The 56,416-nt window shown below is 66.1% G+C and carries 53 protein-coding genes (2 of these 53 cut by a window edge); 19 read left to right on the forward strand and 34 right to left on the reverse strand.

Translation table 11 applies throughout. The annotated features are described in order from the left end of the window. The 6 genes from lpxK to AB0T83_RS10600 all read right to left on the reverse strand — a co-directional run. Positions 1-436, reverse strand: the start of a protein-coding gene (gene lpxK / locus AB0T83_RS10575) for a tetraacyldisaccharide 4'-kinase (RefSeq protein WP_366192997.1). The gene continues 566 nt to the left of window position 1, outside the view; the window shows 436 of its 1,002 coding nt (coding positions 1-436); its start codon is at positions 434-436; its stop codon lies beyond the left edge, outside the window. After that, a complete protein-coding gene (locus tag AB0T83_RS10580) occupies positions 436-1,746 on the reverse strand; it encodes a 3-deoxy-D-manno-octulosonic acid transferase (protein WP_366192998.1) in 1,311 nt (436 codons plus the stop codon). The genes lpxK and AB0T83_RS10580 overlap by 1 nt, the downstream gene beginning before the upstream one ends. 8 nt (positions 1,747-1,754) lie before the next feature. Then, positions 1,755-2,000 carry a DUF4170 domain-containing protein gene (locus AB0T83_RS10585; protein WP_366192999.1) on the reverse strand — a complete coding sequence of 82 codons (246 nt, stop codon included), beginning with the start codon at positions 1,998-2,000 and terminating at the stop codon, positions 1,755-1,757. A 194-nt stretch (positions 2,001-2,194) separates the two neighbouring features. Beyond that, complete coding sequence (locus AB0T83_RS10590) at positions 2,195-2,992, reverse strand: 3'(2'),5'-bisphosphate nucleotidase CysQ (RefSeq protein WP_366193000.1); 798 nt, start codon at positions 2,990-2,992, stop codon at positions 2,195-2,197. Further along, positions 2,979-4,328: a TldD/PmbA family protein gene (locus AB0T83_RS10595; protein WP_366193001.1), complete on the reverse strand. Its 1,350-nt coding sequence runs from the start codon at positions 4,326-4,328 to the stop codon at positions 2,979-2,981. The genes AB0T83_RS10590 and AB0T83_RS10595 overlap by 14 nt, the downstream gene beginning before the upstream one ends. 110 nt (positions 4,329-4,438) lie before the next feature. Beyond that, positions 4,439-5,962: a DUF2125 domain-containing protein gene (locus AB0T83_RS10600; protein WP_366193002.1), complete on the reverse strand. Its 1,524-nt coding sequence runs from the start codon at positions 5,960-5,962 to the stop codon at positions 4,439-4,441. Positions 5,963-6,076: 114 nt separating this feature from the next. Between AB0T83_RS10600 and AB0T83_RS10605 the strand changes: the two genes are divergently transcribed. From AB0T83_RS10605 to AB0T83_RS10615, 3 genes are all read left to right on the forward strand, one after another. Beyond that, on the forward strand, positions 6,077-6,832 hold the full coding sequence (locus AB0T83_RS10605; RefSeq protein ID WP_366193003.1) for an SDR family oxidoreductase: 756 nt from the start codon (positions 6,077-6,079) through the stop codon (positions 6,830-6,832). After that, positions 6,829-7,440 (forward strand): enoyl-CoA hydratase/isomerase family protein, encoded by a 612-nt coding sequence (locus AB0T83_RS10610; RefSeq protein ID WP_366193004.1) that lies wholly within the window; start codon positions 6,829-6,831, stop codon positions 7,438-7,440. Before AB0T83_RS10605 ends, AB0T83_RS10610 begins: the two co-directional genes overlap by 4 nt. Before the next feature lie 557 nt (positions 7,441-7,997). Further along, positions 7,998-9,161: an MFS transporter gene (locus AB0T83_RS10615; protein WP_366193005.1), complete on the forward strand. Its 1,164-nt coding sequence runs from the start codon at positions 7,998-8,000 to the stop codon at positions 9,159-9,161. Positions 9,162-9,227: 66 nt separating this feature from the next. On the opposite strand, the gene AB0T83_RS10620 is transcribed toward AB0T83_RS10615, so the two are convergent. Next, the gene (locus AB0T83_RS10620; protein WP_366193006.1) at positions 9,228-10,892 is read right to left on the reverse strand and encodes a cadherin-like domain-containing protein; all 1,665 of its coding nucleotides are present in this window, start codon (positions 10,890-10,892) and stop codon (positions 9,228-9,230) included. Positions 10,893-11,344: 452 nt separating this feature from the next. Here AB0T83_RS10620 and AB0T83_RS10625 point away from each other — a divergent pair, with 452 nt between their 5' ends. Beyond that, positions 11,345-12,097: an FkbM family methyltransferase gene (locus tag AB0T83_RS10625; protein WP_366193067.1), complete on the forward strand. Its 753-nt coding sequence runs from the start codon at positions 11,345-11,347 to the stop codon at positions 12,095-12,097. Between the two features lie 6 nt (positions 12,098-12,103). Here the strand turns inward: AB0T83_RS10625 and AB0T83_RS10630 are convergent, their stop codons facing one another. The 11 genes from AB0T83_RS10630 to AB0T83_RS10680 form a co-directional block, all read right to left on the reverse strand. Continuing rightward, complete coding sequence (locus AB0T83_RS10630; protein WP_366193007.1) at positions 12,104-13,108, reverse strand: glycosyltransferase family 2 protein; 1,005 nt, start codon at positions 13,106-13,108, stop codon at positions 12,104-12,106. Positions 13,109-13,229: 121 nt separating this feature from the next. Beyond that, the gene (locus AB0T83_RS10635; RefSeq protein ID WP_366193008.1) at positions 13,230-14,855 is read right to left on the reverse strand and encodes a GMC oxidoreductase; all 1,626 of its coding nucleotides are present in this window, start codon (positions 14,853-14,855) and stop codon (positions 13,230-13,232) included. Then, the gene (locus AB0T83_RS10640) at positions 14,852-16,237 is read right to left on the reverse strand and encodes an SDR family oxidoreductase (protein ID WP_366193009.1); all 1,386 of its coding nucleotides are present in this window, start codon (positions 16,235-16,237) and stop codon (positions 14,852-14,854) included. Before AB0T83_RS10640 ends, AB0T83_RS10635 begins: the two co-directional genes overlap by 4 nt. 13 nt (positions 16,238-16,250) lie before the next feature. Beyond that, positions 16,251-16,628, reverse strand: a complete 378-nt coding sequence (locus tag AB0T83_RS10645) for a GtrA family protein (RefSeq protein WP_366193010.1) — start codon at positions 16,626-16,628, stop codon at positions 16,251-16,253. 126 nt (positions 16,629-16,754) lie between these two features. Beyond that, positions 16,755-18,134 (reverse strand): FGGY-family carbohydrate kinase, encoded by a 1,380-nt coding sequence (locus tag AB0T83_RS10650; protein WP_366193011.1) that lies wholly within the window; start codon positions 18,132-18,134, stop codon positions 16,755-16,757. Further along, entirely contained in the window at positions 18,131-18,445 is a 315-nt protein-coding gene (gene rhaM, locus AB0T83_RS10655) for an L-rhamnose mutarotase (protein WP_366193012.1), read from the reverse strand. The genes AB0T83_RS10650 and rhaM overlap by 4 nt, the downstream gene beginning before the upstream one ends. Next, a complete protein-coding gene (locus AB0T83_RS10660) occupies positions 18,445-19,428 on the reverse strand; it encodes an ABC transporter permease (protein ID WP_366193013.1) in 984 nt (327 codons plus the stop codon). The genes rhaM and AB0T83_RS10660 overlap by 1 nt, the downstream gene beginning before the upstream one ends. Beyond that, the gene (locus tag AB0T83_RS10665; RefSeq protein WP_366193014.1) at positions 19,425-20,408 is read right to left on the reverse strand and encodes an ABC transporter permease; all 984 of its coding nucleotides are present in this window, start codon (positions 20,406-20,408) and stop codon (positions 19,425-19,427) included. The genes AB0T83_RS10660 and AB0T83_RS10665 overlap by 4 nt, the downstream gene beginning before the upstream one ends. Positions 20,409-20,422: 14 nt before the next feature. Continuing rightward, on the reverse strand, positions 20,423-21,949 hold the full coding sequence (locus AB0T83_RS10670; protein ID WP_366193015.1) for a sugar ABC transporter ATP-binding protein: 1,527 nt from the start codon (positions 21,947-21,949) through the stop codon (positions 20,423-20,425). An 86-nt stretch (positions 21,950-22,035) separates the two neighbouring features. Further along, complete coding sequence (gene rhaS / locus AB0T83_RS10675; RefSeq protein ID WP_366193016.1) at positions 22,036-23,037, reverse strand: rhamnose ABC transporter substrate-binding protein; 1,002 nt, start codon at positions 23,035-23,037, stop codon at positions 22,036-22,038. A gap of 38 nt (positions 23,038-23,075) precedes the next feature. Next, complete coding sequence (locus AB0T83_RS10680) at positions 23,076-23,879, reverse strand: DeoR/GlpR family DNA-binding transcription regulator (RefSeq protein WP_366193017.1); 804 nt, start codon at positions 23,877-23,879, stop codon at positions 23,076-23,078. 187 nt (positions 23,880-24,066) lie between these two features. Between AB0T83_RS10680 and AB0T83_RS10685 the strand changes: the two genes are divergently transcribed. After that, on the forward strand, positions 24,067-26,169 hold the full coding sequence (locus tag AB0T83_RS10685; protein ID WP_366193018.1) for a bifunctional rhamnulose-1-phosphate aldolase/short-chain dehydrogenase: 2,103 nt from the start codon (positions 24,067-24,069) through the stop codon (positions 26,167-26,169). A gap of 28 nt (positions 26,170-26,197) precedes the next feature. Continuing rightward, positions 26,198-27,442, forward strand: a complete 1,245-nt coding sequence (locus AB0T83_RS10690) for an L-rhamnose isomerase (RefSeq protein ID WP_366193019.1) — start codon at positions 26,198-26,200, stop codon at positions 27,440-27,442. A 65-nt stretch (positions 27,443-27,507) separates the two neighbouring features. On the opposite strand, the gene AB0T83_RS10695 is transcribed toward AB0T83_RS10690, so the two are convergent. The 3 genes from AB0T83_RS10695 to AB0T83_RS10705 all read right to left on the reverse strand — a co-directional run bounded on the left by AB0T83_RS10695 (position 27,508) and on the right by AB0T83_RS10705 (position 30,694). Further along, entirely contained in the window at positions 27,508-29,016 is a 1,509-nt protein-coding gene (locus AB0T83_RS10695; protein ID WP_366193020.1) for a tripartite tricarboxylate transporter permease, read from the reverse strand. Further along, positions 29,016-29,579, reverse strand: a complete 564-nt coding sequence (locus AB0T83_RS10700; protein ID WP_366193021.1) for a tripartite tricarboxylate transporter TctB family protein — start codon at positions 29,577-29,579, stop codon at positions 29,016-29,018. The genes AB0T83_RS10695 and AB0T83_RS10700 overlap by 1 nt, the downstream gene beginning before the upstream one ends. A gap of 110 nt (positions 29,580-29,689) precedes the next feature. After that, a complete protein-coding gene (locus tag AB0T83_RS10705) occupies positions 29,690-30,694 on the reverse strand; it encodes a Bug family tripartite tricarboxylate transporter substrate binding protein (RefSeq protein WP_366193022.1) in 1,005 nt (334 codons plus the stop codon). A gap of 219 nt (positions 30,695-30,913) precedes the next feature. Between AB0T83_RS10705 and AB0T83_RS10710 the strand changes: the two genes are divergently transcribed. The 3 genes from AB0T83_RS10710 to AB0T83_RS10720 are packed head-to-tail and all read left to right on the forward strand — an operon-like array spanning position 30,914 to position 33,986. Beyond that, entirely contained in the window at positions 30,914-31,882 is a 969-nt protein-coding gene (locus AB0T83_RS10710; protein ID WP_366193023.1) for an HlyD family secretion protein, read from the forward strand. Beyond that, a complete protein-coding gene (locus AB0T83_RS10715; protein ID WP_366193024.1) occupies positions 31,879-32,847 on the forward strand; it encodes an ABC transporter ATP-binding protein in 969 nt (322 codons plus the stop codon). The genes AB0T83_RS10710 and AB0T83_RS10715 overlap by 4 nt, the downstream gene beginning before the upstream one ends. After that, positions 32,844-33,986: an ABC transporter permease gene (locus AB0T83_RS10720; protein ID WP_366193025.1), complete on the forward strand. Its 1,143-nt coding sequence runs from the start codon at positions 32,844-32,846 to the stop codon at positions 33,984-33,986. Before AB0T83_RS10715 ends, AB0T83_RS10720 begins: the two co-directional genes overlap by 4 nt. A 5-nt stretch (positions 33,987-33,991) precedes the next feature. On the opposite strand, the gene AB0T83_RS10725 is transcribed toward AB0T83_RS10720, so the two are convergent. The 8 genes from AB0T83_RS10725 to AB0T83_RS10760 all read right to left on the reverse strand — a co-directional run bounded on the left by AB0T83_RS10725 (position 33,992) and on the right by AB0T83_RS10760 (position 42,292). Further along, a complete protein-coding gene (locus tag AB0T83_RS10725) occupies positions 33,992-35,302 on the reverse strand; it encodes a carbohydrate porin (RefSeq protein ID WP_366193026.1) in 1,311 nt (436 codons plus the stop codon). 14 nt (positions 35,303-35,316) lie between these two features. Further along, positions 35,317-36,021 (reverse strand): hypothetical protein, encoded by a 705-nt coding sequence (locus tag AB0T83_RS10730; RefSeq protein WP_366193027.1) that lies wholly within the window; start codon positions 36,019-36,021, stop codon positions 35,317-35,319. 160 nt (positions 36,022-36,181) lie between these two features. Then, positions 36,182-36,706 carry a hypothetical protein gene (locus AB0T83_RS10735; protein WP_366193028.1) on the reverse strand — a complete coding sequence of 175 codons (525 nt, stop codon included), beginning with the start codon at positions 36,704-36,706 and terminating at the stop codon, positions 36,182-36,184. A 35-nt stretch (positions 36,707-36,741) separates the two neighbouring features. Then, positions 36,742-38,301 carry an NHL repeat-containing protein gene (locus AB0T83_RS10740; RefSeq protein WP_366193029.1) on the reverse strand — a complete coding sequence of 520 codons (1,560 nt, stop codon included), beginning with the start codon at positions 38,299-38,301 and terminating at the stop codon, positions 36,742-36,744. 161 nt (positions 38,302-38,462) lie between these two features. Next, the gene (locus AB0T83_RS10745) at positions 38,463-39,479 is read right to left on the reverse strand and encodes a helix-turn-helix transcriptional regulator (RefSeq protein WP_366193030.1); all 1,017 of its coding nucleotides are present in this window, start codon (positions 39,477-39,479) and stop codon (positions 38,463-38,465) included. A gap of 112 nt (positions 39,480-39,591) precedes the next feature. After that, entirely contained in the window at positions 39,592-40,530 is a 939-nt protein-coding gene (locus tag AB0T83_RS10750; protein ID WP_366193031.1) for an aldo/keto reductase, read from the reverse strand. Positions 40,531-40,586: 56 nt separating this feature from the next. Beyond that, complete coding sequence (locus tag AB0T83_RS10755) at positions 40,587-41,264, reverse strand: GntR family transcriptional regulator (protein WP_366193032.1); 678 nt, start codon at positions 41,262-41,264, stop codon at positions 40,587-40,589. Further along, complete coding sequence (locus tag AB0T83_RS10760; RefSeq protein ID WP_366193033.1) at positions 41,261-42,292, reverse strand: Gfo/Idh/MocA family protein; 1,032 nt, start codon at positions 42,290-42,292, stop codon at positions 41,261-41,263. Before AB0T83_RS10760 ends, AB0T83_RS10755 begins: the two co-directional genes overlap by 4 nt. A 170-nt stretch (positions 42,293-42,462) precedes the next feature. Here AB0T83_RS10760 and AB0T83_RS10765 point away from each other — a divergent pair, with 170 nt between their 5' ends. The 8 genes from AB0T83_RS10765 to otnK all read left to right on the forward strand — a co-directional run bounded on the left by AB0T83_RS10765 (position 42,463) and on the right by otnK (position 49,965). Continuing rightward, the gene (locus tag AB0T83_RS10765; RefSeq protein ID WP_366193034.1) at positions 42,463-43,470 is read left to right on the forward strand and encodes a Bug family tripartite tricarboxylate transporter substrate binding protein; all 1,008 of its coding nucleotides are present in this window, start codon (positions 42,463-42,465) and stop codon (positions 43,468-43,470) included. A gap of 70 nt (positions 43,471-43,540) precedes the next feature. Continuing rightward, entirely contained in the window at positions 43,541-44,290 is a 750-nt protein-coding gene (locus AB0T83_RS10770; protein WP_366193035.1) for a hypothetical protein, read from the forward strand. A 1-nt stretch (position 44,291) separates the two neighbouring features. After that, a complete protein-coding gene (locus AB0T83_RS10775) occupies positions 44,292-45,803 on the forward strand; it encodes a tripartite tricarboxylate transporter permease (RefSeq protein WP_366193036.1) in 1,512 nt (503 codons plus the stop codon). Beyond that, the gene (locus AB0T83_RS10780) at positions 45,803-46,093 is read left to right on the forward strand and encodes a putative quinol monooxygenase (RefSeq protein WP_366193037.1); all 291 of its coding nucleotides are present in this window, start codon (positions 45,803-45,805) and stop codon (positions 46,091-46,093) included. The genes AB0T83_RS10775 and AB0T83_RS10780 overlap by 1 nt, the downstream gene beginning before the upstream one ends. After that, positions 46,090-46,887, forward strand: coding sequence for an N-acyl homoserine lactonase family protein (locus AB0T83_RS10785; RefSeq protein WP_366193038.1), 798 nt, complete (start codon positions 46,090-46,092; stop codon positions 46,885-46,887). Before AB0T83_RS10780 ends, AB0T83_RS10785 begins: the two co-directional genes overlap by 4 nt. Next, positions 46,884-47,531 (forward strand): 3-oxo-tetronate 4-phosphate decarboxylase, encoded by a 648-nt coding sequence (gene otnC, locus AB0T83_RS10790; RefSeq protein WP_366193039.1) that lies wholly within the window; start codon positions 46,884-46,886, stop codon positions 47,529-47,531. The genes AB0T83_RS10785 and otnC overlap by 4 nt, the downstream gene beginning before the upstream one ends. 13 nt (positions 47,532-47,544) lie before the next feature. After that, positions 47,545-48,666: an isocitrate/isopropylmalate dehydrogenase family protein gene (locus AB0T83_RS10795; protein ID WP_366193040.1), complete on the forward strand. Its 1,122-nt coding sequence runs from the start codon at positions 47,545-47,547 to the stop codon at positions 48,664-48,666. Between the two features lie 27 nt (positions 48,667-48,693). Continuing rightward, positions 48,694-49,965: a 3-oxo-tetronate kinase gene (gene otnK / locus AB0T83_RS10800; RefSeq protein ID WP_366193041.1), complete on the forward strand. Its 1,272-nt coding sequence runs from the start codon at positions 48,694-48,696 to the stop codon at positions 49,963-49,965. A 22-nt stretch (positions 49,966-49,987) separates the two neighbouring features. On the opposite strand, the gene AB0T83_RS10805 is transcribed toward otnK, so the two are convergent. Continuing rightward, positions 49,988-50,755, reverse strand: a complete 768-nt coding sequence (locus AB0T83_RS10805) for an SDR family oxidoreductase (RefSeq protein ID WP_366193042.1) — start codon at positions 50,753-50,755, stop codon at positions 49,988-49,990. 106 nt (positions 50,756-50,861) lie between these two features. Between AB0T83_RS10805 and AB0T83_RS10810 the strand changes: the two genes are divergently transcribed. Then, the gene (locus AB0T83_RS10810; protein WP_366193043.1) at positions 50,862-52,052 is read left to right on the forward strand and encodes an L-rhamnonate dehydratase; all 1,191 of its coding nucleotides are present in this window, start codon (positions 50,862-50,864) and stop codon (positions 52,050-52,052) included. On the opposite strand, the gene AB0T83_RS10815 is transcribed toward AB0T83_RS10810, so the two are convergent. Genes AB0T83_RS10815 through AB0T83_RS10830 form a run of 4 tightly spaced genes read right to left on the reverse strand, consistent with a single transcriptional unit; the run spans position 52,049 to position 55,519 of the window. Further along, a complete protein-coding gene (locus tag AB0T83_RS10815; protein ID WP_366193044.1) occupies positions 52,049-52,927 on the reverse strand; it encodes an amidohydrolase family protein in 879 nt (292 codons plus the stop codon). The genes AB0T83_RS10810 and AB0T83_RS10815 overlap by 4 nt on opposite strands. A 25-nt stretch (positions 52,928-52,952) precedes the next feature. Next, positions 52,953-53,972 carry an aldo/keto reductase gene (locus AB0T83_RS10820; protein ID WP_366193045.1) on the reverse strand — a complete coding sequence of 340 codons (1,020 nt, stop codon included), beginning with the start codon at positions 53,970-53,972 and terminating at the stop codon, positions 52,953-52,955. Between the two features lie 3 nt (positions 53,973-53,975). Further along, positions 53,976-54,740: an SDR family NAD(P)-dependent oxidoreductase gene (locus AB0T83_RS10825; protein WP_366193046.1), complete on the reverse strand. Its 765-nt coding sequence runs from the start codon at positions 54,738-54,740 to the stop codon at positions 53,976-53,978. Between the two features lie 38 nt (positions 54,741-54,778). Then, the gene (locus AB0T83_RS10830) at positions 54,779-55,519 is read right to left on the reverse strand and encodes a FadR/GntR family transcriptional regulator (protein WP_366193047.1); all 741 of its coding nucleotides are present in this window, start codon (positions 55,517-55,519) and stop codon (positions 54,779-54,781) included. Between the two features lie 426 nt (positions 55,520-55,945). On the opposite strand from AB0T83_RS10830, the gene AB0T83_RS10835 reads away from it, so the two are divergent. Continuing rightward, a protein-coding gene (locus AB0T83_RS10835) for an SH3 domain-containing protein (RefSeq protein ID WP_366193048.1) crosses the window boundary here: on the forward strand, positions 55,946-56,416 show its beginning. The gene runs 471 nt beyond the window's last position; only the first 471 of its 942 coding nucleotides appear in the window; the start codon lies at positions 55,946-55,948; its stop codon lies beyond the right edge, outside the window.

Consider the following 56,416-nt stretch of genomic DNA (forward strand, 5'->3'; position numbering starts at 1 on the left):
ATCCATCGTCCAGAATGATCGCATCCGCCCCGCTGGCGACCGCCAGTTGGGCGCCCTCGGCCCGGTCGCGGGCCACGAAGGTGGGGGCGAAGGCGGACAACAGCAGCGGTTCGTCCCCGACCTGCGTGCTGGTGTGGCGGCGGTCATCCACCTGCAAGGGGCCGGTTTCCGATCCGCCGTGGCCCCGGCTGACGATGGCTACAGACAGCCCGCGCGCGCGCAACCGTTCCACAAGGGCCATGACAGTGGGGGTCTTGCCGGTGCCGCCGGCGTTCAGGTTGCCGACGCAGATCACCGGGACCGACAGGCGCTGCGGCGTGCCCTTGCGCAACCGCCGCGCCGTACCTGCCGCATACAGCGCGCCCAGCGGGGCCAGCATCCGGGCCTGCCAGCCGGGGCGTTCGGGCGGGGCCTGCCAGAACCGTGGCGCCTGCATCAGGGGGTGTCCTTGCCATCCGGGCGGGCGGGCGCGCCGGGCAGATGATCCAGGATCAGCGCGAGCGCCTTGTCAGTGACATCCGCGCCGCTGGAGCTGATTTCCCAGGCTGCATAGGCCATGGGTGCCCGAAGGTCGGGGCGTATCAGATCGGTGACCGCCTGCGCCAGCTCGCGCGCGTCGGTGACCTCACGCGCGCCGCCGAAGGCCCCCAGTCGCTGATAGATGTCGCGGAAGTTGCGCACATGCGGCCCGTGGATGATGGCCGAGCCGAGGGCGGCGGGTTCGAACGGGTTGTGGCCGCCGATATCGACCAGCGAGCCGCCCACGAAGCTGAGCGGGGCGAGGCGGTACCACAAGCCCATCTCGCCCAGCGTGTCGGCCAGCAGAACCTGGGTGTCGGGGGCAGGATCCTGTCCGGTGCTGCGCCGCGTGACGCTGAAGCCCGCGGCCTGCGCCAGGGTCTGCACCTCGTCGCCGCGCTCGGGGTGGCGGGGCACCAGGATCAGCAGCAGCCGATGGGAGCCGCGACGGGCGGTGCGATGGGCGTCCAGCACCTGCGTTTCCTCGCCGGGATGGGTGGAGGCCGCGACCCAGACCGGACGGTCGCCGATCAGCTTGTCTAGCCGCGACCGTTCGGCCTCGTCGCAGGGCGGCGGCGGGGTGCCTTCCTTGAGGGTGCCGGTGACGGCCAGCTTCTCGCGCGGCAGGCCCATGCGCCGCAGGGCTGCGGCGGTGCGGTCGTCCTGCGCCTGCACGGCAGTGAAACAGCGCATCAACGCGCGTGCCGTGCCGGGCATCCAGCGCCAGCGCCGGGCCGAGCGCGCCGACATGCGGGCGTTCAGCAGCAACAGCGGGATGCCGCGACCGTTGGTTTCCGTCAGCAGCGCGGGCCAAAGCTCGCTTTCCGTCCAGATCGCCAGATCCGGTCGCCAGTGATCGAGGAAGCGGCGGACGAAGGCACGGAAGTCGATGGGAATGAACTGATGCGTGGTGCGTGGCGGCAGGCGGGCGGCGAGGATATCGGCCGAGGTCACGGTGCCGGTGGTGATCAGGAAGCTCAGCTCGGGATCGGTTTCCCCCAACCGCTTGATGACTTCCAGAAGGGACAGGGATTCGCCCACCGAGGCGGCGTGCAGCCAGACCAGCCGGCCCTCGGGGCGCGGCACCGAGGCACCGCCCTTGCGTTCCTCGATCCGGGCGGCGGATTCGCGGCCATCGGCCAGGCGCCGGGCCAGCAGCCGGTTGCCATAGCCGGTGGCATGGGAGGAAAACGCCAGATAGGCGCAAAGGGCAGGCGTGAAGCCCATGGGCGGGCTCAGTCGCCCAGTTCTTCGGTCGATGAGGCCGCCAGTTCTTCATCCCGCAGGCGGTGAATATGGGCGATGAAATAGCGGGTATGGGCATTGTCCACGGTGCGCTGCGCGGCCGATTTCCAGGCGTCATAGGCGCTTTTGTAATCCGGGAACATGCCGACGATGTCGATGTTGTCCACATCCTTGAACTGGGTTTTGGACGGGTCGACGAGTTCGCCGCCGAAGACGAGATGCAGCCGCTGGGCCATGGGACAAGCCTTTGTGATTTCGGTTTGGGCGACCATTGTGCATTTGCGGCACAGGGTCAAGAAGTGGGCGGGTCGCAGGGCCGGGAACGGGCTTGGAAACGGGGTTGGAAACGGTCTGGAAAACGTATGGCTGGCGTATGGCTGGCGACGGGCCGCCTCCGGCGGGAGTATTTGAGACAAGAAAAAGGGAAGGGTCAGCCCAGTTGATGCATCAGCGCCCCGTGGATGGCCGGGCCGCCGGCGATCAGGCCGGAGGAGACCGGATGTTCGGTGTTGAAGCGCAGCGCGTGGCCGTGGCGGTCGGAGACGCGGGCGCCGGCCTCGGTCGCGATCAGGCTGCCGGCGGCGATGTCCCATTCCCAGGTGTCGCGGAACACCAGCATGGCATCGAAGCGGCCCTCGGCCACCAGACCCAGGCGGTAGGCCAGCGAGGGGCGGTAGTGGCGCCGGACCGGCGGCAGGCCGTGGGGCCAGTATTTCGAGGCCAGGCTGAATTTGTTGGCCAGAAGCGTCGCGCCGTCCAGCGCGGCGCGCGGGCTGGCGGTCAGCGGCGCGCCGTTCAGCCAGGCACCGCCGCCCAGGGTGGCGGTGAAGGTGAAGCCGCGCTCGGGCATGTGGACGGCCCCGGCGATGACCTGGCCGCGATGGGCCACGGCTAGCGAATGCGCCCAACTGCCGCTGCCTTGCAGGAACGACCGCGTGCCGTCGATCGGGTCGATGATGAACACCGTGTCGCGGTCAAGACGCTCGGTGTTGTCGGGGGTTTCCTCGCTGAGCCAGCCATAGCCGGGACGGGCCGCCTGCAGGGTTTCGGCGAGGTAGCTGTTGACCGCGTAATCGGCCTCGGTCACCGGTCCGGCGCCGGGCTTTTCCCAGGTTTTCGGGTCGCGACGGAAGAATTGCAGGGCAATCTCGCCGGCGTGTTCGGCCGCCCGGCACAGCAGCGCCAGATCCTCCTGCGCGGTCGGGGTCCGCGTGTCAGGCGCCGGCAAGGGTCATGCCCTCCACCAGAAGCGAGGGGACCACGCGGCTGAGGTGCGGGCGCGCGTCATTGGCCGGTATCAGGCGGCCCAGCATGTCGCGCAGGTTGCCCGCGATGGTGCATTCGTTGACCGGGTAGGCGGGCACGCCGTTTTCGATCCAGAGGCCGGAAGCGCCGCGCGAATAGTCGCCCGTGGTGGGGTTGATGGTGGCACCGATCAGCCCGGTGACCAGCAGGCCGGTGCCCATCTGGGCCATCAGCTCGGCCGGGGTCTGCGCGCCCTGTGTCAGGGCGACATTGGTCACGCTGGGGCTGGGCGGCGAGGACGGACCGCGTGCTGCGCTGGCGGTGCTGGACAGGCCCAGCCGGCGCGCCGTGGCCAGGTCCAGCGTCCAGCCCTGCAACACGCCGTCCCTGACGATGGCGCGCGGGGTGGCGGCCAGCCCTTCGGCATCGAAGGGGCGCGAAGAATGGCCGCGACGCTTGCGCGGATCCTCGATCAGGTCGAGCCCGGCGGGCAAGACGGGCTGGTCCAGCGCGTCGCGCAGCCAGGAGGCGCCACGGGCGATGGCGGTGCCGTTCACCGCGCCCAGCAGGTGGCCGATCAGCGTGGCCGCGATGCGTTCGTCGAACAGCACCGGGTAGCTGCCGGTCTTCGGCTGGCGCGCCCCGGCGCGGGCGAGGGTCCGTTCGGCGGCGGTGGTGCCGATCTCTTCGGGGCTGAGCAGGTCGGCGGCGTAGACGCGCATGTCGCCGAAATGGTCCCGTTCCATCCCGGTGCCGGTGCCGGTGATGGCGACGCAGGACAGGCCGGTGCCGGTGCGGGTGTAGCCGCCTGAAAACCCGTTGCTGGCGGCCAGATGCACGCGACGGCGGCTGTAGGTGGCCTGCGCCGAGGACACTTGCGAGATGCCCTGATGCGCCAGCGCGGCGGCCTCGACGCGGCAGGCCAGATCGCGCAGGTGATCGGGGGCGGGTTCGGCTGCCGGGTCGGCCAGATCAAGGCCCGTGGCATCGCGGTCGCGGCACAGGTCCGCCGGATCGGCCAGCCCGATATGGGGATCCTCGGGGGCTTCGCGGGCCATGGCGACGGCGCGTTCGGCCATGGCGGCCAGCGTGTTGGGGGAGGTGTCGGAGGCCGACACGCAGGCCTGCCGCTGGCCGACCAGCACGCGCAGGCCGATGTCGGTGCCCTCAGCGCGTTCGGCCTCTTCCAACGCGGCGTTGCGCACGCCGATAGACAGCGAGGTGCCGTCCAGCGCCAGCGCATCGGCGGCCTCTGCGCCGGCCTTGCGGGCGGCATCGAGCAGGGCTTGGGTCAGGTCGGAAAGGCGATCCGGGGACATGAGGTTCTTTCGATCGGGCGCAGGGCAGCCCAAGGCGGCCCCGCGCGGGTCAGGATGCCAGACAGGTAGCGGCTTCGGCCCGGGTTTTCAAACCCGCAGCGCCGCGCCGGTCAGCGCACCCGGTTGCCGTTGATCACCAGCCCGCCGCCGGGTTCGGCCTTGATGGTCGAGGTCAGGCTGTCGCCGGTGCCGGGGGTGGTGAACATGCCCAGCATCATCTGCGCGCCCATGGCCTGATCGCTGGCCAGAAGGCCCGCCGCCGAAAGCTGCTGCAGCAGGGTGACGATGCCGGTGGCCGAAAGGTTCAACTGGCCCACCGGCTGGGTCAGGTTGGGGGCGGGGGGATCGCCCATCATGTCGACGGTGAAGTCGCCGGTGGCGGAAACCTCGGCGCCGGCGAAGCCGAGCGTCAGGGTGTGGATGCGCAAGCCTGTCGGCAGCAGGTCGGGAAGTTGCGCGTCGGGCTGGGCCTGTGCCGACAGGCCGGGGGCGGGCGGCGCCGGGGTCTGGACCGTGTCGCGCACCATCACGTCGGCTTCCACATCCAGGTCCAGATCTGCGGGCGTGCGGGGCAGGGCGCGGCCCGGATCGAGCAGGTTCCACAGAGTGTCGTCGAGGCTGAGCTGCGACAGTTTCAGTCCCAGCCGGGCGATCTGCGCCTCGGGGGCCGCGGCCAGCGGGATGGTCAGTGCGGCGACCATTTCGGGCAGCGTGACATTGATCGGCGGCAGCGGGAACTGGTCGGAGGCAAAGGTGAAGGCCAGCCCTTTCGCGGTCACGTCATAGGAGGCGCGCGTTGGGTCCACCGCAAGCCGCGCCGCAGTGCTGTCCTGCCGCGAGGTGGTCTCGACCCGGCCGATCTCGGCACTGGTCTGCAGCGAGCGGGTCTCGGCCTGCCCGGCGGTGAAGCTGCCGGTCAGCGACCATGTGTCGGTCCCGGTGCCGGGGGCGAAGCTGGCCGCGCCGTCGAGATCCTGTTGTGCTGTGGCCGAACTGGAGGTCACGCCGGTGGCCGGGTCGGTCAGGTCCAGCGTCATGGCCGCACGTCCGGCGGTGAAACGGGTCGACAGCGGCGCGCCCGCCGCGGGGTCGGTGCCCGCCACGGTGCCCGCAAGCCGGTCCAGCGTGAGGTCGCCCGCAGCCTCCAGCGGGGTGGCATCCTGCACCAGTTCGGTCAGGCGCATCTGGAAGCTGTCCGAGGCGAAGGCATAGTCGGGTGCGGTGATGTCGCCGGCCACCGACAGGGTCAGCCCGTCGCCACCCAGATCGAAACGGGCCGACAGAGTGTCGGCGGGCGTGTCGCTGCCACCGGTCGTGATGCGCAGTTCCTGCCCCGGCGCGATGGCCACCGTGACGGTGCCGTTGCCACCGTCCTGCAGGGCGACCGTGTCCAGCCTTGCGGTCAGAACGCTGCCGTCTTGCAGGGGCTGGGTCACGGTCACACCCTCCAGCCTCAGGGCGCGGCCGTCGGGCTGGCTGCGTTCGGCGGTGATGCTGCGGCCTTCGCTGGTGATACTTTCCTGCCAGCGCTGCCAGAGCGCGTCCGGAGTGATCTCGGCCTGCGCGGAAAGCGCTGTGGAGGCGAGGAACGCGGCAAGGGCAAGGCGCGCGGGGGCGGTGCGAAGTGCGGGCATGAAAAACCTCTGTCGGGCGGTGTTTGTTGCAGTCCGGGTCGGGCTGGGCCAGACTTCGGCCGGAATGATGTCTGCCTGAAAGGTGGGGCATCCCGGCGGCAGAGGAAAGAGGACATGGATCACGTTTCTGGAAAAACTGTCCTGATTACCGGGGCAAGCCGGGGAATTGGCGCGGCGGCGGCGCGGGAATTCGCGCGGGCGGGGGCAAATGTGGTGCTTTTGGCGCGCTCGCGCGAGCCGATTGCGGATCTGGCGGGCGAGATCGGCGAGACTGCATTGGCGGTGCCCTGCGATGTGTCGCGCTACTGGGAGGTGTCGGCGGCGGTGGATGCGGCCGAGGCCACCTACGGCCCGGTCGAGGTGCTGGTCAACAATGCCGGTGTGATCGAGCCCATCGCAAGGCTGGTTGAAAGCGATCCGGAAGACTGGGCCAAGGTGCAGGAGATCAACACGCTTGGGGTCTATCACGGCATGCGCGCGGTGCTGCCGGGCATGATCGGGCGCGGGCGCGGGACGATCCTGACGATCTCGTCGGGCGCGGCATCGCGGCCAATGGAGGGCTGGAGCCATTATTGCGCCTCGAAAGCCGCGGTGAAGATGCTGACCGAACAGGTGCATCTGGAGGCCGGGGAGGCCGGGGTGCGCGCCATCGGCCTCTCGCCGGGCACCGTTGCCACCGAGATGCAGAGCCAGATCAAGGCCAGCGGCGTCAACCGGGTGAGCCAGCTGGACTGGTCCGAACATATCCCGGCGGACTGGCCCGCAAAGGCTCTGGTCTGGCTGGCGGGGCCTGCGGCGGATGATCTGGTTGGCACCGAGGTGTCCCTGCGCGATGAAGCGCTCCGACGCCGCATGGGATTGGACGCATGATAGATCTGACGCGGGAGGGCGATCTGTGGACCGTCACCCTGAACCGGCCCGACAAGGCCAATTCCGTCACCCCCGAGATGCTGGCCCGCATCGCCGAGATTGCCGAAGAGGCGCGGGGCCGGGCGAAGGTGTTTGTCCTGACCGGCGCCGGCAAGGTGTTTTCGGCGGGTGCCGATCTGGAGGCCGCGAAGGCCGGTCTGGCGGTCGATCCGGTCTGGGAGCGGCTGTCGGGCGCCATCGCGGATTTGCCCTGCCTGACCATCGCCGCGCTGAACGGGACGCTGGCGGGCGGTTCATTCGGGATGGCGCTGGCCTGTGATCTGCGGATCGCGGTGCCGGAAGCCCGGTTCTTCTACCCGGTGGCCCGGCTGGGATTTCTGCCGCAGCCTTCGGATCCCCCTCGGCTGGTGGCGCTGGTCGGCCCGGCGCGGGCCAAGATGATCCTGCTGGCCGGAGCAAAGATCGAAGTCGAGGAGGCGCTGGCCTGGGGGCTGGTGGACCGGATCGTTCCGCGCGCGGCGCTGGGCGCCACGGTGGCCGAACTGTCCGAAGCGGCGCTGGCGGCGGCGCCCGATCACATCGCCGCCATCAAGACCCTTTCGGGCTGAGGCGGCGCAAAGGCCAGGCACCTGATCTTGCGGTTCTTTTTGCTGTGCCCCTCGGCCGGGCAGGAGTTGAGAGTTGAGGCTAAGAGGGTGCCCGACCGAAGGTAGTTCCTGTGTAAAAATCCGCGGCGGGGCGCGGCGAGGGGGCCTGCGCCATAATCGTTAACGCGCCGGTCACTTTCCCGGTCCCGGTCCCCGCGTCAACCGCCTGCAAATACATGAAAATTTCTGCTAAATGCGCGGTATCCGTGTGTTTTTCGACCTGTGCCAAGCTTTTGGCATGGTTAAGGCCGCGCTCGCGCAATGCGCGAAGCCGGGAGGCGATGCCCGGCCCGGTTGTGCCGCGGTGCAAGGCGCCACCCGAATCAGCCTGGCCTCGGTCTGGATCGCGACGTGGACCCGCCCTGACGCACGGCTGCAGACATAGAAGGGATGACAAGCCGCAAGCGTTTGGTGCATGGACGCCCAGATGAAAGCAGGAAGGTGTCCAATGTTACCAATTGAAACCGACCCGAAGCAGGCTTTGCCGGATGGTGGAGCGACCGCCTGTGAGGCGCGCCATGGCTGAGCTGCGCACGCCGCGGCGCGCGGTGAGCGCGTTGTTCTTCCTGAATGGCGGGCTTTACGGCATCTGGGCCTCGCGGATCCCGGCGATTGCCGACAAGCATGCGCTTGGTCCCGGTACGCTGGGCCTGTTGCTGCTGTTGCTGGCGGCGGGGGCGATCGTGGCCTTCCCGCTGGCGGGGCGGGCGTCGGATGCCCTGGGCGCGGGGCGGGTCAGCCTGGGATTGGGCGCGGTCTATACCCTGACGCTGTTCGCCCTCGGGCTGGCGCCCTCGATCTGGCTGCTGGCCGTGGCGCTGCTGCTGTGCGGGGCGCTGTTCGGCGGGCTGGACGTGTCGATGAACAGCTGGGCCGGAGAGGTCGAGCGCCATGTCGGCCGCCCGATCATGTCGTCGTTCCACGCCATGTTCAGCCTTGGGGCGGGGATCGGGGCCGGGTCGGGATATCTTGCGGTGCAGGCGGGGCTGGGCCCCGCGGCGCATTTCCTGCTGGTCGGCGGCGCCATGGCCGTCGGCTGCCTGTGGACCGGGAACATCGGCTGGACGTCGCCAAGACGCGCGGCCACCACTGGCAGCCCGGTGTTCGCGCTGCCGCGCGGAGCGCTTCTGGCGGTGGGTCTGATGACCTTCTGCTCGGCCATGGGCGAGGGCGCAATGGCGGATTGGAGCGCGATCTTCCTGGTCGTCTCGACCGGCGTTGGCGAGGCGCGCGCGGCATTGGGGTTCGCCGCCTTCTCGGTCGCGATGGTGGCGGTGCGGCTGATGGGCGACCGGATCATCCTGCATTTCGGCGCGGTGCGGGCGGCGCAACTGGCCGGGCTGGCGGCCTGTTTCGGCACCGCGCTGGCGGTGGTGTTCTCGGGCAGCTTCTGGATGGTGCTGCTGGGGTTCGCGATACTGGGCATCGGCTATGCGCTGATCTTCCCTCTGGCGTTCTCGCGCGCGGCCAATGACCCCGACATCGCGCCCGGAGCGGCCATCGCCAGTGTCGCGACGCTGGGCTACGGCGGCATCCTGCTGGGGCCGCCGGTGATCGGCTTCGTGGCAGAACTGGCGTCGCTGCGAGTGGCCTTTGGGCTGCTGGCGCTGATGCCGCTGCTGATTGTCGCTCTGGCGCGGACGCTGAGAACCGCCCCGGTGGAGGTTTCAGCGACGGGCTAGGCGCGGGCGACGGGGCGGAATTGTGGCCCCCTCCGGATGGAGAGGGCCACTGGGGGACGCCGGTGATCAGGCGATGGCGATGTCGTCGAGCAGGAAGGTGGCGTTTGCAGCCTCGAACGTCACCGCGTCGACATCGTGGAAACTGTCGTCCAGAACAATGTCGCCAACGGTGGTTGCCGTGAGATTCAGAACGGCGCCGTTGGAGGCCGTGAGCAGCAAACCCCCGTTGTTCTGGATCAACTGGAACCCGTTCAGATCGAAACTCGCACCATCAGCACGGCTGAGAACATAAGTCGAACTGTTGGCATTGCTGTAGAACTCGAAATCCGGGTCGGGGTTGTAGTTCGTGATCTGGTGGCGCGATGTCCCAAGACTGGCGAATATGAACCCGTCTTCTTCGTGCTGGCCACCGACAACCCGGAAGCCTGTTTCAAACTCGATCAAATTGGGATCACCGCCTTGAACGTAGGGCGTCGTGCCTTGCAGATTCTCGAAGACGATATTGTCGATACGAATCCAGTCCGCGTCGTCGCCCAATGTGGTGTCGCCGTCAAAGTTGCCGTCGAAGTCCCAGTCCACCCACGCTACGTCGGTGAACATGGTGCCGAAATCCACGGTGCCGTAGTCGCCTGTCAGCGAGCCGCCGGGGACTGAAACACTGTGAGTCGCCCCGTTTGAACCGGTAAAGAGAACCGACCAACCGTCGCCGTCCAGGTCGAACACTTGCCTCAGATCAAGCGACTTGAGCGAGAATGTCCCGGTTCCGCCTTCGCCTTCGATCCTGCCCCGCCCGGTCAGATCAGGGTTGTTGTCATAGTCGTAGGACACCAAGTTGCCGTCGAGACCCGACAGTTCGGATACGACGCCCGAAGCCAGGTCATTGTCCTCCAGTCCACTGGCCTGCAGCCCGCCGTCGACGGTGACCCAGCGATAGTCTGTGCTGTTGGCGTTGCTGAAGATCTGGAATCCGCCCTGCACATCCATCACCCCCGACACGCCGTCGTCGGCACCGTTGATGGTGATGTTGACAGTGGCAAAATCGCTGTCGCCGTCCAGATCCGACACCAGGTAGGTGAAGCTGTCGGTCAGCGTGTCGCCATCGTTCAGCGCCTGGATGGCCGGGTTGCTGTTGTCGAGCGCATAGCTGTAGCTGCCGTCATCGTTCAGCACGAGGCTGCCAAGGGCCGGCCCTTGCACCAGCACAACCCCGCCAACCAGGTCGGGCACGCTGTCATTGGTCAGGACGTTGCCGGTCAGCACCGGGCCGTCTTCGGTCACCACGGCGATGTCGTCATTGGCCTCGACGGGATCGTCCTCGGGCGAGATCTCAACGCCATCCACGAAGAGTTCCAGCTTCTCGACGCGGTTCACGCGCAGGGACTGGCCCTCGAAGCAGGTGAAGGTAAAGAACTCCTTCTCGGCGTCCTGGGTGTGACCATCGGTGACTGCCGACAGGAAGGCCAGATAGGCGGCCACCTGAAGCTGCACCTGAGGGTCGGCCCAGGTGTCGGAGGTCATCATCAGGCGGATGGTGTCGAACCCGATGCCGCCGTCATAGGTGTCCCCGGCTCCGGCGTTGGCTTCGACATGATAGATCAAAAGATCGTCGCCACGTCGCCCGCGCACGGTATCGCTTCCGGGCCCGCCGCTCAGGATGTCGTCGGACCGGGTGCCATGGATGTCTTCATTGGCCGGGGTGCCGGCAATGGTGAGTCCAGTTGTGGTAGACATGAGAAGATCCTCCCGAAGAAAGTGGTGAAAATAACGCCGATACTCGGGAACTTTCGGTCGACAATCATACGTATTCCTATGTAAGCATAAAAATTGGTACAATCGGACCCCAACTTCCCCATTATACCGTCGTGAAATGGTTAACCCCATGATGAGGATCATTGAATTCAGGTTTCCAGAAGGAAAAGGCGCGGCCCGGGCAGGCGGTTTCGGTTTAACCAGAACGGGGGGTGAGGCCTTGCGCCGGCGCCGGACATCCCGTTCAATTGGCGTTGCGTCAAGTCGGCCCCTTGCGAGGGGGGGTATGGAAAAGCCACTCTTTGGCAGAATAGTTTTTGTGGTAGCCAGACCTCTGGGCAATGCTGGCACGGCGCGGATTGATGACTTGGGTTTCGGAGGGCGTATTGGGCGGAATAACGGCGTTTCTTGACAGGCATTCCTCGTTGGCGCGCGTGGCCTACGTGGCGTTTTCCGCAGTGATGTGGCTGAAAAACCTGTTGTACTGGACTGCCTATCGCTGGTTCGGGATCGTGCCGCGCCGGATGTCGGATCGCGGCCAGGATCGCTGGGTCATCGACGAGGTGTTCAAGGGCAAGACCGGCGGGTTCTTCGTGGAACTGGGCGCCTTCGACGGGTTCTCGGAAGCCAATACCTTCGTGCTGGAAAAACGCTATGGCTGGCGTGGGCTGTGCATCGAGGCCAACCCGGTGAACTACAGGAAACTGACCGAGGTGACCAAGCGCGCCTGCACCTGCGTGCCGCTGGCGGTCGATCCGGTGGCGGGCAAGCTGGAGTTCTACCTTGACGGCCAACGCTCCAGCCTGGTGGTGGAAGAGGCCGACCATGCCCCGGACAAGGTGGCGATGGACAAGGCCCGCGCCGAAGGGCGGATCGTGTCGGTGGAAACCCTGCCGCTGGCCGAGATCTTCGACCGTTACGATGCGCCCAGGGTCATCGACTATTTCAGCCTGGACGTGGAAGGCTCGGAAACCCGGATCCTGCGGGAGTTTCCCTTCGATCGCTACATCTTCCTGACGATGACGGTGGAACGCCCGACACCCGAGCTGAACGAGATCCTGTTCGCCAACGGCTATCACTTTGTGCGCAATTCGCTGTACGACACCTTCTATGTGCACGAGAGCCTACCGGGGTTCGACAGCCTGCCGCGCAAGCCGTTCGAACAACTGGCCGCAAAGGCCTTCTGACCCGGGTCAGGCGGCGGGGTCGTCCCGGTCCGCGTCCTCGCGCGCGGCGTTGCCCTTCGGCTGGCAGATGATCTGGTCGATGATGTAAAGCGGGCGGTTCTTGGACTGCATGTAGAGCCGTCCCAGGTAGCCACCGATCACCCCGAGCATCATCAACTGGCCGCTGCCCAGGATCAGCACGGCGGTCATGGTGGTGGTCCAGCCCTGCACCACATTGCCCGACAGATAGCCCCAGACCGTGTAGCCCATGAACATCACGCCGATCACGGCGCAGATGATCCCCAGCCACAACGAGATCTTCAGCGGCAGCACCGAGAACCCGGCGATGGCATCGACGGCGAAATGCACCATCTTGCGGAACGGGTACTTGGTTTCCCCAGCCAGCCGTTCCGAGCGGATGTATTCCAGCGGCTCCTGCCGGAACCCGATCCACGACACCATGCCCCGGATGAAGCGGTGGTGCTCGGGCATCTGGTTCAGCGTATCCAGCGTCCGGCGGCTCATCAGGCGGAAATCGCCGGTGTCGGTGGGAATGTCGATCTCGACCAGCTTGTTGAGCACCCGGTAGAACAGGCGGGCCGAATGCACCTTGAAGGCGGTTTCGCCGCGCCGTTCGGTCCGCTTGCCATAGACCACGTCGACGCCGTCATCCATGCGCGCCATCATCTTCGGCAGCAGCTCGGGCGGGTCCTGCAAATCGGCATCAAGGATCAGGATGCGGTCGCCCCGGGCGATCTGAAGCCCGGCGGTCAGGGCCAGCTGGTGGCCGTGGTTGCGCGACAGGATCACGGCGACCACATGCGGATCGGCGGCGCTGAGCTCTTCCATCATGGCGCGGGTGCGGTCGGACGAGCCGTCATCCACCAGCACGATTTCATAATCCTCGCCCACGGTCTCGCGGCACACCGAGGTGACCCGGCGGTACAACTCGGGCAGGACGGCCTCTTCGTTGTAGCAGGGGGAGACGACCGAAAGGGCCGGCGTTTTTGGTCTGGTCGACGTGGCGGACACCCCTGGAAACCTCCTGAAAACACAGTCTTGACGCGCAAAATGGACGCCGCGTCATATCCGTTCTAATCGGTTACGGGCGCATCCCCAAGCCAAGAGATCAGCGGCATTTTTACATTCCCTGTCAGGTGCGCTGCGCCAGTGGCAGGGCATCGGCCACGCGGGCGGCATTGGCCATCAGGGTAAAGGTCAGGTTCTTGGCCGGCAGCGCCGGGAAGACCGAGCCATCGGCCACATGCACATTGGTGAACCCGCGCAGGGCGCCATCGGGGGATGTGGTCAGCGGGGTCTCGGCCTGCGCCATCGGCAGGGTGCCGGTGTAATGCACGCTGGCGCCCATGGGGCGGATGTGGGTCATGCCCGGCGCCAGCGGGGCGCGCATCATGCGGAAGGCCCGGCCAAGGTCGCGCAGGGCGGCGCGGATGCGCGGGCGTTCACCCGCGGGCGGGCGATAGCGGGCCGACAGCACCGGGCCGTCGGTGCCGGGCTCCAGCGTCAGCCAGTTGCCGTCGCGCCGGGTGTCGTGGAAATTCAGATTCACCACCCCCAGCCCGCTGCGCAGCCGCGCCAGAACCGCGCTGGCCGCCGGCAGCGGCAGCGGCAGTTGTTGCAGCACCGGATGCAGGTCGCCGGCGGTAAACGTGGTGATCTGGCCGTGCACATAGGGCCGGTCCGGGGTGGCCGCCAGCCCCATGGCCAGCTGGTGATACTGGTAGGCATCCACGGGCGCGCCGCGCCCCAGCATGGCCAGGTTCAGGAAGGGGGCCAGCACCTGCCGGTTGTCCATCAGCCCGGTCAGGCGCGGTGCTGCGTCATTGCGCTCGGCCAGCGTCTGCAGCACCAGCCGCCCGGTTTCCAACGTGCCGCAGGACAGCAGGAAGCGGTCGGCCTTAAGGTGCAGCGTGGCACCGTCGCGGCGGCGCACGCGCAGGGTGGCAATGCGGCCCGTGCCGTCGCCCTCCAGCGCTTCGGCGGCCAGATGCGGCAGGTAGGTCAGGCCGGGATGATCCAGAAGCGCCACCAGGGTCTGCCCCGGTGTATAAAGCGCGCCGGTCGGGCAGCCCCACAGGCAGCGCCCGCAAAGGGTGCAGCCGCACCGGCCCTCGCGATCCTCGGCCAGCGTGGCCTGCCGGGATCGGCCCAGGCGGAAGCCGGGCAAGGCCTTTTGCAAGGCCGTGCGCCGGGTGGTGTAGCTGTCCAGAAGGGTCGCGCTGGCGCGATCCAGTGTCACCGGGTCATGCAGGTGCGCGTGCAGGGGCAGGTGCGGAGACAGGTCATCGGGCGCGCCGCCGATGCCGATCCGCTGGGCCACCAGATCGTAATAGGGCGCCAGATCCCGCGCCGTGATCGGCCACCCGTCCAGATCGGCGGCATCGAAAGGATAGGCGCCGGCGGTCCAGGCTTCGGCCAGCCCGCCCGTGGTGAAACTGCGCAGGGGCGCGAAACCGTCTCCTGTCAGCACGCGCGGCTGGGGCGCGGGCTGGAACACGAAATCCTTGGACGGTGGCAGGCCATAGTATTCGCGCGCGCCACCGGGGTCGGGCAGATGCACCGCCTGAAAATCCGTGCCCAGAAAGAAGGCGGCGGGATCATCCAGTGCCTCGGGCAATTCCGAAAACGGGGTGTCGCGCAGGGGATAGCCGCCGTGCAGCCCGCCCGCATCGACCAGCGTCACCTGCGCGCCGCGTTCCAGAAGGGTCTGGACCGCATGCAGGCCGCTGGCCCCGGCGCCGACGACCAGAACGCTCATGCTGGGCCGGAGCCGCGATGCGTGAGCGACAGGATCAGCGCGGCGATGCCGCCCGCCACGATGGTGGCCAGTCCGCGCAGCCCCTGAAACCCGGTGACCAGCGTGGCGCGCAGCGGGCCCTCGGCGGGCACGGTCTGGAACGCTCGCGCAGTGGGCGGCAGTTTCTCGACGATGGCCAGCAGCAGGATCAGGCGGCGGCGAAACAGGCTCTTGCGGGCGAAGAAGCTGGTGTAGCCGTCCATCAGGCTCAGGGCCATCGGGCTGCGACGGGAAAACCGCAGCACCGCTGCATCGAAGCTGCCCGGTGCCGGGGTCAGGGCGAAGCGGGCAATCCCGTCCAGATAGGCGACCTCGGCCTGCGGGCCGGGCAGGGTGCCGCACAGATGGCGGCTGATGTCCCGGCATTCCTGTACCAGCGTGTCGCGCGGTTCGGGATCGGGGGGCATGGCGTCGCTGGGCGCGCGGGCAGGGGGCGGCGGCGGATCGCCCGAGATCGCCTCGGCCAGCATGTCCTCCAGCGAGACCATCTCGGGCCGCAGCCGATCCATCAGCCAGTTGTCGCGGGCGGCGGAATCATTGGCGAAGACCGCGAACTGCCCGGCGGTGGCGGGCATGACCGGGCGGGCCAGCGGTTCCATCGCCGCCAGCAGGGCTTGCAGCGGGGTCAGGGGCAGCGGCAGGAACTTCGGGGTCTTGCCGGTGATCTCGGCGTGCATCCGGGTCAGGAAATCGCGAAAGCTCAGCCGCTCCGGCCCGCCCAGGTCCAGAACCTCGCCCGTGGCCGGGACGTCGATCAGCGCCTCGATGGCGCGGGCCACGTCGTCCACATGCACCGGCTGCACATCCACCGGGCCGCCGCGCGCAGGCAGCGGGATGATCGGCGCGCCGGCGATCTTGCCCAGCGTCGCGGCGATGGGCGATCCCGGCCCGAAGACCAGCGTCGGGCGCAGGATGGTGTGCGGCAGACCGCTGGCGGCAAGTGCTGTCTCGGCGGCCTGTTTGGTCTGCGCATAGGGATAATGCCGCTTGTCGGGATAGCCCGCCGCGATGGTGCTGACGAAGATCATCGCCTCGACCCCTGCGGCCTTCGCGGCTTCGGTCAGTGCTTCGGTGGCCTGCTGGTTGGCGGCGGCATAGTCGTCGGGTGCCGCCTTGCCGGTCAGGGCGGCCATGTGCAGCACGCGGTCTGCGCCTTCAAGGGCGGCGCGATAGCTGTCAGGCCGGTCCAGATCGCCCTTGATGGCGGTGCAATTGGCGGGCAGGTCGGGCAGGGCCGCCGGGTCGCGCAGTAGCAGGGTGCAGGTGACCTCGGGGCGCCTTGCCAGACGCCGCAAGACCTGCCGTCCGACGAAGCCGCTGGCGCCTGTCACGAAAAGCTTCATGGCGCCGTCTCCTTCAGAATTCACCGTCGCTGAATGCCCAGAACCGTCCAGCCAAGTAGCCGAAGCTGCTGACCAGAACGATCATCACCGCCAGCGCCAAATTATAGGAAAGCCCGGCCATGTCGACGATGACAACGACACTCATCTGGCTGATGACGAGGTTGATCGCCGAGATCACGAAGAATCGCGGCATCGAATGCGAGACATGCGCCTGCGACCGGAAGGTCACATGGCGGTGGCCGTAGTAGGACAGGAAAAACCCGGTGCAGAAGGCCACCAGATTGCCCCAGAACGCCTCCATGTGCAGGATATGAACACAGAACAGGCCAACGGCGATGTGAACACAGGTCACGATCCCGCCCATGAAGCCAAAGGTGATCAGGCTACGCATACTCGCCACTTTCCAACAAAGGTACCAACGAGAGGACTATAATGGGGTCCCCTTGTTGGCGGAAGCGGTGAACTGACACATCACAGCTTAAAGTTGTGTCGTAGCGCGCTGCCCCCGCGACGGTGTTCAGGGGCCGCTGCGCGCGTTCCAATCGGTGATATAAGCCTGCTCGGCCGCGGTGGGCACGGCGGGCGCGCCGGGTGCGGTCCCGGCCGAAGCGGTGTCGGTCGGTGCCGGGCCGGCCAGCAGGGCCGCGCCCTGACTGGTGCCGGTAGAGCCGTGCATGGCGCGCACCGGTGATCCGGTGGCGACCGACAGCATCCGGCCATAGCAACGGTTGCGGGCAAAAGGGCCTTCGACCAGGATCGGGCCGTCGTGACCGATCAGGTCCAGGCACCGCGCGGTAACCAGTGCAAGGTAGAAGGCCACTGCTGCGCCCCGGACACCAGTGCCGACCTCGGGCTCGGCCCCGCACCAATGTGCGTCCTGCCCCCGGAACGGGCCGGTTTCTGGCACCACGGCGGGCAACAGCATCACACCGCCCGACAGCACCGCGGCGATGTCGGCCTCGGTCGGCTCGGGATAGGTGCCGCCGCTGGCCAGATCGTGTTCGCGCCCGCCCATGAAGCGGGCCGAGGGCACCGGGTTGCCGAAGGCGTCGGTGTTGATGAGCGTGTCGCGCGACGGGTCCAGATCGACCTCTTGCCCGCCCACGGACATGACGATCACCCAGGTGCCCGACGAGATGACCGAGAACGGCCGGGGATTGCCCAGAAGGTGCGGCAGCAGCGAGGCATTGCTGTCATGGATGCCGCAATGCACCGGCGTGTCTGGCGCCAGCCCGGTGCGTGCCGCGATCTCGGGCAGGATTGGGCCCAGCACATCCGCCGAGGGCCTCGCCGGGGCCAGCTTGTCAGCGATGCCCAGCGTGTCGACCAGCGAGGAAAACCCGCGGGCGCGCGGGTCCCACAGATCGGTGTGGCAGCCCAGCGAACTGACATCCGCCGCCGTGACCCCGGTCAGCCGGGCGCCCCAGTATTGCGGATAGGTCAGGATCGTTTCGGTGCGTGCCTTCAGGCCGGGATCGGTGGCGAACTGCCAGTGCAGCTGCGCGCCCACATTCAGCCCCATGCCCAGCCGCGGAGAGCCGGTTTCGGAGAACTCTGGCCGCAGGCGGTCATAGTCCTCGGCCAGATCGTCGGGGCCGGAATGTTCGTAGTCCAGGATCGGCGCGGCGAGGTCGCCATGGGCGTCCAGAAGCGCCACGCAAGCGCCATGGGTGGTGATCGAGATGGCGTCGATCCCGTGTTCGGCGTGAAACCGGGTCAATGCCTCCAGCAGGAAGTCCCAATGCCCGTCCACATCGAAATGCGGCCAGGGCGGGCCGGGCAGCACAATGTTGGGCCGTGTGACCACGGCGATTTCCGACAGGTCGGCCAGATTGACCAGCGCCAGCTTGGCGTTGGTCTTGCCGATGTCGATGACGGCGACATGTCCCTGGGTCATGGCATGTGAAACACGGGCACAAGCGGCACCGCCACGGGTTCGTTGTCCTCATGGGTGCGCATCAGGTCGGCCATATGGGCCCACCATCTCTGCATCACCGGGGTTGTGGGCAGATCGTCCATGCGGTGATCGTCGCTGCGCCAGAGCACGCCGAACAAGGTATGGGTCTCGGGATCCAGATGGATCGAGTAGTCCGAGATCCCGGCCTCCTTCAGCAGCGTGACAAGCTCGGGCCAGATGGCATCGTGGCGCGCCTTGTATTCCGCTTCGCAGCCGGGGGTCAGGTGCATCTTGAAGGCGAACTTCTCCATCATTTCCTCCACATTGCCCAAAGGCGGGGAAGGGCGATGACGCCGATCAGCAGGGCGCCGATGACGATGGACATGACGATGCCCGGCACGTTCAGCAGGCCCAGACCGAAGGTGACCAGCCCCATCACAAAGGCGGCGATGAAGACGCCGGGGATGGTGCCGGACCCGCCCAGGATGTTGACGCCGCCCAGCACGACCATGGTCACGACTTCCAGTTCCAGCCCGGTGGCGATCGACGGCCGGGTCGAGCCCAGCCGCGAGGTCAGGCAGATCGAGGCGACCCCGGCCATCAGCCCGGTCAGCAGGAACAGGATGAACTTCACCCGCGCCACCCGGATGCCCGAGAACAGCGCGCCGGTGGGATTGTTGCCGATGGCATAGACCGTGCGGCCAAAGTTGGTCTTGTGCAGCACGACGCTGTAGATGATCGCGAGCAGGGCGAAGAGCACGAATTCGAAGGACACCACCCAGAACACATAGCCCTGTCCGAAGAAGGCGAAATCCGCCGGGTAGCCGCGGAACGCCTGGTCGCCCAGCACGATATAGCTGATGCCGCGAAACAGGCTCATGGTGCCGATGGTCACGACGATGGAGGGCAGCCCCAGCCGAGTCACCAGAACGCCGTTGAAGGCGCCGCACAGCAGCCCGGTGCCCAGACCCACAAGGATCAGGACCGGGGTGCCGGCGCCAAGTTGCAGCGCCGCGCCCATGGCGGTGGAGGCCAGCGCAATGATCGAGGCGACGCTCAGGTCGATTTCGCCCGAGATGATCAGCAGCGCCATGGCGAAGGCGATCATCGCCTTCTCGGTGAAGTTGAAGGTTGCGTCGCTCAGGCTCCAGGCGTTCAGGAAGTAGGGCGAGGCAAAGCTGTTGGCGATGAAGATCGCAATGGCCACCAGAAGCAGCAGGCTTTCCCAGCTTTTCAGTCGGGTGGCCAGCGGTGATTGCAGCCGGTCGGGGATGTAACGCTCGGTGAGGCTCATGCCGTGTGCTCCGCGGATTTCAGGATGATCCGACCCTTCTCGCGATTGGCGCGGGCATTGAAGGCGACGGCGATGATGATGGCGCTGCCCGAGATGGCAAGCTGCCAGAAGGGCGAAATGTTGACGACCGGCAGGGCGTTCTTGATGACCCCCAGGAACAGGGCGCCCAGAAGCGCGCCGCCCACGGTGCCGATGCCGCCGGCGATCGAGATGCCGCCGATCACGCAGGCGGCAACCACGTCAAGCTCGAAGCCGCCGGCGATGTCCACATAGGACACCGCATAGCGCGACACCCAGAGGTAACCGGTCAACCCGGCCAGCGCGCCCGAGATGGCGAAGGCCCAGAACTGGGTCTTGCCCACGTTCAGACCGGTGTAGGTGGCCGCGTGCGGGTTGCCACCGACCGCATAGAAGGCACGGCCCAGCGTGGTGCGGGTCATCACCAGGGTGAACAGGATGACGGCGGCGATGGCGATCCAGCTGAGCATCGGAAGGCCCAGGACCTGGGCGCGCGGGAAGGCCTTGAAAGCTTCGCTCATCTCGTGGCTGTTGACCCATTTGCCGTCCGACAGCAGGAAGATCATGCCCCGGAAGATCGTCATGGTGCCCAGGGTCACCACGATCGGCGGGATCGCCAGTTTCCACACCAGCAGCCCGTTGATCATGCCCAGGGCGGTGCCAAGGCCCACGGCCACCAGCAGGATCACCACGATGGGCAGGCCGGGGGCGGCGACGTTGATCATCGACACCACCATGCCGGTCAGCGCCAGGTTGGCGGCGACACTCAGGTCGATGCATTTGGTCAGGATCACGATCATCTGGCCGACGGCCAGCAGGATCAGCGGCGAGGTGTCGTTGAACACCCCGGCCAGATTGGAGGGCGTCACGAAACCGGGAAAGCGGGTGGCGATCAGCGCCAGCAGCACCCCGATGGCGCCCAGCAGGATGACCTCGCGCGAGGCCAGAAGCCGTTTCAACATCTGTTCGGCCTTTCTCAGATGCCCGCAGCGTGGCGGACAAGGGTTTCGGGGCTCAGGTCATCGCCGTCCAGTTCTGCCGCGATGCGCCCTTCGCGCATCACGATGACCCGGTCGGACATGCCGAGGATTTCAGGAATTTCCGAGCTGACCATGATGACGGCCAGCCCCTGTGCGGCCAGTTCGGCCATGAATTCATGCACCGCCGCTTTCGAGCCGATGTCGATGCCCTTGGTTGGTTCATCCAGGATGATGACCTTGGGTTGGGTGGCCAGCCATTTGGCAATGACCACCTTTTGCTGGTTGCCGCCCGACAGGGTGCCCAGTTCGGTGTCCAGCGAGGCCGCCCTGAGGTCGAGCCGCCGGGTGTATTCGCGCGCCAGCTTGAATTCCTCGGCCAGCCGCAAAAAGCCCCGGTGCGAGGTTTTCGACAGCGACGGCAGGGTGACGTTCTGGAAGATCGGCAGCGCGGTGATGGCACCCTGCTTGCCGCGATCCTCGGGCACATAGACCACGCCGTTGTGGATGGCATCGGCCGGAGAGCGGATCACCCGCACCGCGCCGTCGATCTTGGTGACGCCCTTTGATGGCGTGGTGATGCCGAACAGCGCCTGCATCAGTTCCGACCGGCCCGCGCCGACCAGACCGTAAAAGCCCAGGATCTCGCCCCGGCGCAGGGAAAAGCCGATGTCGGCGAATTCGGTGGGGTGGTCATAGCCTGCGACCTGCAGGATTTCCTCGCCGATCTGGCTGTCGCGGGTCGGGAAGATCTGGCTGACATCGCGGCCCACCATCATCTTGACCAGATCGGATTCGGTGACGTCCGAGATCAGTCCGTCGCCCACGAACTGCCCGTCGCGGAAGACGGTGAAGCGGTCGGCGATGCGGAAGATCTCGTCGAACTTGTGGCTGATGAACAGGATCGCCTTGCCCTGCGCCTTCAGCTTGTCCACCAGCTCGTACAGCTCCTGAATTTCCTTGTGCGACAGGGCGGCTGTGGGTTCGTCCATGATGACGACGCTGGCGTCGATGGACAGAGCGCGTGCGATGGCGACCAGGTGCTTGTTGGCGATGCCAAGGTCGCGCAGCTTGTGCGAGGGTTCGATCTCGGCCCCGACACCGCGCAGGATCTCGCGCGCCCGGCGTTGCATGGTGGCCCAGTCGATCAGGCCGAAACGGTTCCGCGGCGCATGGCCCAGGAAGATGTTCTCGGCCACGGACAGTTCGTCGAACAGCACGGTTTCCTGGTGGATCGCGGTGACGCCCGCGTCGGCGGCATCCTGCGCTGTGGCGAAGGTCACGGCCTCGCCGTTGACCCGGATCGCGCCGCCGTCAGGCTGGTAGATGCCGGTGAGGATCTTGACGACCGTCGATTTGCCGGCGCCGTTCTCGCCGATCAGGGCGGTGACCTGGCCGGGGTACAGGCCCAGCCTGACCTCGGACAGCGCCTTGACGCCCGGAAAGATCTTGGTGATCGCGTCAAGCGCCAGGATCGGGTCCGGGGCGCCTGCCGGCGACGCCGGTGCGGCAGCATTTCTGGCCATCTCTGCCTCTTTTTCTGACTGGAGTAATTCGGGGGTGCGGGGGGCGATGGCCCCCCGCGTGGTCTGCGCGCCGTGGCGCGCCGGCCTCAGAAGATGCTCTTGAACTGATCGATGTTCGAGCTGTCGTAGACGAAGGGGTCGGCCATGGCGGCGGCGTTGGATTCGTCCAGGGTGATCGATCCCATGCGGCCGATCTCGATGGTGGCGCCAGGCTCGGCCACAGCGTTTTCGCTGGCCAGCTGGTAGGCGATCATCGTGGCCGAATAGCCCAGATCGATCGGGTTCCAGATCGCGAAGGACTTGGACGCGCCGCTTTCGATGGCCCCCGCCATTTCCGACGGCAGACCCAGACCGGTGACGTTGACTTCACCGATCTTGCCGGCATCGGCCACGGCCTGAGCGGCGGCCACGATGCCCACCGAAGTCGGTGCGATGATCGCGTCCAGATCCGGGTAGGACTGCATGAGGCCCTGCGCTTCGCGATAGGATTTGTCGGCCAGGTCATCGCCATAGACGGTCGCGACGACCTCGATGCCCGGATAGTTGCCCATCACCTTGTTCATTTCCTCGATCCAGACGTTCTGGTTGGTCGAGGTGGTGGTGGCCGACAGCAGGGCAACCTCGCCGCCATCGGGCAGATGGTCGGCGGCCAGCTTGATGATCATGTTGCCGATCAGCGGGTTCGACGACGGGTTCAGATGCACCTGACGGCCTTCTTCGGCAACGCCGCTGTCCCAGGACACGACGGTGATGCCGCGCTGCATGGCCTTCTTCAGGGTCGGCACCAGTGCATCGGTGTCGTTGGACGATACGGCGATGGCATCGACGCCCTGCGCGATCAGCGAGTTGATGACCTCGATCTGGCCCTCGGCGGTGGTGTCGGTCGGGCCGGTGTAGATGACCTCGACGTTGCCCAGTTCGGCGGCGGCTTCTTCGGCGCCCTTGGCGGCGGCTTCGAAGAAGCCGATGCCCAGAGCCTTGACCACAAGCGCGATGCGCATGGTGTCATCGGCCATGGCGGTGGTGCCCATGAAGCTGGTGGCCAGGCTGACGCCAGCCAGGAGTTTGGTGAAGTTGCGACGGATCATGATGAGTTCCTCCCTATGGTCACAACGGAAACAACGTCCTAGGACGCTGAGCTCTCTTTCTGACCGCGGCCCGTATGGGCCACGACCAGTCGGATATCTGCCGCCTCAAGCATGGCGGCGGTCTTGTCGGTGATGCCCTCGTCGGTGATCACCGTGTCGATCCGGGTCAGCGGGCAAAGCACCAGGCTGGACCGGTTTTCAAATTTCGAGCTGTCCACCAGAACCACCAGTTCGTCGGCCTGGTTGATGAGCTTCTGCTCGGCCTGAATCAGCAGCGGATCGGTTTCCATCAGGCCCACCGGTCCCAACCCCTGCGCGCCCATGAACATGCGGCGGGCATAGAAGTTGCGGGTCACGTCATTGTCGAAGGGCGACAGGATGATGTTCTGTTCGCGGTAGATCGCCCCGCCCGACAGCATGATGGTGTTCTTCGAATGCTTCAGCAGATGCTCGGCAATCGGGAATGAGTTGGTGAAGACCTGGCAGCGGCGCGAGGCCAGCGGATGCACCATCTGGAACGTCGTGGTGCCGCCGTTGATGATGATCGGTTCGCCATCGGCGCACATGTCCACGGCGGCCCGGGCAATCGCCTGCTTTTCCTGCGTGTGCATGGTTTCGCTGACTTCGAAGGGGCGCCCCGAAAGACCGACGAACTGCGGCGGGGTGACGGCTTCGGCACCGCCACGCACCCTGCGCAGCTGTTTCGTGGCATCCAGAGCCGAGATGTCGCGCCGGATCGTGGCTTCAGAAGCATCGGTCAGCGCGCACAGCTCGGCCACGGTCACGACCGGCCGATCCTGGACGGCGGATAGAATGATTCCGTGGCGTTCTTTCTCGTGCATGGCGTCCTCCCTGTTGCACAACCTGCGTGGATTCGTGGCGTTGTGTCAATCAAAAAATGTCATAATCAATCATGCTGCGATGCAGAATGATTGAAACTGATGGAAAATGATTGACAAAGGGCACGTCAGATCTCATCTTGTGCGAGACATTACGCACCGGGCGCGCCGCGCTCATCGGGAGGAAGACATGCTTAAATCCGCTGAAAAACAGACACTTGAAAACCGTTGGGACGAGAGTGTCGCGGACGGGATGAGCGAATCGGAGCTGCTGCTCTACCGTTCCAACATCCTTGGCGCTGACAAGCGCGTGACCAATTACGGCGGCGGCAATACCTCGGCCAAGGTCATGGAAACCGACCCGCTGACCGGCGAAGAGGTCGAGGTTCTCTGGGTCAAGGGCTCGGGCGGCGACATCGGGTCGATCAAGATGGACGGCTTTGCCACGCTCTACATGGACAAGCTTGAGGCGCTGAAGGGCCTGTACCGCGGCGTTGAGTTCGAAGACGAGATGGTCGGCTACCTGCCGCACTGCACCTACAAGCTGAACCCGCGGGCGGCCTCGATCGACACGCCGCTGCACGCCTATGTGCCGCGCAAGCACGTGGACCATGTGCATGCGGATGCGATCATCGCAATTGCCGCTTCCAAGAATTCCCGCGAACTGACGCAGCAGATCTTCGGCGACAAGATCGGCTGGCTGCCGTGGAAAAAGCCGGGGTACGAGTTGGGCCTGTGGCTGGGAGACTTCTGCCGCGAGAACCCCGACGCCGACGGCGTGGTTCTGGAAAGCCACGGCTTGTTCACCTGGGGCGATACCGCGCGCGACTGCTATGACAAGACCATCGAGGTCATCAACACCGCAACGGCATGGCTGGCCGAAAAGACCGACGGCGTCGCGGCCTTTGGCGGTGCCCGCCACCAAAGCCTGTCGGCCGCGGAACGCCGCGCCGTGGCCGCCCGCCTGATGCCCGCCATTCGCGGCTATGTTTCGGGCAACCAGCATATGGTCGGCAATTTCAACGACAGCGACGCGGTTCTGGAATTCGTCAACTCGGCCAACCTGGAGCCGCTGGCGGCCCTTGGCACCTCCTGCCCGGACCACTTTCTGCGCACCAAGATCCGCCCCCTGGTGCTGGAATTCGACCCGGCGCAAAACAATCTGAACGCGGTCCTGGAAGGTCTTCCGGCGCAGGTTGCGGCCTATCGCGACGACTACGCGGCTTATTACGACCGCTGCAAGCATGACAATTCGCCGGCGCTGCGCGATCCCAACGCGGTGGTCTATCTGGTGCCCGGCGTCGGCATGATCACCTTTGCCAAGGACAAGGCCACGGCCCGCATCTCGGGCGAATTCTACGTCAACGCCATCAACGTGATGCGCGGTGCCTCGTCGGTCAGTGACTACGTCGGCCTGCCCGAGCAGGAAGCCTTCGACATCGAATACTGGCTTCTGGAAGAGGCCAAGCTGCAGCGCATGCCCAAGCCCAAATCGCTGGCCGGGCGCGTGGCGCTGGTCACCGGCGGGGCAGGCGGCATCGGCGCGGCCACGGCGGAACGCTATCTGTCGGAAGGCGCCTGCGTGATGCTGGCCGACATCAACGAAGATGCGCTCGACTCGACCTCGCAAAACCTCGCGTCGCGCTTCGGCAAGGACGTGGTGCGCACCGTCACGATGAATGTCACCGACGAGAACGCCGTCGCGGCGGCCTTTGCCGAATCCGCGGTCGAATTCGGTGGCATCGACATTCTGGTGTCCAACGCCGGCATCGCCTCTTCGGCCCCGGTCGAGGAAACCTCGCTGGCGCTGTGGAACAAGAACATGGACATCCTGTCCACCGGCTACTTCCTGGTCAGCCGCGAGGCCTTCAAGGTGATGCGCGTGCAGGATATGGGCGGCGCGGTGATCTTCATCGCCTCGAAGAACGGTCTGGCGGCCTCGCCCAACGCGGCGGCCTATTGCACCGCCAAGGCCAGCGAGATCCACCTGGCCCGCTGCCTGGCGCTGGAAGGCGCAGAGGCCGGCATCCGGGTCAATGTGGTCAATCCCGACGCGGTGCTGCGGGGCTCGAAGATCTGGGAAGGCGAATGGCTGGAACAGCGCGCGGGCACCTATGGCACCGACAAGGGCGGGCTTGAGGAAATGTATCGCCAGCGCTCGATGCTGAAACGGTCGGTTCTGCCCGAGGATATCGCGGAGGCCGCTTATTTCTTCGCCGCCGACACCTCGTCCAAATCCACCGGCAACATCCTGAACGTCGATGCCGGCAACGTGCAGGCGTTCCCGCGCTGAGCGCTGGAACCCAACGGGAGGAATGAGCATGAGCAAGACCTATGACATGGCGCGCGAGACCTTCGCGCAGTGGGGGATCGACAGTGAATCCGCCCTGCAGCGCCTCGCGACCATCCCGATCTCGATGCATTGCTGGCAGGGCGATGACGTGGTGGGGTTTGAAACCAAGACCGGCAGTTCCGGCGGTGGTATCCAGGCCACCGGCAACCATCCCGGCCGGGCCCGCACGCCGGACGAGTTGCGCGCGGATCTGGAGTTCGCCTACGCGCAGATCCCCGGAAACCATCGCCTGAACCTGCACGCGATGTATCTGGACACCGAGGAGAATCCTGATCGTGACGAGATCGAGTTTCGCCACTTCGCGCCTTGGGTGGACTGGGCCAAGGGGCAGGGGATCGGGCTGGACTTCAACCCGACCTTCTTTGCCCACGCCAAGGCCGACGACAACCTGACCCTCAGCCATCCCGACAAGGGCATCCGCGACTTCTGGATCGAACATGGCAAGCGCTCGCGCGAGATCGCGGCGCAGATGGGCGCGGCCCTGGGCAGTGCGGCGGTCAACAACATCTGGGTGCCGGATGGCTACAAGGACACGCCCATCGACCGCATGGCGGCCCGGGCGCGGCTGGAAGCCTCGCTGGACCAGATGCTGGCCGATCCGCTGGGCGCGGCCGAGATGCGCGACGCGGTGGAAAGCAAGCTGTTCGGCATCGGTGTGGAAGCCTGCACCGTGGGCAGCCATGAGTTTTACATGGGCTACGCGATCCGCAAGGGCACGCTGCTGTGTCTCGACATGGGCCATTTCCACCCGACCGAGAACGTCGCCGACAAGCTCAGCGCGGTGTCGCTGTCGCTGGACGAGATCCTGCTGCATGTCTCGCGGCCGATGCGTTGGGACAGCGACCATGTGATCCTGCTGGACGATTCCATTCTGTCGATGGCGCAGGAACTGGTGACGGCGGATCTGCTGGACCGGACCCGGATCGGGCTGGACTTCTTCGATGCCACCATCAGCCGCACGGCGGCCTGGGTGATCGGCACGCGGAACATGCAAAAGGCACTGCTCAGGGCGCTGCTGCTGCCGCTGGACCAGTTGACCAAGGCCGAGACGGCGCTGGACTACACCACCCGCCTGACCCTGACCGAAGAGTTCAAGGATCTGCCATTCGGCGCGGTCTGGGACGAGTTCTGCGCCCGCCAGGATGTGCCGACGGGGCTGCCCCTGATCCGCGAGTTGGATGCCTATCAGGCGGCGGTCGCCAGCCGGGGCTAGACCCGAGGGTCAGAAAAACTGGCGTCGCGGATCGCAGGATGATCCGCGGCGCTTTTTGGTGACCTTCAGGTGCCGGACGGGCGCAGAAGCCGCCCCTTCAGCCGCCGCCACAGCGGCGTTTGCGACACGAAGATCAGCACCACACCGATGAACAGCACCGTGGAAAGCGGGCTGGAGAAGATGCCGGCGAAGAAGCGGCCCAGATCCTCGCGCTCGGAAATGATCGCGCGGCGCCAGTTGTCGTCCAGCAGCCGCGACAGGATCACCCCAAGGATCACCGGCCCCAGGGGATAGCCGTAGTGGCGCAGGAAATAGCCGAAAACGCCGAAGCCCAGCATCCAGTAGACATCCGCGATCGAATTGTTCACCGCATAGGCGCCGACGATGGACAGCAGCAGGATCAGCGGGATCAGCACCGACCGGGGCATCTCGACAATCCGGGTGAACAGCTTGATGCCGGTCAGGCCGAAGATCAGCATGAAGACATTGGCCGTCAGCAGCGCGCCGACGATGAACCAGAACATCTCGGGCCGGTCGATCATCAGCATCGGGCCGGGGTTCAGCCCGTGGATGAACAGCGCCCCGATCATGATTGCTGTTACCGCATCGCCGGGAATGCCCAGCGTCATCATCGGGATGAAGGCGCCCCCCACGGCGGCATTGTTGGCGGTCTCAGGCGCGACCAGCCCCTCCATAGCACCCTCGCCAAAGGGGCGCTCAGGGTGTTTGGTGACGCGCTTGGCATGGTCATAGGCCATCAGCGCCGCGATATCGCCGCCGGTGCCGGGCAGGGCACCGATGACCACCCCGATGGTCGAGGTTTGCAGCGACAGCGGCAGGTGCTTGCGCACCGTGGCCAGCGACGGCACAATGCGGTCGATCTTCTGGCGGATCGCGGGTTTGTCCACGTGGTGCAGTTGCAACAGCGCTTCGGACACGCCGAACATGCCGATCATCACCGCGATGAAGGAAATCCCGCCCTCGAGGATCTGCAGATCGAAGGTGAAGCGCTCGGTAAAGGTCAGCGGGTCGCGGCCCACGGCGCCAATGGCGATGCCAAGCGCTCCCGCGAAGATGCCCTTCACAAGGCTGCCAGTGGACAGCGACCCCACCAGCAGGATGCCCAGCAGCGCCAGCAGCATGTAGTCGCGCGGCTGGAACCGCAGCGCGAAGTCCGACACCAGTGGGGCGGCCAGCGCCAGCACGCCGATGCCGACAAAGCCGCCAATGCAGGACATCACCGTGGTGACGCCGATGGCGGTGCCGGCTTCGCCGCGCCGGGCCATGGGATAGCCGTCCAGCGCCGTGGCAATGGCCGAGGGTGCGCCGGGGATGTTCAGCAGAATGGCGGTGCGTGCGCCGCCATAGACACCGCCCATGTAGATGCCGATCATCAGCGAAATCGCCGGGTAGACATCCCACGAGAAGGTGAAGGAGATCAGGATCGACACCGCCATGGTCACCGACAGCCCCGGAATGGCGCCGACATAGATCCCGGCAAAGGTGCCAAGCGCCACCAGCGCCAGAAGCTGCGGCTGGGCAAAGACGGTCAGCAGGGGTGTCAGCACCTCCATCAGCGGGCCCCCGTGCCGAGATCGCGGAAGATCTGGATGAATTCGGCCTCGGGCACGATCCCCGGCGGCATCAGCACGGTAAAGACGATGCGGAAGATCAGCCAGATCGCCAGCAGGCTGCCGGCCGAGACCGTCAAGGCAAAGCCCCAGCCGCGTCCGGACAGGATGCGGATCGACACGATCAGGAACAGGCCCGAGGTCGGCAGGAAGCCCAGCGGCTTGAGCAGCAGCGCATAGGCGATCAGCAGCAGCACGAAGATCACCACCACACCCGGCAGGATGTCACGGCGCAGGGTTTCCCCGGCGCTGCGGGGCAGGCGGGCGGTGCGCAGCACCACGATCAGCGAGGTCACCACCATCGCCGTGCTGGCCGCCATCGGCACCGAGCCGGGGGCCGACAGCGCTTCGAAGCCGGAAATGCCATAAGCGCTCCACAACAGGCCAAGGCTGGCCAGCAGCAACAGGACCACGAAGATCAGTTCTCCGGGCCGGCGGGCATCGTCACAGCCGCCGAGGGTGGCATCCGAGGTGCCGTCGTGGTGGTCGGGCTCAGGTCGTCTCATGGGGGTCCTTGCCGCCGAACGGGTGGCGGCTTGCAGAGAAACGGCGCCGCGCTTCGGGGGAAGGGCGGCGCCGGTTGGGGCCGGCGGCTGTCGGGCCGCCGGTCTTGCGATCATTCACCCGGGCGCGCGATCCCGAACTCTTCCGGCGAGGCCTTGGTGTGGCCGCCGTCCTGCAACAGCCAGGTCGTGCCCTGCTGCCATTTGGTCAGGAAGTCGGTGGCCTCCTGCCCGGAAATGCCCATCAACTCGAACCCGCGGTTTTCCATCAGCTCGACAAACTCCGGGTTCGCGACGCCCTGGGCATAGGCGTCCGACAGTTTCGCCACCACGTCATCGGGCGTGCCCTTGGGTACGAAAACTCCGAAGAACGGCCCCCACGGCAGGTAGGTCTCGAACGCCGGGTTGAAGGCGGTGACCGGGGGCACGCCCGGCAGCTTGTCGGTCTCGGCCACGTCGAAGACCGCCAGCGGCTTCATGGTGCCGGCGCGGATGCCCTCGATGGCAATACCCAGAACCGCCGGCATCACATCCACGGCCCCGCCTTGCAGCGCGGTCAGCGCCGGGCCGTCGCCGTCATAGGGCACGGCGATCACGTCCAGCTCCCCCTCGACGGTGTTGATCATCGCGGTGATGACCGACGGCAGCCCGCCCGGCCCGGTAGCGCCGAAACGCACCTCGCCGGGGTTGGCCTTCACATAGGCGACCATCTCGGCGTAGTCGTCGAAGGGTGCATCCACATTGGCCACCACCAGCGGCGTGCCACGGGCCAGGATCGAGACCGGGATGAAATCGTTGTAGTCCTTGTCGCCCAGTCCCATCACCTTGTAGAGCAGCGGGTTCTCGGCGCCCATCAGCAGGGTATAGCCATCCGGGTCGGACCCGGCCACATGGGTCAGGGCGATGGCGCCCACCGCGCCGGTCATGTTCTGCATCACGATGGTGCCGCCCAGGGCCTCCTCGGCATGCGGCGTGACCGAGCGCATCACGGTGTCCGTGGACCCACCGGCGCCCCATTGAATGATGCCCTGGATTTCCTTGGCCGGATACTCCTCGGCCTGCGCGGCCCCCAGGCCAATCGCCAGAACCGAGACGGCGCTCAGGATGACGTGCTTCATGTGGTCTCCTCCCCATGCGTGATGATCTTCTTGGGCAGCACCGGCTGCCTGACGCCTGCGACTATCATCGCAACCGGGCGGGAAGGTCAAATATCAATCCGCGAAAACAAGCCTGTGCCAGGGACGCAGGACCGCGGGAGCGGGGTACGGCGGCTTGACCGGCGTCAGGACCGGCCCCTAAGGTGAAGCCATCCCGACACAACCTCATGGCCGGATCGCGTGCAGCTGTCGTTCCCCACCCTCGGGCTGCTTGTCAGCCTGTCCCTGCCAACGGCCCTGCTGGACCGGTGCAGCCCGCATGAAAGCAATGTGGCCTTGGGGGAGTTGGCGCGCGAGCGTGTGGCGCTGACCGCCACCGCAAGCGAGATCATCGTCGGCCTTCCGGTGGCCGAGGGCAGCCGGGTGCAGGCCGGTGATGTGCTGGTGCAACTCGATCCGGCGATACGGCTGGGCAATCTGGCGCTGGCAAAGGCCGATCTGGCCAGGGCGCAGGCCAATCTGGACAAGCTGCGCGACGGGCCGCGCGCCGAAGAAATTGCCATCGCCCGCGCCGAGGTGGACGGTGCCCGTGCCAATCTGACCGAGGCCGAGGCGAATTTCGAACGTAACAGCATTCTGGTGGAACGCGAAGCCATCACGCAGGCGCGGATGGATGCCAACCGGGCCGCCCGCGACGCCGCCCGCGCCAAGCTGGAAGCCGCACAGGCCCGTCTGCTGGAGTTGGAAACTGGCTCGCGTCCCGAAGACATCGCCATGGCCGTCGCCACGGTCGAGGCGGCGCGCGCGCGGGTCGCGGTGGAACAGACCCATCTGGACAACCTGGCCGTCACCGCCACCCGCGCCGGGGTGCTCGACAGCCTGCCGTGGAACCTGGGCGAGCGGGTGACGCTGGGCAGCCCGGTGGCGATCCTGCTGGCCGGATACCGGCCCTTTGCCCGTGTCTATGTGCCGGAACCGGCGCGGGTGAAGGTGCGTGAGGGCGACGAACTGCTGGTCAGTGTCGACGGTCTGGACAAGCCTCTGCGCGGCGTGGTGCGTTGGATCAGCGTCAACGCCGCCTTCACGCCCTATTACGCCCTGAACCAGGAGGATCGCAGCCGCCTGATGTATCTGGCCGAGATCGACCTGCCCGGCGCGGCGGCGGCAGCACTTCCGGTGGGCATGCCAGCGCAGGCGCATCTGCCGTGAGCCCGGCACCGCCGCCCGATCCCGAGGTGGTGGTGTCCACCACCGGGCTGACCCGCCGCTTCGGTCCCAAGACCGCCGTCGATACGGTGGATCTGACCATCACGCGGGGCGAGATCTTCGGCTTTCTGGGTCCCAACGGCAGCGGCAAGACCACCATGATGCGGATGCTCACCGGCCTGCTGATCCCCAGCGAAGGCCGGGCGCGGGTGCTGGGCGTCGATCTGCCGGGCAAACCCGAGCCGTTGAAGCAGAAGATCGGCTATATGACCCAGAGCTTTTCGCACTACCGCGATCTGACGGTGACCGAGAACCTGGATTTCGCGGCGCGCATCTACGGCCTGCCGCGCCGCCGCCGCAAGGCCCGGATCGAGACGCTGCTGCAGCGCTATGATCTGGAGGCACAGGCCCATCAGATCGCCGGAAGCATGAGCGGCGGCCAGCGGCAGAAGCTGGCGTTGGCGGCGGCAGTGCTGCACGAGCCGCAGTTGCTGTTTCTTGATGAGCCGACCTCGGCCGTCGATCCTGAAACCCGGCGGCAGTTCTGGGCACGGTTGTTCGATTTGGTGGACGGCGGCACGACAATCATCGTTTCGACCCATTTCATGGACGAAGCCGAACGCTGCCACCGCATCGCCATCCTGGAAACCGGGATCAAGCGGATCGAAGGCGCACCGCCCGACCTGATGGCGGGGCTGAAGGCCAATGTGATCGAGGTGACGGGCGACCAGTTGCGTCATGCCAAGGAGGTGCTGGACGCCGACGCGGCAGTGCTGTCCTCGGCCCAGATCGGCGCGCGGCTGCGGGTGCTGGTGCGCAAGGATCAGGCCGACCCCGAGACCCATGTGGCCGCCCTGTTGCATGACGCCGGTCCGGTCACCTGCCACCGGACACGCGCCAATCTTGAAGACGTCTTCGTCGCCGCAACCGGGGGCGGGGCCAAGCGCCCGGCAGAGGCAGCCGCGTGATCTCGATCGGGCGCATCGGCGCGATCCTGAAGAAGGAATTGCTGCAACTGCGCCGCGACCGGATGACCTTTGGCATGGTCATCATGATCCCGCTGATCCAGTTGGCGCTGTTCGGCTATGCCATCAACACCAACATCCGCCACATTCCCGTCGGGCTGGTCGATCAGGACCAGAGCGGGCTGAGCCGCATGCTGGTGCAGATGGTCGGCGCCACGCAAGTGGTGGAGTTCACCCAGACCTATGCCACGCCGCAACAGGCGCAGCAGGCGCTGACGGCGGCCGAGGTGCGCGCGGTTCTGATCATCCCGCCGGACCTGCCGGCGCGGCTGGTACGCAGCCCGGCCATCGGCGCCGCGCCGCCCCCGGCGACGGATATGGTCAGCGCCCGCCCGGTAGCGCAATGGATCGTCGACGGCTCGGACACGATGATCGCCGCCGGGATCAAGAGCCTGCGCTCCATGCCGCTGACCGAGTTGTTCCGGCAGCCGCCGAACCGGGTTGTGCCGACTTTCGAGATGGCGCTGTTCTACAACCCCGAGCAACGCTCGGCGGTGAACATCGTGCCGGGGCTGGTGGGGATCATCCTGACCATGACCATGATCATGTTCACCTCGGCGGCCATCGTGCGCGAAAGCGAGCGTGGCAACATGGAGATGCTGATCAACACCCCGGTGCGCCCGATCGAGCTGATGATCGGCAAGATCATCCCCTATATGGTGATCGGGCTGGTGCAGGTGGCGATCATCCTCGGCCTTGGCTACCTGCTGTTCAACGTGCCGGTGAACGGCTCGCTCTGGGTGCTGCTGGTGGTGACCCTGCTGTTCATCGGGGCCAGCCTGTCGCTGGGGCTGGTGCTGTCGACCATTGCCACCAACCAGCTTCAGGCGATGCAGATGACCGTGTTCATCCTGTTGCCGTCGATCCTGCTGTCGGGGTTCATGTTTCCCTTTGACGGGATGCCCGGACCGGCGCAGGCCATCGCGCAACTGCTGCCCGCCACCCATTTCATGCAGATGATCCGGGGCGTGGTGCTGCGCGATGCTGCGCTGATGGATATGGCGGGGGGGATGCTGTGGATGGCGGGGTTCACAGTCTTTGGCCTGCTCGTCGCCACCCTGCGCTTTCGCAAACGGTTGTAGGGGGCTCAGAAAGTGACCCGCGCCCGCAGGCTGGCGACATAGACCCGGTCCTGCGTCGGGTTGGCGGCGGGGTGGATGACCATCTGCACCGACGGTGTGATCGCCAGATGCTCCAGCAACTGGAAGCGGTAGAACAGCTCGCTGGTGTATTGATCGCGCAAACCGTCCTGCGCGGGATCCCCCCATCCGGCGGCGATGCCCAGAACGCCGCCCGCCGCGCGGTCGTTGACGTCAAAGCCGACGCCCAGCCCGGCCACGAGGTCGGATTTCAGCAGGCTGGCCTTGCCGTCGGAATGGCCGCCGAACACGAAGGGCATCCAGCGGTCGTTGAACAGGTGGCTTGCGGCGAAGGTGACACCGCTGCTTTCGGGAATGCCCGCGTCGGTGCGGGCGTCCTGATGCCAGAGTTGCAGCTTGATCTGATCCCAGCGCCAGCGGTCCGGGGTCGTCGGATAGTAGCGGAACTCGACCGACTTGTAGAACTCATGCGCGCCGATGGTGTCGAACGGGTTGCCTGTGGTCTTGCCGTTGGCATCGTGGATGCCCGCCACCACCACGAAATGTTCCCCCAGCTGGGCACCGATCCCACCGCCGAAGGCCCGCCCCGGGGCCGGTTTCGACAGGCTGCTCTGCATTGCCGTGTTCTGGAACCCGCGCATCGAAGACGACAGGGCGTGGGTGTTGTACCACGAGACCGCGCTGATCTTGCCGAAGATGAACTTGAACTTGCCGTCCAGCAGCGATTGCCGCCAGGCGTATTCCGTGACCGCAAAACCGAAGTCGCTGAAGCCGGTGCCGGAGGAGGCGAAACTGCCGAACTGATAGGCCAGTTGCGAAGGCGGAATATCGGTGCCGCCGGTATGGCGGTGTTCCACGCGGAAGGTGAACTTGCCGACATTCTTGGTGCCGCGTCCGACCAGATCCCAGGCGCCCTGGATCTGCCCGCGCGCTGCCGCGGCGCGGGTTTCGCCCAGACTTTCGCTGGCCGCCTGTCCCAGCGCCTGATAGCTGAAGGACAATTGCAGGCCGGTGTTCTGGTAGAGCCGCTTTTTCCAGGCGAACCAGGGTTGCAGGGCGGTTTGCGCCCGGGCCCAGTCCAGCAGGCTTTCGCGCCGGATATCATCCTGCGACAGATCCTCGGCCACACCACCACCGCCTTCCAGCGGTGAAGTCAGGTTATAGCCCGAATGCGTCTGCGCCCCCTGATCGACGCCCGACAGGGCGCCCTGGGACTGGGCGCTTGCGGTTCCGGCCAACAGCGCCAGAAGGCCCAGACCGGCAAGCCCGGCCTTGGATCGGCGACAGGCCCGTTTCAAAGAGGTCGCTCTCCTCATCCGCCGGACGCTGGAACCAGCGTGTAATACTGGTGGAATTCGTCACCGATCCCCATGTTGCAGTCGGCTTCCCTGAGGTCGAGCACCAATGCCTCGTCCAGCACCCGCGTGCGCCAGCTCCAACCCTCGGGCAGGGTCTGCATCCTGTCGCCCAGCGTATCCAGATCAGCAAGCGAGAACGCGGCTTCATGGGCCTGTAACACCCAGACCTGTCCGCTGGCGTCGATCATCTCCCACACCGGTTTGCCCGCGTCGTAGACCATCTTCTGAGTTTTGCAGGTCTTGAAGGGTTTGTAGGGGTCGGCGCCCTTGCTGCCGCCCAGGGCCGCCTGCGGCAGGCGCGCGCCCCAACGGGCGTCGATCCCATTGAAGGTTTCGGTGGCACCGAAGCCGATGGTCTGGGCATCCATCACCCAGAAGTGCGGGCCGTTCTTCTGGATCGCGTCGGCCCCCCTGGCCTTGGCCTCGGCCGCCGGATCAAGCCCCTGCCAGGCATCTTCGGGACAGGCGTTCAGGCCAGAGGTGTTGTAGATGTCGACAAAGCCGTCCTTGATCACCAGCACCTCGCAGAACCGCATGTCGCGGGCGTTGGTGACATCCACGGGCGTGGTCTGCTGCTGGGCCAAGGCGGGTCCGGCCAGCACAAGCAGGGCGGCCAGCGCGCGCGTGGCAGTAGGCGGGTGAAAAAGGACTTTGGTCATCGGCTGTCTCCCTGCCGTGATCCGCGCCTGCTGAACTGGCCAGCGGGGCAGGGATCTTGCGGGTTGAGAACGGGCGCATGGGACTGGGTCCGGATGCGCAGGTCAGGAAATGGAGGGGGCGAGGACACATTCGCCCCCTCCGATGATCAGGCGAGACAGATCAACCGGCCAGCGACGCGTTGCAGGCGCGGGCGGATTCGATGGCCTTCTTGGTGCCGGTCAGGTCGATCAGGAAGGCGATCGGCTGGTCGGGGAAGGCGATCATGGTCTGGCTCTCGGCGATGGCGGTGACCAGATCGGGATTGTTGGTCAGGATATAGCCGCCGCGATAGTCGGCGGCGAGCTTGCCGCTCTTGATCGCGTGGGTTTCGCCGACAAAGACCTTGCCGCCGACGCCAAGCGCAATGTCGCCGGATTCCACGTCGATTTCAGCCTGGGTAAAGACGCCGACATAGGCAAACTCGCGGTCGGCGGTCAGGCCCATCTGCATGGCATTGCCGGCCTCGTCGGTGCGTTCGATCAGGCAGGTCTTGGTCGAACCATCCGCATAGACGGTCCAGCCTTCGACGGTGTCATAGACCGTGAACTGGTCGCCGCTGGACGGGATCGGGCTGTCGGACGCCAGTGCCGGCGCGGTGGCAAGCATCATGGCGGCGGCGGCAAGCGTGAAGGGTTTCAGGGACATGGAGAACTCCGTGTTGAGAAGGTTGTTGCAGGCGGTCAATTCGCCTGAAGGGGCAAGGGCTGCAGAATGATGAAGCCCTTCTCCCACATATAATAGAATCGCCCGCCGAATCCCGGAGAAAGCAGCGTGTTGAAGTTCATCGGCTCGAAAAACGGCGATTGCGCCAATAGGTCGCCGGTCTTGGCGTCCAACCAGATCGCCTGCTGGCGATAGCTCGGCGCCGAAGTCTGGTTCAACGCCTCCAATGTGGTGCCGGGTTCGGCCCGCGCGGTGCCCAACACCCGTGCGTCGGCCGGGCCGTACAGCGCCTGGAGCGCGGTGGTGGCGCCGTCGCGGGCCCAGGCGGGGGTCATGGCGCCGCTGTCCTGATCGAAGCTGATCCCGGCGATCTGCATCATGTTCTGATCGGCCGAGAACACCATGCTCAGTTCCGGATCGATGGCGGCCTTGGGCGGGGCCCAGCTTTGCCCGGTGGGCAGATCTGTGCCGAAAGGGTACAGCCGGGTGATGCGGGTCGGGTCGCTTTGGCTGATTGCCACAATGGATGAAGCGACCTTGCTGGGCAGGCCGTTGACCTGCAGCACCACCCAGTCGCCCAGGATGCCGGGCGCATCGCCGGTGGTCTGGCCCGGATCCAGATAGGTGTCGATCACCCAGTCGGGGTCCTGTGACAGCCTCCGGGTCTCGGGATCCCAGTAGAAGCGATAGGCCTTGGCGACCGAGGGTGCATAGATGGCGATCCGCCCGTCATGGATGGTGATCGTATGCGGCACGACGGCGTTTTCCGGCACGCCGATCTGATCGTAGATCTTGAAGGTGTCGGGGTTCACGGCCAGAATCGTCGATCCCGGGGCCGCGGCGATGCCGCCGGGACACATGAAGGCCGCCAGCGTGCCCTGGATCTCGCAGGGCGTGGCGCGGTTCTGGTTCTTGATGATGAGCGTGCCGTCAGGGGCAATGGTCAGATGCTTGAAGTTGCTGCCTTCGGGCGGGGCCGCCCCGCTGGGCAGCGACAGATGCTGCAGGATGCGCCCGGTATCGCCGTCCAGTTTCACCAGATGGTTCCCGAAGGCCACGGGGATATTGCCATCGGGCAGGATGTTCAGATTGGCGGCCCCGACCCAGGCGCCCGAGACATTGCCGTTTTCCAGCACCGTGCGCCAGATTTCCTTGCCGGTGGTGGCGTCGACCTTGGCGACCCAGGGGCCCACGGGCATCGGGCCCTTGGCCGGGGGCAGGTTGCCGCCGGTCAGGTACAACTCGCCGGGGTAGCGGTTGTTGATGAAGAGCACGCCCTGATAGTCTTCGGGGCTGCGCCACATGAACACCTGGTTGTCGCCCTCCATCGATCCCAGGAACGAGGCGCAGGGGTAGAACTGGCTGCGGGTGGCATCCGCGACCTCGGCGCCATTGAGCGATTTGAAATAGCCCGGCGTCTCGCGCTGTTGCGCACAGTCCCATTCCTGCTGAATGCGGGTCAGATCGCCGGGAAAGGGGCCGCCCGCTTCGGGCGTGGGCGGCGCGCTGTCCTGGGCCATCCCGGACAGCGGCGCGGTCAACAACGCCACGAGAAAGAGGGCGGATCGGCAGTTCATCGGGTCGTCTCCGGGTCGCGTCAAAGGCATGGGGCGCGGCCATTGCGCCGGCTCCCCTGAACCAGAGCGCCAGCATGGCTTACACGCCGACAGACTAACCGGCTGGAAAACGGACAATTTAGCATTTCGCGCCAAAAATCAGGCGCGTCCGAAAGAAATATTCAGGAGGCGCGTTTGCCGGCCTTTTCGGCGAAACTGGGCGGTTTCCCGGTCCAGCGCCGCACGGCGCGGGTAAAGGCGGATTGCTGGGCATAGCCCAGGCGCTCGGCCACGTCGCCAATACGAATTTCGCCCTGGGTCAGCAGGTCTTCGGCGATCCGGCGGCGCACGGTCTGCAATTCGGTGCCAAAGCTGGTGCCCTCGTCCGACAGGCGCCGTTGCAGGCTGCGCACACTGGTGCCGGCACTTCGGGCCACGCGGTCGATTTTCGGCGCGCCGTCTTGGACCATGGACCCCAGGACCGCGCGCACCGAAGCCGCCAGGCTGGCATCCTCGGCCAGTGGCGGCACCTGCCGGGCCATCAGTTGCGGCAGGCGATCCCGCGCGGGGCTGCGGAACGGCGCGCCCAGAACATTCGGCGACAGCGCGATGCGCAGCACCTTGTCGGGCGCAGCGGTCAGGGACGTGCCGAAATGGGGCTTTAGATGGGCCAGCCCCTTGGTCGGGTGCGGCACCATCTGAACCCGGACATGCGCGGGCGGGCGGGTGCCGTTGAAGGCGCAGATGGTCTGCAACAGGGCTGTGAACATGCCGTGCACCGCGTGCAGCGCCTCGTCATCGATGTCGAAATCGAACCGCTGCGTCAGCTCGAATATGCCGTCCTTCTGATCCAGCCCAATGTGTTCGTGGCTGGAATGAAAGGGCAGGGCCCGCGACACGCGCATCAGCGCCTCGGCCGGGCTGCGCGCGCCAAGCGCCACCTGCCCGATATAGCCCAGTTCCGGCAGGCTGGCCTGGGTCACGATCTGCGGTCCAACATCCGGTCCATGGCGGCGCGACAGGGCGCGCATTACGTCCAGCCCGTTGCGCAGCGGGATCGGGTCGAGGGGCGTCAGGTGAAACCAATAGGCCAGATCGGCCTCGTCCAGAAGCTGCACGGTGTTGCGCCCGTGGGTTTCGGTGAACCGCACGAGCGGCAGCAGATTTGCCGCCCGGATCAGGGGGATGGTTCTGGTCATGACATCTGCCTTTGGTGCGATACGGCCCTGCCTGAACCATGGGGCAGACAGGGGCCGGGTACAACGCCACGGCGGATCCACAGGCCGTGATGTTGCCGCGCCATGCAGGCGGTTAGCCGTCTTCTTCGGAGCGTCCGGTTGCCGGTTCCAGCGTCGGCGTCAGGGCGGTGATCCGTGCGCGAAGATCGGCATCCATGTCGAATGTCATGGCGTCCAGCGAGGGCCGGAGTTGGGCAACCGAGCGGGCAGAGATTATCGGCGCGGCCACGCCGGGATGGCTGGCTACCCAGGCCACGGCCAGTGTGGCGGGCGATAGCCCAAGCTCGTCGGCCAGCGATTTCAGCTCGGCAGCGGCGTCCTGCATCCAGGCATCGCCATAGCGCACGCGGTAGCGTTCATCGGTTTTCAGACGGCCGCTGGCGCCGTCCAGATACTTGCCGGTCAGCAGGCCGCCGCCCAGCGGCGAATAGGGCACCACGGCAATGCCCTGATCGGCGGCCATGGGCAGGATCTCGACCTCTACCTGTCGCTTGACCAGATTGTACATGGGCTGCATCAGCGCGATCTTCAGATCGAACTGGCGCGCCACCGCCACCGCCTTCATGGTCTGCCATGCTGCGAAATTCGACACGCCTACATGGCGGATCTTGCCGGCGTCGCGCAGTCCGGCGAGGGTTTCGAAGGTTTCCTCCAGCGGCGTATCCGGGTCGTAGCGGTGCAGATACAGGCCGTCGACGCAGTCCAGCTTGTGGCGGGCGCGGCTGATGTCAAACTGCTCAAGGATATTGGCGCGGCCCGAGCCGCCGGTCGAGGCGACCTTCGAGGCCACAAAAACCGTCTCGCGTTCGTCCCGCACCATCTCGCCCAGCCAGGTTTCCGACAGCCCGCTGGTATAGACATGGGCGGTGTCGAAGAAATTGATGCCCGCGTTCCGGCAGGCGGCATACATGGCCTCGGATGCAGCCCGGTCGGCCCCGACGCCGAATTGCATGGCGCCGAAGCAGAAGCGGGACAGGGGGGTGCCGTCGAGGGTTTTCAGATCATGCGACATGAGAAGACGTCCGTTGTCAGGGGGTGTGCCGCAGTCTAGGGCAGAATAGCCGGTGATCAAAGCTGACGCAGGCGGTGCCGTTCCAGCAGGCCAAGGATCATGTCCCGGGCCCGTTCCCGGTGCGCGCGGTGCAGATCGCGGGCGCGCTGCGGGTCCGCCTTGGCAATGGCTTCATAGACGCCACGGTGGTCCTCGTTCGACTGCACCGGCAGGGGGCGCATGAACAGGGTGACGGCACGGGCGCGGCGGACCTGATCGCTCATCATCGCGGTGATGGCCATGACGCGGGCATTGCCGCCCAGACGCACAAGTTCGGTATGGAACCGGTCGTCGGCCTCGGCCCAGGTGTCCAGATCCTTGCGATCAAGCGCGGCATCCATATCGGCGATGGCCCGCGCCAGATCGGTCAGATCGGTGGTGGAATAGCCCTGTTCGGCGGCCCGTTCGGCGGCCAGGCTTTCCAGTTCGGTCAGCACGTCGTAGATTTCGCGCATGTCCTCGGGCGAGACCGGCAGGATGCGGACGCCCTTGCGTGCCCGCAGTTCCAGAAGTCCCTGGCTTTCCAGCGTGCGGGCGGCCTCGCGGATGGGCGTGCGGGACATGCCCAGACGCTCGGCCAACTCGCTTTCAAGATGGTCGGAGCCAGCGGGCAGTTCGCCCGAAAACACCAACCGCCGTAATTCTGTGATGGCACGGTCGGTGTTCGATACCGGCTTGTCGAGCTGGGATTTCACTCTGCCTCCAACATGATCTTGCGCCCCTCCCGCGCCGATTTGTAGATCGCGGATTCAATCTCCATGACTGACAGATAGTCCGGGGCGAGGTTTTCCAACGGCGCACCGTCCAGAAGGCCAGAAACCACATGGGACTGCAAGGCGTGGACACAGTCGCCGCCGAAGCCGTCCCAAGTGTCGGGCGCCAGAAGGGTTTCGGTGTCGGACCCGCCAAAGCGGCGCAGGGAGACGGCGCCGTTGCCGGTCAGCGTCAGCGTGCCGTCGGTGCCTTCCACAAGCGACTCGCCCATGGTGCGGCGGGTGTTGTCGGCGTCATGATCCAGACAGCGGTTGCCGTCGAACAGGGCGCGCACCCCGCCGGGATGTTCGAACAGGACATAGCCTGCATCCTCGCCGGCGATGACCGGGTTGACCTTGCGCAGGTCGGCATAGACCGAGACGGGTTCGCCCAGCAGATACCGGAAGGTGTCGACCCAATGGACGCCGGTTTCGCGGATCAGGAACGGGTTCATCTGCTGAAAATAGGGCTGGCGATCCAGATAGGCGTGCGGGCCCTGGCCATCGCCGGGACGCAGGCGGAAGGTCACTTGCAGCACCTCGCCCACCGCGCCGTCGTCGAGCGCGGCCTTGATCCGGCGATACCACGGCTGGAACCGGAAATTCTCGTGCACGATGATCCGGGCCCCGGCAGCCTCGGCCGCGGCGATGGCCTGTCTGGCCTCGGCCAGATCATTGCAGAAGGGCTTCTGGCAAATGATGGTCTTTATCCCCGCGTCCAGTGCGGTTCGGATCGCCGCGGCATGGGCCACGGGTGGCAGGATGATGTCCAGAACGTCGGGCCGCGTTTCGGCCAGCATCTGTGCCAGATCATCAAAGGCGGGCAGGCCGGTCTTGCGCGCCTTGTCGATGTGCCGGTTGTACGATCCTACCAGCGTCACCCGGTCGAGGCGCGCCCAGCTGTCATACTGGAACTGGCTGAAATAGCCCGCACCGGCGCAAGCGACTCTCAGGGGTTCGGGGGCGCTCATGCGGTGCGGCCCTCGCGGGCGGCGTTTCGGGTCGGTCGCATCATTCTTGATTCCTCCGGGATCTGTGCGGCAATTACCAGCCCGCCGCAAACAGTGTTTGACAACGTGTAATTTAATGCATACGCAAATGAACGCAATGCAAAACACACAACTGTCGGGAGGACGTGTTGATGAAGAAGATGTTTGGAACGTTGGCGGGGGCTGCCCTGCTGGCCGCAGTGGGGACTTCCCCGGTGGCGGCACAGGACTATCCCTATCGTGACATCACCACCGCAGTGGTCTGGGGTGCCGGTGGCGGCACCGACACCATCAACCGCATGATCATGGCCGAGATGGAAAAGCATCTGCCGGTGTCGATCAATGTGATCAACCAGACCGGCGGCGTCGCCGGATCGAATGGGATGGTCTACGTGATGAACCAGCCCGACGACGGCTATACGCTGGTCGGGCTGTCGGAATCCAATGTGACCGCCGCCGTGCAGGGCGGCTGGGACAAGAAGTTCGACTACTGGTATCCGTTCATCGTCGGCGGCTCGCCCGATCTGATCTCGGTACCGGCCAACAGCCCCTATTCGACGCTGGAAGAGCTGGTCGCGGCTGCCAAGGCCGCGCCGGGCTCGATCCCTGCCGCCGCCTCAGGCGCCGGGTCGATCCACCACCTGAACCTGTTGGCCATCGAGAAAGGTTCGGGCACCACCTTCAAGTTCGTGCCCTACAAGGGCTCCGCACCGGGTCAGGAAGCTGCCATTGCGGGCGAAGTTGCGCTGGTCGTGACCTCGCTGGCCGAACAGGCACCGCTGATCGCCGGGGGCGAATTGAAGCCGCTGGCCATGCTGACCCCGGAAACCGCCGAGATCGCGGGCATGACCGTGCCGTCGGCCTTCGACATCTACGACGGGCTGGACGCCTATTTGCCGCTGAAACAGGCCATCGGCTTTGCCGTGCACAACTCGGCGTCGGATGATGTGAAATCCACGCTGACTGAGGCCTTCAACGCCGCCATGGCGGGCGAGGCTGTCGCCGAATGGGCCGCGGCCAACAACTATGACATCGGTGGCCAGTCCGGGGCCGAGGCGCAGGCGCTGTTCGAAAAGCTGGAAGCCAACTTTGCCTACACGCTGCAGGATCTGGGTGTAGCCACCGTGGACCCGGCCTCGCTGGGCATCGAGAAGCCCTGATCGACCTGCAATCGCAACGACGTGGGGGCGCCGATGTGCGCCCCCACTGACAGGCCGGGAGGGGCCAGGTTTGGAACCCAGTGACGACAAGAGCATCATGCGCGCCCGCGACTTCTGGGCGGCCCTCATCCTGATGGCCGTTTCGGTCTTCTTCCTGTGGCGCACGGCGGATATTCCGCTGTTCAACACCACGCAGGGCGGGGTGGCCGGAGTGGCATGGTACAACTCTGCCGCCATCGTGCCGCTTGGCATCTTTCTGGCCATGCTGGTGCTGTCGGTGGTGCTGCTGGTCGTGGCCATCCGGGCCGGTGGCGCGCAACGGGCGCTGACCTCGGCCGGACTGGGCTGGGACCGCGCCGAGGCGCTGCGTTTTGCGACGCTGGCGGTGATCTTCCTGTCCTATATCGCGGCATTGGTGCCGCGCGTGGATTTCATCATCTGTTCGGGGCTGCTGATCACCGCGCTGATTTATGGCTATCACGAGGGGCACACCCGGCGCATGGTATTGGCCGCCGGGGTCATGGCCCTGGCCGGAATCGCCGCGCTGGTCCTGCATTTTCCGCAATCGGAATGGAGCGCGCATGGCGATGACTGGATCGCGCTGGCGCTGTGGATCGGGCTGACCTGCTGGATGCTGTGGACCGGCCACCGGTCGCGGGTGTTCCGCATCACCCCGTGGATCGCCATCGGCGCGCCGCTGATCCTGGTCTGCGCCATGGCCTTCGGCTTTCGCCAGAACGTGCCGAACCGGAGCGGGCTGATCTTTTCGAAGATCGAATACCACTATTACGTGACTCTTCGACCGCTCTGGAGAACCTGAAGTGGAATTCGTCCTTTCTCAACTGGCAGGCTTCGGCGGGGCCTTCGCGGCGCTGGTGGTCGATCCGCTGACCTATGTCTATCTTGTGACCTCGGTCTTCCTGGGGATCACCTTCGGCGCGCTGCCGGGACTGACGGCCACCCTTGCGGTGACCATCCTGACCGGCTTTTTCGGCAACAAGATCCCACTGGACTATTCCCTGATTGCCCTGCTGGGGGCCTATGTCGGGGCGATCTACGGCGGTTCCTACCCCTCGATCCTGCTGAACATTCCCGGCACGGCGGCCAGTGCGGCCACGGCCATGGACGGGCATCCGCTGGCCAAGGCGGGCCGGGGCGGCGAGGCCTTGGGCCTGACCACCACGGCCAGTTTCATCGGCACGCTGATCGGCACCTTCGCGCTGCTGGTCTTCGTCTGGGCGCTGCTGCTGGTGTCCAAGAACATCGCCAGCCCGGAAAAGGCCCTGCTGGCCCTGTTTGGCATCCTGCTGTCGGGCACGCTGATGAGCGAGGATCTGGTCATCAAGGGCTGGATTGCCGGGCTGATCGGTCTGGCCATGGCCATGGTCGGCATGGACCCGCTGCTGTCCGAGCCACGCTATACCTTCGGCTGGTCCTACATGATGTCGGGCTTCCAGGTGGTGCCGGTGCTGATGGGCGCCTTCGCGGTACCGCAGATCATCGAAGGGCTGCGCCATGCCGATGTGGGCAAGCTGGTGCAATTCCGCGACCGGATCCTGCCCAATCTGGCGACCGTGCGCCGTTACCTGCCGACGATCACCCGGTCTGGCGTGATCGGCACCGGAGTCGGTGCATTGCCCGGCGTGGGCGAGGATGTGGCGGGCTGGGTCAGCTACGGCGTCGGCAAGACCGTCTCGAAGGATGGCAAGAACTTCGGCAAGGGCTCGCTTGAGGGGCTGCTGTCGGCGGAAACCGCCAACAACGCCTGCATCGGCGGCGCGCTGATCCCGCTGCTGGTGCTGGGCATTCCCGGCTCGCCCCCTGCCGCAGCCCTGATGGGCGCCTTCAAGATCAACAACGTCATTCCCGGCCCGACCATCGACCCGGCGATCATCCTGCGCGTGGTGGCGATCCTGGTGCTGGCGTCTTTCACCATGTTCCTGATGGGGCTGTTCACGGCGCGGGTCTTCATCCGCATCCTGCGCATCCCGCAGACCGTGTTCCTGCCGGTCGTCATGGTGCTGACCACCATCGGATCCTTCAGCGTCGGCGGCGGCATCAACGATCTCTACCTGATGCTGGGCGTCGGATTCGTGGCCTATTTCATGAACATGCTGGCCTTTCCCATCGCCCCGCTTGTGATAGGCGTGATCCTGGGCGGGCTGTTCGACGAGACCTTCCGCAGGTCGCTGTTCCTGTCGGACGGGGATCTGTCGGTCTTCGTGTCCCGGCCCGGTGCGGCGATCCTGCTGGCGCTGAACGTCGCGCTGATCCTGAGCCAGATCCCATTTGTGCAGCGCGCCTTCGGGCGGCTGAAGCGGAGGACCGCCTGATGTACGCCGTAACCGTCACCTTCACCATCGCCGCCGGACGGATGCCCGAATTCCTGCCGCAGATGGTTGCCAACGCGCAGACCTCGCTGAACAACGAACAGGGGTGCCAGTTGTTCGACGTCTGCACCGATCCCGATCTGCCCGACACGGTGTTCCTGTACGAGCTTTACGACGATCGCGCGGCCTTTGACGCGCATCTGCACAGCGCCCATTTCAAGGCCTTCGATGCCGCGGTGGCCGAGATGATCGCCGTCAAGCAGGTGCGGTGCTTCGCCGAGGTGCGCTCATGAGCAGTTGGGAAATCCACGCCATCAAATACGCCGACCGAAATGCGCGGGTGCGCGGCGACAGCTTCGTCTTCGACGACAATCACGACGCGCCGCATCCGATGGATTACTTCATGTGGCTGCTGCGGCGCGGCGAGGAAGTCATCCTCGTCGACACCGGTTATGACGATGCCGAGGCTGCGGCCCGCGCCCGCCCGATCCGGCTGGATCCGGTGGTCGCCCTGGCTCCTCTGGGCGTGCGCCCCGATCAGATCACCAAGGTGATCGTCACGCATCTGCATTATGACCACGCCGGCGGGCTGCGACTATTTCCCAATGCGACCCTGCACATGCAGGCCGCCGAAATGGCCTATGCCACGGGGCCTTGCATGTGCCACGACACCCTGCGGATGCCTTTTACGGCGGACCATGTCTGCGAGGCGGTCACGCGGCTGTTCTCGGGGCAGGTGGTGTTTCACGACGGCGACGGGCAAGTGGCCGAGGGCGTCACGGTGCATCGCATTGGCGGCCACAGCCGGGGCCTTCAGGCGGTGCGCGTGCGGACCGAAAGCGGCTGGATGGTGCTGGCCTCGGACGCGGCGCATTTCTATGAAAACCTGTTTGCCCGCAAGCCGTTCCCGATCGTGGTGGACGTGCAAGACATGCTGGACGGGTTCGACCGCCTTCTAGGGCTGGCTAGCCGTCCCGAGTTGATCATCCCCGGCCATGACCCGCTGGTGTGCAAGCTGTTTGCCCCCGGCGTGGCCGATCACATCCGCCGTCTCGATCCCGGCCCCACCGGGAAGGTGCCGCGATGACCGAGGAGGCCCGCCTGCGCGAGGACATCTGCCGCATTGCCAAGTCGCTGTTCGACCGTGGCCTGACCTGCGGCGCCTCGGGGAACATCTCGGCGCGGCTGTCGGATGGCACCCTGCTGATGACGCCCACCGGAAGCTCGATGGGGTTTCTGGACCCGGCGCGGATCAGCCGGCTGGATGCGGACATGCGGCTGCTGTCGGGCGATCCGCCGACCAAGGAAATTCCGCTGCACAGCGCATTCTACGAGACACGGCAGCAGACCGGCGCGGTGGTGCATCTGCATTCGACGCATTCGGTGGCCCTGTCGATGCTGCCCGATACCGACGCCGACAACATGCTGCCCGCGCTGACGCCCTACGGGATCATGCGGCTGGGCAAGGTGCGCCGATTGCCCTTCATCCTGCCCGGCGATCCGGCGATGGGGGAGGCCGTGCGCGGGCTGGCGGGCAAACGCTCGGCGGTGGTGCTGGCCAATCACGGCCCGGTGGTGGCGGGCAAGGATGTCTGGGCCGCGACCTATGCCATCGAGGAACTGGAAGAAACCGCGCGGCTGGCGTTGCTGACGCGCGGCTGCGGAGCGGTCGGGCTGACCGACGCTCAGATCCAAACCGTCGTCCGCAGGTTCGACATTGACTGGGAATGAAAGGGAGGGCCGCATGACCACGAAGGCTCGGATTGCGCTGATCAAGGGGGACGGGATCGGCATCGATGTGGCCGCCGCCGCCATGCAGGTGGCCATGGTGGCCTGCGAACACGCCGGGGCGCCGGCGCTGGATTTTGACGAGATCCGGGCCGGGGCCGGGTATTTCGCCGAAACCGGGCAGGATATCGAACCGGGCGGAGAGCAGCGTGCCGGAGAGGCCGATGCGATCTTCCTGGGCGCCATCGGGCTGCCGGCGATCCGTCACGAGGACGGCACCGAGATCTCGCCGCATCTGCGTCTTCGGGATCGCTATGGACTGTATGCGGGCATCCGCCCGGTGCGCGCCTATCCCAATGCGCCGCAGCGTCTGGCCGATCCGCGAGCCGCCGGGCTGGATCTGATCATCCTGCGCGAAAGCACCGAAGGGTTGTTCTATTCCGCCGCCGCCCACAAGCGCGCCGAGGTGATCGGTGACAGCGAGGTGCGTGAAACCCTGCGCATCACCCGCCCCACCACCGAAAAGCTGCACCGCTTCGCTTTCCGTCTGGCTGAAAAGCGCCGCGCGCGCGGAAAACGGGCGCGGCTGACCTGTGTGGACAAGGCCAATGTCTTCACCTCGATGGCGTTCTTCCGCAAGATCTTCGACGAGATCGCCCGCGACCATCCCGATACCGAGATCGGCTACAACTACGTTGATGCGCAGGCGCTGGATCTGGTGCGGCGGCCGTGGGAGTTCGACATCCTGGTGATGGAGAACATGTTCGGCGACATCCTGTCGGATCTGGCCGGCGGTCTGGTCGGCGGCATGGGCATGGCCGCCTGCGCCGAGATCGGCGACAGCACCGGGTTGTTCCAGCCCGCCCACGGCAGCGCCCCCGACATCATGGGGCAGGACAAGGCCAACCCGCTGGCCGCGATCCTCAGCGCCGGGCTGATGCTGGACTATCTGGCCGAGAAGACCGGGGTGGCGGCCTATGGGCGGGCGGCAGAGCTGGTGGACCGGGCGGTGGACGTGGGCTTTGCCAGGAACCGGCTGCGCCCGATGGAGTTTGGCGGCGACATGGGCACGATTGCCGTCACCGCCGAGATCCTGTCGCAGATCGCCACCGCAACCGAAACCCAGGCAGCGGGCTGACCACCCTTTGATCCCGCAGGAGACAACATGACCGTAGTTCTGGGCGCCATCGCCGATGATTTCACCGGGGCCACCGATCTGGCCAACACGCTGGTGAAGGAGGGCATGCGGGTGGTGCAGGTCATCGGTGTGCCGGATGCGGACACCGATGTGGGCGATGCGCAGGCCGTTGTGGTCGCGCTGAAGTCCCGCACCGCGCCGGTGGACCAAGCCGTCAGCCAATCACTGCAAGCACTGGACTGGCTGCGCGGGCAGGGTGCGGAACAGATACTGTTCAAATACTGCTCGACCTTCGATTCCACCGAACACGGCAACATCGGCCCGGTCACCGATGCCCTGCGTGCGGCGCTGGACACCGATTTCGCGCTGGTCTGCCCGGCCTTTCCGGCCAATGGGCGCACGATCTATCAGGGGCATCTGTTCGTCGGCGATCAACTGCTGTCGGACAGCCCGATGAAGAACCACCCGCTGACGCCGATGCGGGATGCCAACCTGTTGCGTTTGATGGATGCGCAAAGCACCGGCCGCGCCGGGCTGATCGGGCTGGGCGATGTCATGGCCGGGCCCGAGGCGATCTTGGCGCGGATCGAGGCATTGCGACAGGCCGGCATCCATCACGGTGTCGCCGACGCGGTGCGGGACGAGGATTTGCGTGCCATCGGGCGCGCCGCGGCCCGGCATGTGCTGGTCACCGGCGGCTCGGGCATCGCCATGGGCCTGCCTGACAACCTGCGGGCGCAGGGTCGGCTGGATCCGGCGGCCCCCACGGTCACGCCCGGCGTTGCGGGCCGGGCGGTGGTTTTGGCGGGCAGTTGTTCCGAGGCCACCCGCGGTCAGATCGCGGCGGTGCGCGACCTGTGGCCGGTGCGAAAGCTGGACGTGGATAGGATTGCCGCCGGGCAGGACGTGGTGGGCGAAATGCTGGACTGGGCGTGCGCCCAACCGGACGGCGCCCCGATCTTGATCTATGGCTCTGCCGATCCCGAAGAAGTCCGGCGCACGCAGGCGAAATACGGTGTCACGCGTGCGGGAGAGATGGTCGAGGATGCCCTCGGGCGCATCGCCACCGGGCTGCACGCGGCAGGGTTTGCGCGCATGGTGGTGGCCGGGGGCGAAACCTCGGGTGCTGTCGTATCTGCGCTTGGCGTCACCGCGCTGCGCATTGGCCCCGAGATCGCCACGGGTGTGCCATGGACCGAAGCCGTGGGTGGCACACCGTTGGCACTGGCCCTGAAGTCGGGCAATTTCGGCGGCCCGGCGTTTTTCGACGACGCATTCGCGGTTCTGGATCAGGTCTGAGCCGGCACCCTGTCCATGCCGGTCACATAGAGGCCAGAAAGCCCCCATCCACCGACAGGATGTGCCCGTTGACATAGCCAGAGGCCGGGGCGGCCAGGAACACCGCCGCACCGATCATCTCGTCGGGCTGGCCCCAGCGCTGCAGCGGCACGCGCCCGCGCACCCAGGCATCGAAACTCTCGTCCTCGGTGAGGGGAAGGTTCAAGTCGGTGGCGAAATAGCCCGGCGCGATGCCGTTGCAGCAAATGCCCAGCGGGCCCCATTCGACGGCCATGCTGCGGGTCAGCATCGCCAGCCCGCCCTTGGCTGCGGAATAGGCGGCAATCTTAGGGCGTGCCACGGAACTGGCCAGCGAGCAGATGTTGATGACCCGCCCCTTGCCCGCAGCGACCATCGCCGGCACGAAGGCGCGGGCCACATGGAACGTCCCGTCAAGATGGGTCGCGGTCACCCGGTGCCAATCCTCCAGCGATTGCTCCAGCAGGGGTGCGCGCAGATTGATGCCCGCGTTGTTGACAAGGATATCGGGATTGCAGCCGCGGGCGGTCAGCTCGTCTGCCGCGCGTTGAACGGCTTCGGCATCGGCCACGTCGAAGGCAATGGCGCTGGCCTCGTGGCCAAGCGCGCACAGGCGCTCGGCCGCGCGCTCCGCCCCGGCAATTTCGCGTCCGTGCACGACCACGGCGGCGCCTGCCGCGGCCAGCCCCTGCGCCATGGCACGGCCCAGCCCCCGGCTGGACCCGGTCACAAGGGCCGTCGCGCCCGTCAGATCAAAAAGTGCGTTTGTCATTGTCCGGATCTCCCCTGAAGTCGCGCGGGCCGGGCCTGCGGTTCAATTTCTGCTTGCCAAAAATGGTCTGACCAATTTTATACGCAGGCAACGGGAGGATGGCCAGATGAGAATTACCGCGCTGCGCACGAAGGTGTACGAATGGACCGGCCCGACGGTCGGCTCCGAGATGAAACTGTCGACCAATCCTATGGATCTGTTCGAAGAGGCCGGTGGCGCGCATCGCAACACGCTGGGATCCTTCGTGTTTCACGCCTGGCTGGTGGTCGAGGTCGAGACCGAGGACGGCATCGTCGGACTGGGCAACGCGGCGCTCAGCCCGTTCGTGTCGCAGAAGGTGATCGACCTGCATCTGCGCAACATCGTGGTCGGCGCCAACCTTCTGGACATCGAACAACTGTGGCACCGCATGTACCGCAAGACCATCGCCTTTGGCCGCAAGGGCACGGTGCTGGGGGCGATCAGTGCCGTCGATATCGCCCTGTGGGATGCTTTGGGCAAGGTGCTGGGCCAGCCGGTCTATCGGCTGCTGGGCGGGGCCACCCGCGACAGGATTCAGGTCTATGCCAGCAAATTATACAACCAGCCCGCCGACAGTCTAGAGGCCGAGGCGCGCGGCTATCGCGAGGCCGGCTACAAGGCGGTCAAGATGCGGCTGGGCTATGGGCCGCGCGACGGGGCCGAGGGCATGCGGCGCAACGTCGAGTCGGTGGCGCGGGTGCGCGAGGTGCTGGGCGAGGACATCGACCTGATGGCCGAGGTCTACATGGGCTGGACGCTGACCTATGCCCGCCGCATGTTGCCGATGCTGGCCCCCTTCAACCTGCGCTGGGTCGAGGAACCGGTGATCGCCGACGACATCGAAAGCTATGCCGCCCTGAACGCGCTTGGCTGTGCGCCGATCTCGGGCGGGGAGCATGAACACACGCTGGCCGGGTTCCGCACGCTGGTGGAGCGTCGCGCCGTGGACGTCCTGCAATTCGACACCAACCGGGTTGGCGGCATCACGCAGGCGCGCAAGATCGCCGTGCTGGCCGAGGCCTTCGGGCTGGAGGTCATTCCGCACGCGGGCCAGATGCACAATTATCACATCGTCATGGCCAGCTATGCCGCGCCCATGGCCGAGTTCTTCCCGATGCATCCGGTCGAGGTCGGCAACGAGTTGTTCTGGTACATCTTCGATGGCGAGCCGGTGGCCGAAAACGGCTTTATTACGCTGGATCCCGATATTCCGGGACTGGGGCTGACCCTGAGCGACCGGTATCTGGACAGTTTCCGGATCACCGAAACCGGCTAGCTCGCCCCGGCGGCAGCGCCGGGCAGGCGGTACACCCGGCGCGCGTTCCCGGCAAAGACCTTGCGCAGGTCCGCGGGCGCGACGCCGGAAAAATGGCGATCCAGCAGGGCGATCCAGCCCTGCGGGGTGGTGGCCTGCGTGCAGACCGGCCAATCGGTGGCAAAGATCAGACGGTCGAAGCCGAAGGCCTCGACCACCGCGTCCAGATAGGGGCGCAGATCGTCATGGGTCCAATTGGCGTGCTCGGCCTCGACCGGCAGGCCCGACAGCTTGCAATAGGTGTCGGGGTTGGCGGCAAAGCGCGCCAGATGCGTGCGCCAGGGCTCGGTCACGCGGGCGCGGATGCCGGGCTTGCCGCAATGGTCCAGGATCAGCGGCACGCCGTCGACCGCCTCGGCCAGATCGGCGGCCTGCGCCATCTGTCCGTGGTGGATGTTGACGTCGAAGCTCAGGGCGTGGTCGCGCAGCAACTGCACGCCTTCGACAAAGGCGGGGCGGCGTGCGAAGTCCGGGTCGGGCTGTTCCTCGATCATGCGGCGGATGCCACGCACCATGGGATGCCGTGTTGCCAGCCGCTCCAGAAGGGGGCCGGCATCCGCGCCATCGTCCAGCGCCGCCTGCGCCACGATGGCCTGCACGCGGGGATCGGTTTCGGCGGCGGCTTCGGCCATGGCCACTTCGGCCAGATAGCCGCCGCGATCGACGAAGCATTCCACGAAGACCGCGCCCGCCAGATCTATTCCGGCCATTGCCCTGCCATAGGCAGCGATATCGAAGGGCCGCGTCATCGGGCTGCCGGGGGTCTGCCACGACATGGCGTTGCGCCGGGGGTCCCAGATGTGGAAATGCGCGTCGATGATCGGGCAATCGGGCATGGCGGGATCCTTTCGGCCGGATCCGTCAGCCGCCGGTCGGGGCATCGGCGCGTAGCAGGCCTGCGGCTTTCAACTCCGCCCACATGGCATGCGGCGGCTCGGGGCGCATGGCATCCAGATTGGCGCGCAACTGCGCGGCCCCGTCCACGCCCGGCACCACCGAGACCACCGCCGGATGCAGCAGCGGAAATCGCAGCGCCGCGCCGGGCAGGGAGATGCCGTGGCGCGCGCAGACGGCCTCGATCGCCAGCGCCTTGCCGCGGATCTCCTCGGTCACCGGGCGGTACTGGTACCGGATGCCCGGCGCGCGCGGTGCGGCCAGCACGCCTGAGGCAAATGGCGCGCCGATGACGATGGCGATGCCGCGCTGAAGACAGGTCGCCATCGGCCCGTCCAGCGCATCCTGATCCAGCAGTGTGTAGGGTATGGCGACAAGGAAGAAATCCACGTCGATCTCGCCGGCCAGTGCTGCGAATTCGGCGGTCGAATTCATGCCCATGCCGATGGCGCCGATTTCGCCCCGCGCGCGCAGGTCTTGCAGATAGGCCAGCCCGCTGTCGGTCAGGTCACGCAGGTGCCCGTCATAAGCGGCGCCGTGATACCCCCGGTCCAGATCGTGGATGACCAGAGCATCCACCACCGGAAGCCCCAGCCGCAGGCGGCTTTGCGTAAGCGCGGCTTCGAACCCGGCGGCCGAATAGTCATAGCGCACCGCGAAATTCAGACCGCCCGCCCAGTTGATGCGGGCATCCTTGCCGCGCGGCGCCGGATCATAGACCCGGCCCACCTTGGTGGACAGCACGAAATCGCGCCGGTCGAACTGGCGCAGGAACCCGCCCAGACGATGTTCGGACAGGCCATGACCATACCACGGCGCGGTGTCGAAATAGCGGATACCGCCGGTCCAGGCGGTTTCCAGTAGGTCGCGCGCGGCGGGCTCTCCCATCTCCTGGAAGATGTCGCCCAGCGGCGAGCAGCCCTGCCCGAAGGCGGGCCAGTCGGCAGGGAAGGTCGGGGCCTGGGGGGCAACGGCGTCAGGGGTCATCGGTCAATACATCAGGAAGCCGCCGCTGACGTTCACCGTCGCGCCGGTCATGTAATGCGCCATGCGCGAGGTGAGGAAAACGGTGGTGCCCACGTGATCCTCGGGCTGGCCAAGGCGTTTCAGCGGGATGCTGGCGCGCAGGGCGTCCAGGTCTTCCTCGGTGGTGTCCGGGGTCACCAGCATCGGCGTTTCCACCAGCCCCGGCGCGACCGCGTTGACACGGATGCCATGCGGCGCCCAGGACCGCGCCATGCCGCGGGTGAGGGTGGTCACCGCGCCCTTGGCGGCGTTGTAGACCACCGAGCCGCCGAAGCCGCCTGACATCCAGCCCTGCGATGTGTAGTTCACGATGCTGCCGTCGCGGCCATCCTCCACCAGCCGCCGCGCGAAGGCCTGGCTGACGAAGAACAGCGCCTTGATGTTGACGTCGTGCTGCAGGTCCCAATCCGCTTCGGTCACCGCGAACAGGTCGTCCGTGCGCTTGATGACCCCGGCGATGTTCACAAGATGGTCGGCCGGGCCAAGGCCTTGTTCGACCCGTGCGATCAGGTCGCCCATGGTGGCCACGTTGCGCAGGTCGCAGCCCAGGCCGATGTGACGGCCGGGCAGGGCATCGGCGATGGCTTGCGCGGTGGCTTCGTCGAGATCGACCACGGCGACGCGGGCCCCGGCCTCGGCAAAGCCTGCGCAGATGGCCACGCCGATGGCCCCGGCGCCGCCGGTGACGATGACGACCTGATCTTCCAGTCCGAACGAGAGATGTTGCATCACGGGCTGTCCTTGCGCGTCTTGCGCTGCTTGGGGGGTCATGTGCCGGTCGCGGCCTGCAGCGCCGCGCGCACGTTCTGCATGTGGTTCCGCATGGCCTTGGCTGCGGCATCCGCGTCCCCGGCATCCAGGGCCGACAGGATGGCGACGTGATCGGCGACCGACTGCAGGCGCACGGATTTGTCATGCAGGAACGCGCGGCGGCCCTGATCGCCAATCACCTGCAACAGCTTGCCGACCCGTTCCAGGTACATGTTGCCGGCGGCTTCGATCAGGATCTTGTGAAACTCCACATCGGTGTCGTGGAACAGCTCGGCATCATCCGGGGCGGCCTGCTGTGCGGCGACCATCTGGTGCATGCGGGTGCGCGCTTCGCTGCTGATCCGGGGGGCGGCCAGACGGGCGAGCAGGGGTTCGAATTCGATCCGCGCCTCGAACACCTCGGCCAGGTTCTGCTTGTTCAGCGATATGAACCAGTCCAGCGGGCTGAGCAGTTCGTCGGCATCCAGGGCCGTGACGAACGCCCCGCCGCCCTGCCGGATTTCCAGAACCCCGAGGATGGACAGCGCCCGCAGCGCCTCGCGCACGGTGGGGCGGCTGACATCGAATTGCGCCGACAGGTCCCGTTCGGGCGGAAGCTGGTCGCCGGGTTTCAGATAGCCGTCGCGGATCAGGTCCAGAAACCGGTCGATGACCTGTTCCGATACGGATTTGCGCTTGATTCGCAAGGGTTGCCGACCGGCGGTTGCCAGATCGACAGGGGAAGGCTTTTTGCTCACGGAGCGCTCCGTCATGGGGTTGCCTTGTCTGGTCGGGCGCCCGCCGGAGGCAGCAAGACGCAAAGATAAAATTGGTCAGGCCAATTAAGCCGTACGGGCCGGGCTGTCAACCGGGGAAGGACCGGTGGGACCGGTTTCGGCGAGGGAACCCGCACGCGGGAGGGGATTGCGCCACGCCAATCCCGGCCTTGTGGACAGTGCCCGCGCAGTCTGTCTAATCTGACCGGAAAGGGGCCGTGCAGGCGCCGCAGATCGTGCAGGGCAGGCCTCGCGTCATTTTTAGGGTCTGGGAGGGATCATCCCGTGAAAACCGTTCGTCGAATTCTGATTTCAGCCTTGTTGACCGCGAGCTGTGCAACGGCCGCCGGTGCCGATGACATGCGGACCGAGCAGCTTGTGTTTGCGGCGGGGACAACGGGCACAAAGGTGAGCGACAGACTGACCGGCCGCGAAACGGTGCTGTACCAGGTGGGCGCCGAAGCCGGCCAGACGATGACCGTATCCCTGACCACAGACAATGCGGCGGCCTATTTCAACGTCTATGCGCCGGGGGCAGGGCCGGGGGACGCAGCCCTTGCCGTTGGCTCTCTGATCGGGCCGATGATGCCGGATCTGAACCGGTTCGAAGGCGTTTTGCCGACCTCCGGCACCTATACGATCTCGGTCTACCTGTACCGGGCGGCGGCGCGGCGGGACGAGGTTGCCGCCTATACGCTGGATGTCGCGGTGACGGGTGCGACCGGCGCGGTGGTGCAGGGCGATTTTGCCGATGGACTGGCGGGCGGGCCGGATTTCTACCAGGTGGCCACCTCGGCGGGCGGACCCTTGAACCTGCGCGCCGGACCGTCGCACGGGGCCGCTGTCATGGTCGCGCTCCCAAACGGGACCAGCCTGCGC

This window comes from Meridianimarinicoccus marinus (assembly GCF_040689105.1).
Classification (GTDB): Bacteria; Pseudomonadota; Alphaproteobacteria; order Rhodobacterales; family Rhodobacteraceae; genus Meridianimarinicoccus; species Meridianimarinicoccus marinus.

Bases quoted from the DNA above. Each gene is read 5' to 3' on its own strand.
- AB0T83_RS10580 (WP_366192998.1), bottom strand. From the start codon at position 1,746: ATGGGCTTCACGCCTGCCCTTTGCGCCTATCTGGCGTTTTCCTCCCAT.
- AB0T83_RS10585 (WP_366192999.1), bottom strand. From the start codon at position 2,000: ATGGCCCAGCGGCTGCATCTCGTCTTCGGCGGCGAACTCGTCGACCCG.
- AB0T83_RS10595 (WP_366193001.1), bottom strand. From the start codon at position 4,328: ATGTCCCCGGATCGCCTTTCCGACCTGACCCAAGCCCTGCTCGATGCC.
- AB0T83_RS10600 (WP_366193002.1), bottom strand. From the start codon at position 5,962: ATGCCCGCACTTCGCACCGCCCCCGCGCGCCTTGCCCTTGCCGCGTTC.
- AB0T83_RS10605 (WP_366193003.1), top strand. From the start codon at position 6,077: ATGGATCACGTTTCTGGAAAAACTGTCCTGATTACCGGGGCAAGCCGG.
- AB0T83_RS10610 (WP_366193004.1), top strand. From the start codon at position 6,829: ATGATAGATCTGACGCGGGAGGGCGATCTGTGGACCGTCACCCTGAAC.
- AB0T83_RS10615 (WP_366193005.1), top strand. From the start codon at position 7,998: ATGGCTGAGCTGCGCACGCCGCGGCGCGCGGTGAGCGCGTTGTTCTTC.
- AB0T83_RS10620 (WP_366193006.1), bottom strand. From the start codon at position 10,892: ATGTCTACCACAACTGGACTCACCATTGCCGGCACCCCGGCCAATGAA.
- AB0T83_RS10635 (WP_366193008.1), bottom strand. From the start codon at position 14,855: ATGAGCGTTCTGGTCGTCGGCGCCGGGGCCAGCGGCCTGCATGCGGTC.
- AB0T83_RS10640 (WP_366193009.1), bottom strand. From the start codon at position 16,237: ATGAAGCTTTTCGTGACAGGCGCCAGCGGCTTCGTCGGACGGCAGGTC.
- AB0T83_RS10645 (WP_366193010.1), bottom strand. From the start codon at position 16,628: ATGCGTAGCCTGATCACCTTTGGCTTCATGGGCGGGATCGTGACCTGT.
- AB0T83_RS10650 (WP_366193011.1), bottom strand. From the start codon at position 18,134: ATGACCCAGGGACATGTCGCCGTCATCGACATCGGCAAGACCAACGCC.
- rhaM (WP_366193012.1), bottom strand. From the start codon at position 18,445: ATGGAGAAGTTCGCCTTCAAGATGCACCTGACCCCCGGCTGCGAAGCG.
- AB0T83_RS10660 (WP_366193013.1), bottom strand. From the start codon at position 19,428: ATGAGCCTCACCGAGCGTTACATCCCCGACCGGCTGCAATCACCGCTG.
- AB0T83_RS10665 (WP_366193014.1), bottom strand. From the start codon at position 20,408: ATGTTGAAACGGCTTCTGGCCTCGCGCGAGGTCATCCTGCTGGGCGCC.
- AB0T83_RS10670 (WP_366193015.1), bottom strand. From the start codon at position 21,949: ATGGCCAGAAATGCTGCCGCACCGGCGTCGCCGGCAGGCGCCCCGGAC.
- rhaS (WP_366193016.1), bottom strand. From the start codon at position 23,037: ATGATCCGTCGCAACTTCACCAAACTCCTGGCTGGCGTCAGCCTGGCC.
- AB0T83_RS10680 (WP_366193017.1), bottom strand. From the start codon at position 23,879: ATGCACGAGAAAGAACGCCACGGAATCATTCTATCCGCCGTCCAGGAT.
- AB0T83_RS10685 (WP_366193018.1), top strand. From the start codon at position 24,067: ATGCTTAAATCCGCTGAAAAACAGACACTTGAAAACCGTTGGGACGAG.
- AB0T83_RS10690 (WP_366193019.1), top strand. From the start codon at position 26,198: ATGAGCAAGACCTATGACATGGCGCGCGAGACCTTCGCGCAGTGGGGG.
- AB0T83_RS10695 (WP_366193020.1), bottom strand. From the start codon at position 29,016: ATGGAGGTGCTGACACCCCTGCTGACCGTCTTTGCCCAGCCGCAGCTT.
- AB0T83_RS10700 (WP_366193021.1), bottom strand. From the start codon at position 29,579: ATGAGACGACCTGAGCCCGACCACCACGACGGCACCTCGGATGCCACC.
- AB0T83_RS10705 (WP_366193022.1), bottom strand. From the start codon at position 30,694: ATGAAGCACGTCATCCTGAGCGCCGTCTCGGTTCTGGCGATTGGCCTG.
- AB0T83_RS10730 (WP_366193027.1), bottom strand. From the start codon at position 36,021: ATGACCAAAGTCCTTTTTCACCCGCCTACTGCCACGCGCGCGCTGGCC.
- AB0T83_RS10735 (WP_366193028.1), bottom strand. From the start codon at position 36,706: ATGTCCCTGAAACCCTTCACGCTTGCCGCCGCCGCCATGATGCTTGCC.
- AB0T83_RS10740 (WP_366193029.1), bottom strand. From the start codon at position 38,301: ATGAACTGCCGATCCGCCCTCTTTCTCGTGGCGTTGTTGACCGCGCCG.
- AB0T83_RS10745 (WP_366193030.1), bottom strand. From the start codon at position 39,479: ATGACCAGAACCATCCCCCTGATCCGGGCGGCAAATCTGCTGCCGCTC.
- AB0T83_RS10750 (WP_366193031.1), bottom strand. From the start codon at position 40,530: ATGTCGCATGATCTGAAAACCCTCGACGGCACCCCCCTGTCCCGCTTC.
- AB0T83_RS10760 (WP_366193033.1), bottom strand. From the start codon at position 42,292: ATGAGCGCCCCCGAACCCCTGAGAGTCGCTTGCGCCGGTGCGGGCTAT.
- AB0T83_RS10765 (WP_366193034.1), top strand. From the start codon at position 42,463: ATGAAGAAGATGTTTGGAACGTTGGCGGGGGCTGCCCTGCTGGCCGCA.
- AB0T83_RS10780 (WP_366193037.1), top strand. From the start codon at position 45,803: ATGTACGCCGTAACCGTCACCTTCACCATCGCCGCCGGACGGATGCCC.
- AB0T83_RS10785 (WP_366193038.1), top strand. From the start codon at position 46,090: ATGAGCAGTTGGGAAATCCACGCCATCAAATACGCCGACCGAAATGCG.
- otnC (WP_366193039.1), top strand. From the start codon at position 46,884: ATGACCGAGGAGGCCCGCCTGCGCGAGGACATCTGCCGCATTGCCAAG.
- AB0T83_RS10795 (WP_366193040.1), top strand. From the start codon at position 47,545: ATGACCACGAAGGCTCGGATTGCGCTGATCAAGGGGGACGGGATCGGC.
- otnK (WP_366193041.1), top strand. From the start codon at position 48,694: ATGACCGTAGTTCTGGGCGCCATCGCCGATGATTTCACCGGGGCCACC.
- AB0T83_RS10805 (WP_366193042.1), bottom strand. From the start codon at position 50,755: ATGACAAACGCACTTTTTGATCTGACGGGCGCGACGGCCCTTGTGACC.
- AB0T83_RS10810 (WP_366193043.1), top strand. From the start codon at position 50,862: ATGAGAATTACCGCGCTGCGCACGAAGGTGTACGAATGGACCGGCCCG.
- AB0T83_RS10815 (WP_366193044.1), bottom strand. From the start codon at position 52,927: ATGCCCGATTGCCCGATCATCGACGCGCATTTCCACATCTGGGACCCC.
- AB0T83_RS10820 (WP_366193045.1), bottom strand. From the start codon at position 53,972: ATGACCCCTGACGCCGTTGCCCCCCAGGCCCCGACCTTCCCTGCCGAC.
- AB0T83_RS10825 (WP_366193046.1), bottom strand. From the start codon at position 54,740: ATGCAACATCTCTCGTTCGGACTGGAAGATCAGGTCGTCATCGTCACC.